The organism is Streptomyces sp. NPDC051109 (assembly GCF_044455885.1).
In the GTDB taxonomy this organism is placed as follows: domain Bacteria; phylum Actinomycetota; class Actinomycetes; order Streptomycetales; family Streptomycetaceae; genus Streptomyces.
The window spans coordinates 222,826-280,165 of the sequence record NZ_JBITFF010000007.1 but is presented as its reverse complement, the minus strand read 5'-3'; the positions used below and the strand labels follow the sequence as shown (position 1 = coordinate 280,165).

The following is a 57,340-nucleotide window of genomic DNA, read 5'->3' as shown; positions in this document are numbered from 1 at the left end:
GGGGCCCGGCCTGGGAGAGGACGGGGTGCGGGGCTGACGGGTGGAGGTGATGGCCGTGGATTCGGTCCACCCCGAGGACAACGACCGGCCCGCCGAGTCCACCGCCGGGTTCGCCGGTCTCTTCAGCGGTGCCGTGGACGGGGTGACCGGCAAGGACGTACCCGCGGCGCTGTGCCGGGCCGGTGTGGACCTGATGGACGTGACCGGGGCCTCGGTGTCGCTTTCCGGGGAGGACGCCGACACGCGCACCCTGTGGTGGTCGAGCGACGAGGTGGCGGGGCGGTTGGCGGAGGCGCAGTACACCTTGGGTGACGGACCGTCTCTGACCTCTGTCACGCACCGGTCGCCGGTGCTCGCGGCCGACCTCACGCAGGGCGCCGACGTGGCACGTTGGCCCGTCTTCGCCCAACAGGCGATGTCTCTCGGAGTCCGCGCCGTCTTCTCCCTGCCTCTGGGTAGCAGTGCGATTGCCATCGGGAGCCTGGATCTCTACCGCGACACCACCGGCCCTCTCTCCGATCGCGACCGCTCCCTCGCGTTCCCCGCCGCCGACGCGATCACCACCGCCCTCCTGGCCCTCCAAGCTCAGGAGCCCCGGGCGGCCGGGAGCGGTCTTGCCGGCCCCTGGCTGGACGACGCCGAGACGGACCACGAGGAGGTCCACCAGGCCACCGGGATGATCATGGTTCACCTGGGGGTCGACCCGCACCACGCACTGGCCCGCCTGAGGGCCCACGCCTTCGCCAACGGACAGACCGTGACCGAGGCGGCTTTCGACGTCATCGCCGGGAGGATCAGGTTCCATCACTAGGGCCGCCCCCCGACGGGTCGGAGTACGGAACCGGTGAGACCGGCATGAACACCCGCGAGCAGCAACTCGCGGAGGCGTTCGTCGACCTCAGCGACACCCTCGCCGACGACGTCGACCCCCTCACGCTCCTGGACCGCCTCGTCCGCCACTGCGTCGACCTGACCGGGACCGACGCCGCCTGCGTCATGCTCGCCAATGCCCGGGGCTCGCTGCGCCCCGCCGCGGCCACCGAGGAGCGGACCGTCCTGACCGAGATCCTCCAGTCGGAGGCCCAGCGGGGGTCCTGCGTGGAGGCCCACACCACCGGCGCCCCCGTCCGCGCCGACGCACTGGCCGACCATGCGGAGCGCTGGCCCGCGTTCGTCGCGGTCGCACGGGCCGCCGGGTACGGGGGCGCTCACGCCCTCCCGCCGCGGGCCCGGCAGCAGACGCTGGGAGCACTGAACCTGCTCAGCGGGGCCGACCGATCACCCTCGGCTGCCGGTATCACTCCCCACGAGGCGTTCCGCCGCCTCCACGCCCATGCCGCAGGCCGGGGCCGGCGCCCCACCGGCATCGCCGAGCAGCTCGTACGACGCACCATCCGACCCGACGAGGTGCTGGCCGACGCCTCCGGGAACCGGTGACACCGGAAGCCGCCCGCCTGGCCTCCCCACCGCCGGGATGCATGACTGGACCGGACAGGAGGGGGCAGACGCACACCGGGGGGCGCTGTACGGTGCGCCCTTGGACCCAAGGCCCGCGGAGCCGATCCATGCCCCTCCTCCCGATCCTCCACCTGGAGCTGAACGGACCGGGCGCTCCGGCAGACGCCAGACGCGCGGCGCGCGACTTCGTGGCAGCGTCCGCGACCGGCGCCCCCGCGTTCTCGCCCCTCGCACTCGACGCGGCCCTGCTCGTGATCAGCGAGCTGGTCACCAACGCCGTCCGCCACACGTCCGGAGACTGCGTGCTGGAACTCCGCCGGACGTCCGACGGCGGCCTGGACGTCGACGTCAGCGACACCAGCAGCGCGGAACCCCGGCCCCGACGGCCGGCCCAGCCCGGTGAGGGCGGATGGGGATGGCACCTCGTCAACCGGCTCGGGACCGAGGTCGGCGTACGTCATCACGGTGAGCAGCGCGGCAAGACCATCCACGTACACCTGTGCCGCAGTCAGACGTTCTCAGGCGATGCCGGCCCCCTCTCGCGGTTCCTGAACCGGAACGAGCACGTGGGGATCAGTTTCGCCGTCCGCGCCGGCCATCCCCTGGCCGCGGACGGCTTCCCCCAGACGGCTCCCCTTGACGGCTCCTTTGCCCGTGTCGCGCGTTTCCCTGTCCGTCCCGTGGTCAGACGCATGTGGAGTTGTCAGGCGCTGCGCAGGCCATATCTGCATAAAGGCGCTTACTGTACGGAAAAGGTACGCCTCGTCGGCGCAAGGCTCGTCCCGGCACCGGCCTCCAGGCGTATCGGAGGGTCCGGCACTGCACGTCCGATGACCGCGACGAACGGGTGAGGGTAGATGGATGCGGAGCCGCAGTCGGGCGGATCTCGCGGGCGGGACGGGAACGCGGGCCTGCGGGAGGCCCTCCTTCGGCGGGTGCGCGGCGAAGTGCGCTTCGACGCGGGCAGCCGAGGGGCCTATGCCACCGATGGTTCGAATTACCGGCAGGTGCCGATCGGGGTCGTCGTGCCCCGTGACATCGAGGCCGGGGCCGAGGCGGTTGCGGTCTGTGCGGAATTCGGAGTCCCGGTGCTCTCGCGGGGTGGAGGGACCAGTCTGGCCGGACAGTGCACGAACGCCGGTGTGGTCATCGACTGGGCGAAGTACTGCAACAGGCTGCTCTCGGTGGATGCCGAGCGCCGGACCTGCGTGGTGGAGCCGGGCATCGTGCTGGACGAGCTCAACCGGCAGCTGTCCGGTGCCGGACTGATGTTCGGCCCGAAACCGTCCACGCACAGCCACTGCACACTCGGCGGAATGATCGGCAACAACTCCTGCGGTGCCTCCGCCCAGGCTTACGGCAAGACCGTCGACAACGTACGCCGCCTGGAGATCCTCACCTACGACGGAATGCGCTGCTGGGTGGGGCCGACCTCACGTGAGGAGTTCGACGCGATCGTGGCCGCCGGCGGCCGCCGCGCCGAGGTCTACCGCGGACTGCGGCAGATCATCGACCGCAACCTGGCCGGGGTCCGGACCCGGTTCCCCGACATCCCCCGCCGGGTGTCGGGGTACAACCTGGACTCCCTGCTGCCGGAGAAGGGCTTCGACCTGGCACGGGCACTCGTCGGCAGTGAGGGCACCCTGGTGACGGTCCTGCGTGCGGAGCTCGACCTGGTACCCGTCCCGGCGCACGAGTCCATGGTGGTGCTGGGCTATGACGACATCTGCGCTGCGGCCGACGACGTGCCGCATGTGCTCGGGCACAGCGCACCCGAGCTCTTGGAGGCGCTGGACAGCCGGATGGCGCAGCTCATGCGGGAGGAGCGGTCCCACCTCGCCTCGCTGGACCGGTTCCCCGCCGGGGAGAGCTGGCTGCTGGTGCAGTTCAGCGGTGACAGCCGTGAAGACGTCGACCGCCAGGCACGCGAACTGCTCGGCGCTCTGGGCAGGACCGAGGACGACCCGACGGTGTCCTTCTCCGACGATCCCCGCCGCGAGCAGCAGATGCTGAAGGCAAGGGAAGCAGGGCTGGGCGTGACGGCTCGGCCGCCGGACGGCCGGGAGACGTGGGAAGGCTGGGAGGACTCCGCCGTCCCCCCCGACCAACTGGGAGACTACCTGCGAGAGCTGAAGAAGCTGTTCGCCGAGTTCGGCTACGACCACCCTTCGCTGTACGGACACTTCGGTCAGGGCTGCGTACACACCCGCATCCCGTTCGAACTGAAGACCGCCGACGGCGTGGCTGCCTTCCGTGAGTTCCTGCACAGGGCGGCCGACCTGGTCTGTTCCCGTGGCGGCTCACTGTCCGGCGAACACGGTGACGGGCAGGCGCGCGGCGAGCTGCTGACCCGCATGTTCGGCTCCGCGGTGGTGGCCGCGTTCGGCGAGGTCAAGGCCCTGTTTGATCCGGACAACCGGATGAACCCGGGCAAGGTCGTCGCTGCGCACCGGGTGGATGAGGACCTGCGTCTCGGGCCGCTGTGGCGACCGCGCGGATACGACACCGAGTTCGGCTATCCGCACGACGAACGCTCCTTCACCCGGGCCGTCATGCGGTGTGTCGGCATCGGGAACTGCCGCAGTCACCAGGGCGGCGTCATGTGCCCCTCCTACCGGGCCACCGGCGAAGAGGAACACTCCACGCGCGGCCGCGCCCGGCTGCTGTTCGAGATGCTCGGCGGTCACGCCGACTCGCCGATCACCGACGGCTGGCGCTCTTCCGCGGTCAAGGACGCGCTCGACCTGTGCCTGGCTTGCAAGGGCTGCAAGTCCGACTGCCCGGTCGGCGTCGACATGGCCACCTACAAGGCCGAGTTCCTCTCCCACCACTACGCCGGCCGCCTCCGCCCGGCGGCGCACTACTCGATGGGATGGCTGCCGGTCTGGGCCAGGCTGTCCCGTCTGGCTCCTCGCCTGTTCAACGCGGCTGTGCGGGCACCGGGAATCGCGCGGATCGGCAAGCGTCTGGCCGGGGTGGCCCGGGAACGGGAGGCACCCGCCTTCGCCGAGCAGTCCTTCGTGCAGTGGTGGACCGCCCGCGGCCTGCCGGAACCCGACCCGAGCGACCCCAAGACGGTGGTGGTCTGGCCCGATACCTTCAGCAACGTCTTCCATCCGAGCGTCGCCGAGTCCGCGGTCCGCGTGCTGGAGGACGCGGGCTTCCGTGTCACCGTGCCCACCAGGGCGGTGTGCTGCGGACTCACCTGGATCTCCACCGGTCAGCTCGCCACGGCCAAACGCGTCCTTGACCGGACCTTGCAGGTGCTGCGGCCGTGGATCGAAGCGGGTACGCCCGTCGTTGGTCTGGAACCTTCGTGCACGGCCGTGTTCCGCGCGGACGCGCCGGAACTGATGCTGGACAACGAGGACGTCCAGCGGCTCGCACAGCAGTTCCACACCTTCTCGGAGTTCCTGCTCAACAAGGCGCCACACGGCTGGCAGCCCCCCGCCCTCGCCCGCGCCGCGACCGTGCAGACCCACTGCCACCAGCACGCGGTCATGAAATACGACGCCGACCGCGAACTCATGCGCCGCGCGGGGATCGACGCCGACGTCCTGGACGCCGGCTGCTGCGGTCTCGCCGGGAACTTCGGCTTCGAACGAGGCCACCATGACCTGTCCATGGCCGTCGCCGAACAAGGTGTCCTGCCCGCCGTACGGAAGGCCGCACCCGGCTCGCTTGTGATCGCCGACGGTTTCAGCTGCCGCACCCAGATCGAACAGGCCGACACCGGGCGCGGGGCGATGCACCTGGCCGAGGCGCTCGCCCTCGGCCTCGACGGACCGGCCCCGGCCGAACATCCCGAAAGGCTCGTCCAACGCCCCGAACCGCCGCAACGGCACGCCCGGTTCGTCAGCGCGGCAGTCGTCACCGCTCTCGCTGCCGCCGCGGCGACCGCCTACAGGCGGTTCCGCATCCGACGAGGCTGACGAGCCAGCACTCTGACACCCCCACCCGTCAAGAGAAGGAGCCCCATGTCGACCAAGGTTTCCGACTACGTCCTGCAGCGGCTGCGCGAGTGGGATGTCGAGCGGGTGTTCGCCTACGCGGGCGACGGTATCAACGGCCTGCTGGCCGCCTGGGGGCGCGCCGACAACGAACCGCGGTTCATCCAGGCCCGCCACGAGGAGATGGCGGCCTTCGAAGCGGTCGGCTACGCGAAGTTCTCCGGCAAGATCGGCGTCTGCGCGGCCACCTCCGGCCCCGGAGCCATCCACCTGCTGAACGGCCTGTACGACGCGAAACTCGACCACGTGCCCGTCGTCGCGATCGTCGGACAGACCAACCGCAGCGCCATGGGTGGCTCCTACCAGCAAGAGGTGGACCTGCTGAGCCTCTACAAGGACGTTGCCTCCGAGTTCTGCGAGATGGTGACCGTCCCGGAGCAACTGCCGAACGTCATCGACCGGGCGATGCGCACCGCGTACGCCAAGCGGACCGTCACCGCCGTCATCATCCCGGCCGATGTGCAGGAGCTCGACTACACGCCGCCCACCCACGCCTTCAAGATGGTCCCCTCCAGCCTCGGCATGTCCTCTTACGCACCCGTACCCGCCAGTGCCGACATCGAGCGCGCAGCCGACGTCCTGAACGCGGGGGAGAAGGTCGCCATCTTGATCGGGCAGGGCGCGCGCGGCGCACGTCCCGAGGTGGAAGAGGCGGCGGACGTGCTCGGCGCGGGGGTCGCGAAGGCGCTGCTCGGCAAGGACGCCCTGCCCGATGACCTGCCGTACGTCACGGGCTCCATCGGACTGCTGGGCACCCGGCCCTCCTACGAGCTCATGCAGGACTGCGACACGCTTCTCGTCATCGGCTCCAGCTTCCCCTACACCCAGTTCCTGCCCGAACTGGATCAGGCACGCGCAGTCCAGATCGACATCGACCCCTTCATGGTCGGGCTGCGCTACCCCTTCGAGGTCAACCTCGTCGGCGACGCCTCTGCCACCCTCAAGGCTCTGCTGCCGCTCCTGAAAAGGAAGAAGCACGGGGACTGGCGCAAGAAGATCGAGAAGGACGCCGCCCGCTGGTGGGAGGTCATGGAGCGGCGGGCGGCCGTCGACGCCGACCCGATCAACCCCGAGTACGTCGTGCACGCGTTGGACGCTCTGCTGCCGGACGACGTGATGCTCGCCGCCGATTCCGGTTCGGCCGCCAACTGGTATGCACGGCACGTGCGGATGCGTGGCCGGATGCGCGGCTCGCTCTCCGGGACGCTGGCCACCATGGGGCCGGGCGTGCCCTATGTGATCGGCGCGAAGTTCGCCCACCCCGACCGCCCCGCGATCGCGATCGTCGGGGACGGCGCCATGCAGATGAACGGCATGGCCGAACTCATCACCGCTGCCAAGTACTGGCCCGAGTGGCAGGACCCGCGGCTGATCGTCGCCGTCCTGAACAACCAGGACCTCAACCAGGTCACCTGGGAGATGCGCGCCATGTCCGGCGCCCCGCAGTTCCTGCCCTCCCAGGCGATCCCGGACGTGCCTTACGCCGATTTCGCCCGGTCCATCGGCCTGGGCGGCGTACGGGTCGAGAAGCCCGACCAGGTCGAAGCGGCCTGGCGGCAGGCGCTCGCGGCCGACCGCCCCTTCGTGATCGACTTCCGCACCGATCCGGCCGTACCGCCCATCCCCCCGCACGCCACGCGCGAGCAGGCCGAGGCCGTGGTGTCCTCCATCGTCAAGGGGGACAGCGACCGCGGCGGAATGATCAAGCAGGGGATCAAGGCGAAGGTGCAGGAGTTCCTCCCCGGACGCCACGGCGACGACGCCCCGGGCACGCAGGAAGAGAAGTGACTCCACCCGCCCCGTCGGGGACGGAGCCCGTGGTAGACGCGGTCGAGGGTGCCGCGTACACCATCCCCACCGAGACCCCGGAGGGCGATGGGACGCTGACGTGGCGGTCCACCACCCTGGTGCTCGTCCGCGTGCGGTCGGGCGACACCACGGGCCTGGGCTGGACCTATGGCGCGGCCGCTACCGCCCGGGTGGTCGAGCAGCAACTCGCCGGCGTCGTGACCGGCCGGAGCGCCTGGGACGTCCCGGCCCTCAACGAGGCCATGAGCCGGGCGGTACGCAACGCCGGCCGGCCCGGGCTGGTCGCCGGGGCGCTCTCGGCCGTCGACATCGCCTTGTGGGACCTCAAGGCCCGCCTGCTGGGCCTCCCCCTCGTCCGCCTGCTCGGAGCCGCCCGCGATGACGTGCCCGTCTACGGCAGCGGCGGCTTCACCACGTACGACGACGCACAGCAGGACCGACAGCTGCGCACATGGGTGGAGGAACAGGGCATCCCCAGAGTCAAGATCAAAATCGGAGAGTCGTGGGGCCGTGCCGAGCTGCGCGACCGCGACCGGATCGCCCGCGCCCGCCAGAGCATCGGACCGCGGACGGAACTGTACGTGGACGCCAATGGCGCCTACACCCGCAAACAGGCGGTCCGGCTCGACGGATTCCTCACGGAGCAGGGAGTCACCTGGTTCGAGGAGCCCGTCTCCTCCGACGACCTGACGGGGCTGGCGCAGATCCGGGCTGCGGTCACCGCCGACGTGGCCGCCGGCGAGTACGGGTACTCCCTGCCCTACTTCCGGCACCTGCTCGACGCCGGCGCCGTGGACTGCCCACAGGCCGATGCGACCCGGTGCGGAGGCATCACCGTGTGGCTGCGCGCCGCTGCCCTCGCGGAAGCAGCCGGCATGGACATCTCCGGCCACTGTGCCCCCCACGTCCACGCCCACGTGGCCGCCGCCGTGCCCAACCTCCGCCACTTGGAATGGTTCCACGACCATGTACGCATCGAGCGGCTCCTGTTCGACGGCGTCCTCGACCCGACGTGCGGTGTGATCAACCCGGGGGCCGCAGGCGCCCCCGGCCTGGGCCTCACCTTCCGCGCAGAACTCGCCGAACGCCATCGGGTCTGACCCCGGCAACCCGCCCCCGACCGGAACGGAAAGCGTGTGACCCCTTCGCACGTATCGCAGCCCGATATGCCCCCGCCGCACGTTCTGCGGGAGTACGCGCTGATCGCCGACGGCGAGCGCGGGGCCCTCATCGGCCCGCGGGGGGACATCGTTTGGCTGTGCGCCCCACGCTGGGACTCCGGTGCCCTCTTCTCCTCCCTCATCGGTGGACCCGGCCACTACACGGTCAGCCCGCGAGGCCGATTCGTATGGGGCGGCTACTACGAGGAGGGCACGCTGATCTGGCGCAACCGCTGGATCACCGAAAACGGCATCGTGGAGAGCCGGGAGGCTCTCGCCTTCCCCGGCGACCCGCGCCGCGCCGTGCTGCTGCGCCGGATCACCGCCGTCGAGGGCGACGCCGACCTCACGGTCCACCTGGATCCGCACGCCGACTTCGGCTCCAGCGGCCCCCGGGAGGTGCGGCGCGACGGCGACGGCACCTGGAACGGTCGCAGCGGTGCGCTGAGGTGGCGCTGGACCGGGGCGGCCGCCGCCCGTCCCCGCGACCACGCCCGCGACGTCACCGGCCTGGTCATGGACCTGCGGCTGAACCCCGGGGACTGCCACGACCTGATCCTCGAACTGAGCGAAGGGCCGCCGGCCGGGAAGCCGGACGCCTCCCGCGCGTGGAGCGCCACGGAGGACGCATGGCACCGCGAGGTCCCCGCCCTGGGAAACAACCTCGCACCCAGAGACTCCCGACACGCCTACACGGTGCTGCGCGGGCTGACCGGTTCCACGGGTGGCATGGTCGCTGCCGCCACGACCAGCCTGCCCGAGCGCGCGGAGGCGGGCCGCAACTACGACTACCGGTACGTGTGGATCCGCGACCAGTGCTACAGCGGTCAGGCCGTGGCCGCCGCAGGGCCCCATCCGCTGCTCGACGATGCGGTGCGGTTCGTCTCCGCGCGCCTGCACCAGGACGGCCCCCGGATGGCCCCCGCCTACACGGTCACGGGCGACCCGGTTCCCGACCAGAGAACGCTGGGCTTGAAGGGCTACCCGGGCGGCTACGACCGGATCGGCAACTGGGTCAACCGGCAGTTCCAGCTCGACGTGTTCGGTGAAGCCCTGTGCCTTTTCGCCGCCGCCCACCGTCATGGCCGGCTGGACGCCGAGGGCTGGCGGGCGGCAGAGATCGCCGCTGACGTCATCGCCCGGCGCCGGCACGAGCCCGACGCCGGCGTCTGGGAACTCGACGACCGCGCCTGGACCCACAGCCGGCTCAGCTGCGCCGCCGGGCTGCGCTCCCTCGCCCCGGCCGCTCCCAGGGGACGCGCGCGCTCCTGGACGGACCTCGCGGACTCGCTCGTCTCCGAGACCGCGGCCACGAGCACTCACCCCAGTGGCCGGTGGCAGCGCTCCCCGCAGGACCCCCGGCTGGACGCCGCACTGCTGATGCCCCCGCTGCGCGGCGCCCTGCCGGCCGAGGACCCGAGAACGCAACGGACCCTGCACGCCTACACCCGGGAACTGACCCGCGACCACTACGCCTACCGCTTCCGCCATGACGAACGCCCCTTGGAAGAGGCCGAGGGCGCCTTCCTCCTGTGCGGATACCTGATGGCCCTGGCCGAGCACCAGCAGGGCCACCAGGAGGAGGCGTTGCGCTGGTTCGAACGCAACCGCGCCGCATGCGGCCCCCCGGGCCTCTACACCGAGGAATACGACATCGGCCAACGCCAGCTGCGCGGCAACCTGCCACAAGCCTTCGTCCACGCCCTGATGCTTGAGACCGCCACCCGGCTCACCACCGCGGCCGCTGCCGCCCCCGCGCTCTGAAGGGAAGATCACGTGCCAGAGACAGTCGTCATCACCGGCGCCAGCGCGGGAATCGGCCGGGCCACCGCCCGGGCGTTCGCCGCCCGAGGCGCCAACGTCGCCCTCCTCGCCCGCGGTCGGGCAGGCCTGGACGCCGCCGCCCAGGAGGTCGAGCGGGCCGGCGGCCACGCCCTGACCCTGCCCACCGACATGGCCGACCACCGGCAGGTCGAAGCGGCCGCCGATTCCGCGGTCGCGACGTTCGGGCGGGTCGACGTATGGGTCAACTGCGCCTTCGCCTCGGTCTTCGCGCCGTTCACCGAGATCACACCCGAGGAGTACGCGCGTGCCACCCAGGTGACCTACTTCGGCTTCGTCAACGGCACCCGCGCGGCACTCGCGCACATGCTGCCCCGCGACCGGGGCACGATCGTGCAGGTCGGCTCCGCCCTCGGCGCGCGCTCGGTCCCCCTGCAATCCGTCTACTGCGGCGCCAAACACGCCGTCAACGGCTTCACCTCCTCCGTGCGCACGGAACTCATGCACCAGGGCAGCAACGTGCGCGTCACCGTCGTCCAGATGCCGGCCGTCAACACCCCGCAGTTCTCCTGGGTGCTCTCCCGCCTCTCCAAGAAACCGCAGCCGGTGCCGCCGATCTACCAACCGGAAATCGCGGCGCGTGCCGTCCTGTACGCAGCCGACCACCCCGGGCGCAAGCAGTACTACGTCGGCGCCAGCACCGCCGCGACGATCCTGGCCGACAAGATCGCCCCTGGCCTCCTCGACCGCTACCTCGCACGCACCGGCTACGCCTCGCAGCAGACCGACCAGCCCGACCACCACCAAAACCGCCACAACCTGTGGGAGCCCGTGGACGACGAGCAGGACCACGGCGCCCACGGAGCCTTCGATGAGCTGGCCCACGCCCGCGCCCCCCAGCTGTGGCTGTCCCACCACCCGGCCCTCGCGGCATCCCTCCTCGCGGGAGCCACGCTCGCCGGTGCCTGGGCATGCAGGCGGATGACCGGGTGCGCCGGCAGCGCCTGACGGCGGGGTTCCCGTCGCCGGCTCAGTCTCCCGTGGCCGGGGTTCTGGGCAGGGACACCGCTGCGGCGAGGCCGGCGAGGCCCAGGGCGGCGAGGGTGATCATGGCCGCGGCGTAGGCGCTGGTGGTGAGCTCGGCGACGAGGATCGTGCCGGCGACGGCGGTGCCCAGTGAGGAGCCGAGGTTCGACACGCTGCGGGACAGGCCCGAGATCTCGCCCTGCCGCTCCTCGGGGAAGCTCGATTGGACGACGTTGACCGACGGGGTCAGCATCAGGCCCAGGCCCAGTCCGAGCAGGAGGAGTCCGGGGGCGAAGGCCCAGGCGCTCGGGAAGCTGTTGACCATGGCGATCAGGACGATGACGCCGGCGATCGTGACGGCGAATCCCGCCGTGATGAGGGTGCGCTGCGGCCGTCGCCTCGCGAGGCGTTCCGCGGCCAGGGAGGTGGTGAGCAGGCCGAGGGTGGCCGCGGTGAAGATGACGCCGGTCTCGATGGCGTCGTAGCCGCGTACGACCTGGAGGTAGGCCGCCACCGTGAACGAGGACCCCATGAGCAGCAGCCACTGGATGTTCTGGGTGACGAGGCCCAGGTTGGAGGTGCGGTCGCGGAACAGGCTGGTGGACAGCAGCGGTTCCCTGCCCGCCGCCTCGCGGGCGCGTACGTGGCGGAAGAACCACAGCAGTGTGAGTGCGCCGAGGACGAGCAGGCCGATCATCAGCCAGACGTTGTTGTCGGCGGCCAGGATGCCCATCACGAGGAGGACGAGGCCTACGGCCGACAGGACGGCTCCGACCGTGTCGAAGGGGCGTGCCGGATCCGGTGGCAGGGGGTCTTCGAGGTGGCGGCTGAGCACGATGATCAACATGATGACCAGGGCCTGGAACACGAAGGCGGCCCGCCAGCCGAGCCACGAGGTGATGAGCCCGCCGATCAACGGTCCTGCCGCGGCGCCGATGCCGCCGAGCGCCATGATCGCCCCGAATGCGCGGGCCCGGGAGGCCGTGTCCGTGAAGAGGAGCGTGGTGAGGATGTACACGGGCGGGATGAGCAGGGCCGTGCCGACACCTTCGAGGATCGAGTTGCCGAGGATGAGGACGCCCAGGCCGGGGGCGGCGGCACTCAGCAGGGCGCCGATCCCGTACACGACGAGGCCGGCCAGGAAGCAGCGTTTGCGGCCGTAGCGGTCGGTCAGCTTGCCGCCGGGGATCATCAGCGCGGCCATGACGAGCAGGAAGATCGTGATCGCGATCTGCACGCCCTGCACCGTGGTGTCGAGGTCCTCACTGATGTCGTTGATCATCACGTTCATGTTCGAGCCGGCGAAGCTGCAGATGAACTGCGCGAGTGCGAGCGGGGCGAGGACCCGTCGCTGTGCCGCCGACGGACGTGTGGACGTACCTGCGTCAGCCACCGGCTACGCCTCCCCGTCCGGGGGCCGCGCGGCGGCGGTGCCGATCCGGGCGGCGGTGGGGGTCCGCTCGCCGCGGTCGGCCATGCCCGGGTAGTGGTTCACGAGCCCTCCTGCGCCCAGCCCAATGCCCTGCTCCGGTCGTGCCCCCACGCTCACAGGGTGCGACGATCCGCGGCACGGCGCATGCGGAGGCGTCGTGGCCCCGTGAAATCGCTCGCGCCGGTTCCCGGGCCCGGAGGGGCGGACGGGTGAAACCGCCGCGCGGCGTTGCCGCCGTTCGGGGCTCGAACGGGGATGGTTGTCCCTCGGCAGGGGTGGCGAGGCGACAGGAGGTACCGATGATCACGGTCGCGGGGGTGAGCAGGGCTACCCCCTGGGACAGGCCGGAGATCGGGGCGCCGCTCCGGTACGGGCCGGCAGACGCCCGCGCCCGGCAGGTCCGGGAGGGCGACGCCCATGGTTCTTGACCTCCTCCTGATCGGGCTGGCGATCGCCCTGGATCCGATCCCCGTGACCGCGTTCATCCTCCTGCTGTCCGCCGAGCGGGGCGTGCGCAAGGGGCTGGTCTTCCTCCTCGCCTGGCTCGCCTGCCTGGTCGTCGTCCTGGCCCTGGTGGTGTTCGCGACCGGCGGCACCCCTCCTGCGGCCAAGAGCGCCCCGTCGACGGCGGCCCTCGCGGGCAAACTCGTCATCGGTGTCGGGTTGGTCGCCTACGGGGAGCGCAAACGCCGCGCGCTCCGGCGCCCGCGCACGCAGCCCCGCAAGCCCCCGGCGTGGGCCGCCCGGCTGAACGAGGTCTCGTACTGGACCGCCGCCGGGCTGGCCGTCCTCGTCCAGCCGTGGGGCCTGGTCGCTGCGGGCTGCGCCACCGTCGTCGATGCCGACATGTCCGAGGCCACCACGGTCCTCACCCTGTTCGGGTTCTGCCTGCTGGCCTCCGCCGGCCTGCTCGGCATGGAGCTGTACGCGACCTTCGCCCCGGAGGCCGCACGGGACAGGCTCGGCCGGCTGCGGGCCTGGATGGAGGACCACCAGGATCAGACGATCGTCTCCCTCTCGCTGCTCATCGGCCTGTGGCTGGTGGGCAAGAGCATCTACCAGCTCACCGCTTGAGGTGCTCCTCGTTCGAGGGGGGCCGGCCGCCGGGAACCCGGCCACCAGGGCCGCGGACCAGGGCTTCGGGGGAGGCGTCCGGAAGTGCGCGGCCCCCGACCGGATGCTGCAATGGCAGTGGCGGGCCGTCCGTCGCCGTGTGTCGTGGCATGCACCCCTGGAGCAGGGGAGGTGGGCACGGCCCGGGCTCCAATCCGCTCGTGAGGAGTGGCCATGAGCGTCGACATCGAAGACATGGGTCCCATCGACTACCTGATCGTCGAGTTCCGGGGCAACCGCATGACGGGCGAGGGCCTGCCCCTGCTCGTCGACCTCGTCGACCGCGGCATCATCCGCATCCTCGACTTGCAGTTCGTCCGGAAGGACGTTGACGGATCGGTCGTCGCGGTCGAACTCACGGATTTCGGGGACGAGCCCGAACTGACCGTCTTCGAGGGCGCGTCGTCCGGACTCCTGGACCAGGGCGACTTTGACGAGGCGGGGGCGGCGCTGGAGCCCGGAAACTCCGCCGCGATCCTCGTCTACGAGAACGTGTGGGCCGCCCCCCTCGCCCGGGCCTTGCGTCGCAGCGGCGCCCAGTTGGTGGCGAGCGGACGCGTCCCCGTCCAGGCCCTGTTGGCCTCGCTTGAGGCGGGCGAGGAAGCGGCTTGAAGACCCGGGCCGCGCCATCCGGTCGGTTCGGTCCACCCGTACACCCCTGGGAGATGAACGAACATGCCTGGACTCCTTCGTGGCGTCGCCCGTACAGCCGTGGTGGCCGGAACCGCCACCGCGGTCTCGAACCGCGTCTCGCGGCGGCAGGCGGGCCGATGGGCAGAGCAGCAGCAGAGCGAACAGCAACAGGCGTATCAGGAGCAGCCCCCGCCCGCCGCGGCGCCGCCGCCCGCAGCAGCCCCGGGCGACGACATGAGCACCAAGATCGAGCAGCTCAAGCAGCTGGGCGACCTGAAGGCCCAAGGCCTGCTGACCGAAGAGGAGTTCGCCGCCGAGAAGGCCAAGCTCCTCGGCTGACAGGGACGTCCGGAGCCGAGACGTCCGGAAGCGAGACGGGACGTACCCCATGACGGCGTCGGAACCACGCCCGGCAGGGCCTTCCGCGGCGACACAGCCCGAAGAGGCGGACAGGCTGCGTGAACTGCTGCGCAGCCCCGGGTACTTCAAGGCGCTCGTGTTCTGCGCCCTCATCGGTATCCCGGTGTCGCTGGTCGCGTTCTGGTTCCTGGTCGCACTCCACGAACTGGAGCACCTGATGTGGGGCGGCCTGCCGGAGGCCCTGGGGTGGAGCGCACCGCCCTGGTGGTGGCCGTTGCCGCTGCTGCTCGTGGCCGGCGCCACCGTCGGGCTCGTGGTCACCCGGCTGCCGGGCACGGGGGGCCACGTCCCCGCCTCGGGACTCCATACGGGCGGCATCTCGCCCGGAGCGCTGCCCGGCGTGATCCTCGCCGCTCTGCTCAGCCTCCCCCTGGGCGCCACGCTCGGACCGGAGGCCCCCCTGATCGCCCTCGGCGGCGGTTTGGCCTTGCTCTTCCGGGATCTGGCGCGGGTCCCGGCGACCCCCCAGGGCACGGCGCTCCTGGGCGCGGCCGGAGCGGCGGCAGCGGTCGCGGTGATCTTCGGGAGCCCGTTGGTCGCGGCGGTGATCCTCATCGAGGTGGCCGGGGTGGGCGGCCCACAGCTGTTCGCGGTCATGTTGCCCGCGCTGCTGTCGAGCGGAGTGGGCGCACTGGTGTTCACCGGCATCGGCCGCTGGACCGGTTTCGATGCGCCCACCCTCTCCGTGAAGGTGGGAGTTCCCGTGCCGCAGCTCGATGTCGGGGACGTGTTCTGGGCGGTACTGATGGCCGTGGCCATCGGCGCCCTCGTGCATCTGATCATGCAAGGCGGGCGGCTCATCGCGCGGTTCGTCGCGACGCGCACCGTCGCCCGTACCACCCTGTGCGCGCTGGCGGCCGGCGTCTGCTCCGCCGTGTACGCGCTCACCACCGGCCGGTCGCCCGCGGACGTGTCCTCCTCCGGCCAGCACACCCTGAGCGAGCTGGCGGGCGAACCGCACCTGTGGGGGGTCGGCGCCCTGATCGCGGTGGTGCTGTGCACCAGCGCCGCCTATGCCCTGTGCCTGGGCAGCCTGCGCGGCGGCCCCGTGTTTCCGTCGCTGTTCCTGGGTGCCGCGGTGGGCGTGCTGCTCGCGCCCCTGCCGGGCCTGGGGGTCGTACCGGCCATGGCCGCGGGCATGGCGGCCGCGACGACCAGCGCGTTGCGGCTGCCGGTCAGCAGCATCGTGCTCGTCGTCCTGGTGCTCGGCAGCGTCGCCATGACCCCCGTGGTGATCCTGGCGGCCGTCGTGGCCTTCGTGACGACGCAGTTGCTGCCGCGCGGCTCCGCGGCCGCGCCCGCGGCCGCGCCCGCGAAACCGCCCGCCGCCAGTCCTGCCGCACCCGGCGGCGTCACCACGTGAGGGAGCCCATGCGAGCACCGCCGAGCGGAGCCCGGACCGGCGAGGTGCGCCCCGACCCGCCCGCATCCGTGGTGCTCGTGACGGGCGTGGCGGGTTCGGGGAAGTCCACGGTGGGCCTGCTGCTGGCCGAGCGGCTCGGCTGGGCCTACCAGGACGCGGACGATTTCCACACCCCGGCGAACCGGGCCAGGATGGCGGCCGGCGAGACCCTTTCCGACGAGGACAGACGGCCGTGGCTGGCCGCCGTCGCGGCCTGGATCGACCGCCGGATCGCAGCGCGGGCACCCGCTGTCATCGCCTGCTCCGCGCTCAAACGCGCCTATCGCGACCAACTGGCCGCAGGACGGCCCGAAGTACGGCTGGTGCACCTGCACGGCTCCCGGCAGCTCATCCGGTCCCGACTGCTGTCCAGGCACGGCCACTTCTTCCCCGCGCAGTTGCTGGACAGCCAGTTCGCCGATCTCCAGGAGCCGGAGCCCGACGAGCACGCCTGCGTCGTGGACATCGACCAGCCCCCGGAAGCCGTGGTCACGGCCGTCGTCGCACAGCTCGGCACCGGTCCCGGCACCGGCACCGGCACAGGTCCCGGCACCGGCACCGGCAACAGCGCCGACACGGACACGGACACTCTTGCGGATCCTTCACCCCACGGTGCGGCGGCCTCCCCGGCCGCACCGACCGAGGAGGCGCACATGCCCCCCACGGCATCAGGAGCACAGTGGAGGCTGCGCCACGGCGCGCACGAGGCGGTGGTGGTCGAGTTGGGCGGTGCTCTGCGCCACTACGAGGTGGCCGGGCGGCCGCTCCTCGACGGATTCGCCGCCGACGAGCCGATCACCGGCGGCCGCGGGCAGCTCCTCGTGCCCTGGCCGAACCGGGTGGCCGGCGGCCGCTACCGGTTCGATGCCGAGGACCTGCAACTCCCGCTGACCGAACCGGAGAACGGCAATGCGATCCACGGCCTCCTGAGGTGGGTCCCGTGGCGGCTGCTCGCACACGGCGAGGACGCGGTCACGGTGGGCACCACCCTCTTCCCGCAACCCGGATATCCGTACCGGCTGGAGGTCCGTGCCGAGTACCGGCTGGGCCCGGAGGGGCTGGAGACCACCGTCACCTCCACCAACACGGGAGACACCGCCGCGCCCTACGGCGTGGGCCAGCACCCCTATCTGACCGTGGGCACCGACCTGGTGGACACCGCGCTGCTGACCGTGCCGGCCGGCCAACGGCTCCGCACCGACGAACACGGCCTGCCCATCGGCGAGGAGCCGGTCGAGGGCACGGAGTACGACTTCCGTACCGCCCGGCCCATCGGCGGGCAGCACCTGGACACCGCGTACACGGGGCTCGACCGGGACACCGCCGGCCACTGCGCCGTACGGCTCGCGGACCCTTCGGGGCAACACGGCATCGACGTACGGCTCGTCGAGGGCGTCCGGTACGTGCAGGTCTACACCGGGGACACGCTGCCGGAGCCCGGGCGGCGCCGGCGCGGCGTCGCCGTCGAGCCGATGTCCTGCCCGGCCGACGCCTTCCGCAGCGGTACGGCGCTCACCGTCCTGCAGCCGGGCGAAAGCCACGTCTTCCGGTGGGTCCTGGCGCCGTGGGGTTCCTGGTGACCCCGGACAGCGGGCCGTCGACGCCGCAGCGCATGACCGGTGACGCCTTCCGGGCGCTGTACGAGGAGCTGCGCGAGCGCAGCCCGCGCACCCCCGACGACCGGCGCGGCACGCTGCGCCACTTGACGCCCGAGCGGGTCGTGGCCGCCGCCGCCGAGGTCCGCACCGGGCGTACGGTGTCCCTCGCCGCGCCCATCGAAACCCTGCCCGGCCCCGACAATCCCGACCCGGCGCGCCACCGGATGATCGCGCCCGCCGCCGGTGAGACCGGTGAGAGCGGCGGCGCCGGGCTGCACTTCGCACGCGACCGGTTCGCGATGAACGTGCACGGGGACGCGGACAGCCATCTCGACGCGCTGTGCCACGTGCTGTTCGACGGGGAGCTCTACAACGGCGTGCCGGCGAGCAGCGTGACGTCCGAAGGAGCCGGTGCGCTGTCCGTCGAGGTCGTCCGGGACGGCATCGTCGGCCGCGGCGTGCTCCTGGACGTACCGCGGCTGCGGGGCCTGCCCTGGCTGGAGCCCGGAGACCATGTGACCGCCGCCGACCTCACCGCGGCGGAGGCGGCCCAGGGGGTCCGGGTCGGGCCGGGGGACGTGCTGTTCGTACGGGTGGGGCACCGCCCCCGGCGCCAGGAGCGCGGGGCGTGGAACGCCGCGCAGTCCCGGGCCGGCCTCCATCCGGCGGCCGTACGGTTCCTGGCGGACCGGCAGGTCGCCGCGCTGGGCTCTGACGGCAACAACGACACCGCCCCCAGCGCGGTGGACGGCGTCGGTTTTCCCGTGCACGTGCTGGCGGTGCACGCCATGGGACTGCACCTGATGGACTACCTGCAGTTCGAGGAGCTGACGCGGGCGTGCGCCCGCGAGGGCCGGTGGTCCTTCCTGTGCACGGTGGCGCCGCTCCGGCTCCCGTCGGCCACCGGCTCGCCCGTCAACCCGATCGCCGTGCTGTGACGGCCCGGAGCGGGGGCCCCCGGCGGTCGCTCCGTGCGGTCGCCGTACCCGGGAAGGAGGACTACGTTCGAAGGGGCGGGGGTGGCTGCCGTGTCCCGGCAGCGCGCAAGGGAGAGGACCCGGTCACAGAGCGGGCCCGCGAGCGCAAGGACGGTGGTCGCCGTGGGCGACACCCCGCACTACGACGTCGTCATCATCGGCACCGGCGCCGGCGGCGGTACGCTCGCCCACCGGCTGGCCCCCTCCGGCAAACGGGTGCTCATCCTCGAACGCGGTGGCTACCTCCCCCGCGAGCGGGACAACTGGGACTCCACCGCGGTGTTCGTCAAGGGCAAGTACCGCGCCCCGGAGTTCTGGCTGGACAAGCACGGCAACGAGTTCCCGCCCGAGGTCAACTACTACGTCGGCGGCAACACCAAGTTCTACGGCGCCGCCCTCTTCCGACTGCGGCCCGAGGACTTCGGGGAGCTCCGCCACCACGGCGGGCTGTCGCCCGCCTGGCCGATCCGGTACGAGGACCTGGAGCCGTACTACACCGAGGCCGAACACCTCTACAAGGTGCACGGACGCCACGGGGAGGACCCGTGGGAGGGGCCGTCCAGCGCCCAGTACGCCCATCCGCCGGTGGAACACGAGCCGCGGATCCAGCAGTTGAGCGACGACCTGGAGAAGCGGGGCCTGCACCCGTTCCACCTGCCCATCGGCGTCGACCTGAGCCAGGACGAGAACGGGCGGGCGACCAGCTCCAGCGCGTGCATCCGCTGCGACCGCGTGGACGGCTTCCCCTGCCTGGTGCGCGCCAAGTCGGACGCCCAGGTGATCTGCGTGGAGCCCGCCCTGCAGTACCCGAACGTAGAGATGATCACCAATGCCCGGGTGGTCCGGTTGGAGACCGACCCGACCGGACGCAGCGTCAGCACGGTGGTGACCCGGGGCGAGGACGGGGCCGAGGCCGCCTATTCCGCGGACATCGTGGTCGTGGCCTGCGGGGCGGTCAACTCGGCGGCGCTGCTCCTGGCCTCGGCCAACGACCGCCACCCCGGTGGGCTGGCCAACAGCTCCGACGTGGTCGGCCGGAACTACATGCGCCACAACAACCTCGCCCTGATGGCCATTTCGAAGGAGCCCAACCCCACCAGGTTCCAGAAGACCCTGGCGCTGCACGACTGGTACCTCGGCGCCGACGACTGGGACTACCCGCTGGGCGGCATCCAGATGCTGGGCAAGTCGGACGCCGACCAGATCCACGGTGAGGCGCCCCGCTGGGCCGGGGCCGTGACCCCCGACATGCCCTTCGAGGTCCTGGCCCACCACGCGGTCGACTTCTGGCTGTGCGGCGAGGACCTTCCGCTCCCCGACAACCGGGTCACCGTCGACGGCGACGGCACCATCCGTCTCGTGCTCGACGAGAAGAACAACATCGAGGGGCTGAAACGCCTGCGGCACAAGCTGCAGGGCATGCTCGGCCATCTGGGGATGCACGAGCACCGGCTCCTGTCGCGCAGCATCTACCTCCACAAGGGCATGCCGATCGGCGCCACCGCGCACCAGGCCGGCACCGTGCGGTTCGGCGACGACCCGGCCACCTCCGCCCTGGACGTGAACTGCAAGGCGCACGACCTCGACAACCTGTACGTGGTCGACACGAGCTTCTTCCCGAGCATCGGCGCGGTCAATCCGTCCCTCACGGCGATCGCGAACGCCCTGCGGGTGGGCGACCACTTGGTGGAACGGCTGAGCTGACCCGGGAGGTTCCTCCGACCGGGCGTCGATGCTCGGCCGCGTGGCCCAAGACCGCCACGCCCGGGACGCCGATCTCCGCAAGGGGTGCTTGGGTGGCGTTCGGGCCCTGCCGGGCCGCGGTCTGGCAGGGCCGGATCGGGCATTCGAGGAGGCGGTCGATCGTGAGTTCCACCGAGGGCGTGCCGCGGGGAGTGATCCCCGCCGATCTGCTCAAGGGGCAGAAGGCGCTGGTCACCGGCGCCAACAGCGGGATCGGCAAGGCCACGGCCATCGGCCTGGGCCGGGCCGGCGCCGACGTGGTCGTGAACTACGTGGCGGGCAAGGAAGACGCCGAGAAGGTGGTCGAGGAGATCGCCTCGTTCGGCGTGCGCGCCGCCGCGTACGAGGCGGACGTGTCCCAGGAGGACCAGGTCGTGGCCATGATGGACCGGATGGTCCAGGAGTTCGGCACGATCGACATCCTGGTCGCCAACGCCGGACTGCAGCGCGACGCCCGGTTCGAGGAGATGACGCTCGCCCAGTGGCAGAAGGTGCTGGACGTCAACCTCACGGGTCAGTTCCTCTGCGCGCGGGAGGCGACGAAGGAGTTCCTGCGGCGCGGCGTCGTCCCGGAGGTGTCCCGTGCGGCCGGAAAGATCATCTGCATGAGCTCGGTCCACCAGATCATCCCCTGGGCGGGGCACGTGAACTACGCCTCCTCCAAGGGGGGCGTGCAGATGATGATGGCGACCCTGGCCCAGGAACTCGCGCCCAAGAAGATCCGCGTGAACGCGATCGCTCCCGGAGCCATCAAGACGCCGATCAACCGGAACGCGTGGGAGACGCCCCAGGCCCGGGAGGACCTGCTCAAGCTGATCCCGTACGTGCGCATCGGCGACCCCGAGGACATCGCCCACGCGGCCGTCGCCCTCGCCTCCGACCTCATGGACTACGTCGTGGGCACCACGCTCTACGTGGACGGCGGGATGACCCTCTTCCCCGGCTTCGCCACCGGCGGCTGAGCCCCCTCCGCCCCGTCATCCCGAGCGCCGAAGGAACGTATGCACCCCACGCTCCATCTGCTGGCGGCGGACGCCCCCGCACAAATGCTCCCCGCCAGGGAGCTCATGGCGTTCACCCTCGCCTCCCACATCATCCTGGTGCCGATGGGAGTGGCGCTGCCGCTCATCACCCTCGTCATGCACCACCGCGGCCTGCGCAAGAACGACGCCACGGCCCTGCTGCTGGCCCGGCGCTGGTCGGCCGTGATGGCCGTGCAGTTCGCGATCGGGGTCGTCACCGGAACCGTGCTGTCCTTCGAGTTCGGCCTGCTCTGGCCGGGCCTGATGGGCAGGTGGGGCGACGTCTTCGGCATCGGTTTCGGTGTCGAGGCCTGGGCGTTCTTCCTCGAAGCGGTGCTCATCGCCATCTACCTGTACGGCTGGCGCAGGCTGAAGCCCCGCACCCACTTCCTGCTCGGGCTGCCGCTGCCGGCCACCGCGCTGCTGGGAGCATTCGGCATCCTCGCCGCCAACTCGTGGATGAACACCCCGCAGGGGTTCACGCTCGACTCCCAGGGCAACCCGGTCGACGTGGACGTCTGGAAGGCCATCTTCACCCCGATGTTCGGGCCCCAGTACTGGCATTTCGTGGTGGCGATGCTGGTGACGGCGGGCTACGTCGTGGCCGGCGTCTACGCCGCCGGGTGGCTCCGGGGCCGCCGGGACCGCTACCACCGGCTCGGCTTCACCGTCCCCTTCACCCTCGCGGCGGCGGCCACTCCGGTGCAGTTCATGCTGGGCGACTCGATCGCCCGGCAGGTGTTCCAGAAGCAGCCCGTCAAGTTCGCCGCGACGGAGATCGTCTGGGAGACCGACACCCACGTCCCGGAGTACCTCTACGGCCGGCTCCACCCGGACGGCACCGTATCCGGCGGTATCAAGATCCCCCAACTCGACTCCATCCTGGCCGGGTTCAGTCCGGACACCAAGGTGACCGGGCTGGCCTCCGTACCGGCGAGCGACCGCCCGAACGCCACTCAGGCCACGATCGCCCACTGGGCCTTCGACACCATGGTCGGGATCGGATCCCTGCTCGTCCTCCTCGCCCTCTGGTACGGCCTGGTCTGGTGGCGCCACCGCCGGCTGCCCCGCTCCAAGTGGTTCTACCGCAGCGCGGCCTGCGCCGGCGTCGGCTCCGTCGTCGCCGTCGAATGCGGCTGGATCACGACCGAGGTGGGGCGCCAGCCCTGGATCGTCTACCAGAACATGCGCGTCGCGGAGGCCGTCACCTCGACCCGCTCCACCACCCTCTGGATCACGTTCGGGCTGGTGGTCGTGGTGTACGTGGCCGTCTTCGGGGCGTTCCTCATCGTGTTGCTGAAGATGCGCGACCGCTGGCGCCTGGCCGACGAGCAGGCGGACGGGCGGCAGGGGGAGGCGCCGGAGGCGGTCACCCCCTACGGCCCGCGCCCCGGTGTCCCGGTCGGCGACGCCCCGTCCTCGGGAGACGGCGGCTCCGGGCCGTCCCGGGGAGGCGGCGCGTGATGGCCGAATTCGTCGCTTTCGTGCTGCTGCTCGCGGTGGCCGCGTACGCCTGCGCCGGCGGGACCGACTACGGGGCGGGCTTCTGGGACCTGACGGCCGGCGGAGCCGAGCGCGGCAAGCGCCCCAGGTGGCTGATCGACCACGCCATGGCGCCCGTGTGGGAGGTCAACAACGTCTGGCTGATCTTCGTCTTCATCCTCATGTGGACCGGGTTCCCCGTGCTGTTCCAGACGGTGTTCACCGCGATGTGGCTCCCCCTGGCACTGGCCGCCCTCGGCCTGGTCCTGCGCGGCGCGGGGTTCGCCCTGCGCAAACCCAGCCGTCGGCTGGCCCGCAGGCGCCTCTACGGCGCGGTGTTCGCGATCTCCTCCCTGCTCACCCCGTTCTTCCTCGGGGCGGCCGTCGGCGGCATCGCCTCCGGCCGGGTCGCGCCGGGCACGGAGGCCTCGGCGGACGCGTGGGCCAACCCCACGTCCCTCCTGTTCGGGCTGCTCGCCGTCGCCACGACGGCGCTCCTCGGCGCCGTGTTCCTGACCGCCGACGCCGCGCGCTTCGACGCACCCGACCTGGTCGGCTACTTCCGGCTCCGCGCCCTCCTCGGTCTCGTCGCGGTCGCCCTGACGGCGGTGGGCGTGCTGATCGTCACCCACGGCGACGCCCCCCACGTCTGGCACGGGCTGACCCACGGTGCGGGGCTCGCCCTCGTGATCGTGTCCGCGGTGTTCTTCACGGCCACGGGGCTGCTCGTGATGCGGGGGCAGACGCACTGGGCCCGTTTCAGCGCCGTCGGCATCGTCGGCGCGGCCGTCTTCGCCTGGGGGCTCGCACAGCGCCCCTACCTCATCCCCACGTCCCTGTCCGTGGCGGAGGCCGCCGGCGATTCCGAGTCGCTGCTCTGGCTCTCGGTGGTCAGCCTCGTCGCCCTGCTGCTCGTCGCCCCGGCCGTCTTCTTCCTCTACTGGCTCGACACCCACGGCGAGCTGGAACCCCTCACCGAGTCCGACCTGCGCCCGGCCGGCCCCACGAGGGGTGAGGTGGCCGACGACTGACCTCACGGCGCCGCGCGGCCCCCGCGGCCGCGTTCCCGTCAACCGGCGGGAACGCGGCCGCCGGAACCCCGTCGAGCCCCCGTCGCGCCCGTACGGCGAGGAAGGAAACCGATGTGAGCGAGAACGACGTCCTCCTCGGCATCGCGCTGACCGTGGCCCTGGCCACCGTCTGCCAGATCCTCGCCGGCAAGCTGCGCATCCCGGCGCTGATCCTGCTGCTGCCGGCCGGTTTCGCCGCGGGCGCCATCACCGACGTCGTCCACCCGGACCAGCTGATCGGTGACGACTTCTCCGCCCTCGTGTCGCTGTCCGTCGCGGTGATCCTCTACGACGCCGGTCTGGGCCTCGACCTGCGCAACCTCACCGGCCAGACGCGCGCGATCGTGGGCAGACTGCTGCTCTTCGGGGTGGCCATCACCTTCCTGGCCGTCTGCGCCGTCGGTCCGGCCCTGTTCAGCATGTCGCTCAGGGTGGCCGCGATGGTGGGCATGATCCTCGTCGTGTCGGGGCCCACGGTCGTGGGCCCCCTGCTCCAGTACGTACGGCCCACCGACAAGGTGCGGCGCCTGCTGATCTGGGAAGGGACGCTGACCGACCCGATCGGCGCCATCCTCGGAGCGCTCGTCTTCCACGCCATCGACACGACGAGCCGGATCGACATCGGCCGGGGGTACCAGCTGGGCCAGTTCCTCATCAGCATCGCGGTCGGCCTCGTCGGCGGATGCGCGGGGGTCGCGCTGCTGTGGCTGACCCTGCGCGTGCTCCGCCTCGGCGAGGCGCTCGGCACACTGGCGCAACTGGCCACGGTGATCGCCGTATCGGCGGGCTGCGACATCGTCCGCGACGACACCGGGCTCATCGCCGCCATCGTCACCGGCATGGCCGCCGCCAACATCCGCGGCTTCGACATGCCCGCCCGCCGGCCCTTCTTCGAGACACTGGTCCAGCTGATCATCGGACTGCTGTTCATCTCCATCTCGGCCAGCGTCACACCGGCCTCCCTGACGCCCGTGCTCCTGCCCACGCTCGTCCTCGTCGTGCTCCTCGTCCTCGTGGTGCGGCCGCTCGTGGCCTTCGTCGCCACCATGGGCAAGGACATGACCACGGGGGAACGGGCCTTCACGGGCTGGATGGCCCCGCGCGGCATCGTCGCGGCCTCCACCGCCGCGGCCTTCTCCGCGAGCCTCGTCCAACTGGGACTGCGCGGCGCCTCGAAGGTCCTTCCCATCACCTTCCTGGTGATCGTCTCCACGGTCGTGCTGTATGCCCTGACCGCCGCTCCCATGGCCCGGCGGCTCGGCGTCGCCCAACCGAACCTCACACGCCCGCTGCTCGTCGGCGGCGCTCCGTGGGCGATCGCGCTGGGACGGGCCCTGCGGTCGGCGGGTCTGGACGTACAGATGTGGGCGGGGATGGGCGAGGAACGCGAACGGATCAAGGACGCCGGGATCCCGCTGGCCAGAGGGGACCTGCTGGCGACGGCCACCAACCCCCGGGCACGGCTGGAGGGGGTCAATGCCGTCTACCTGCTCACCGACGACGACGACTTCAACGCGCTCGCCTCGGTGGTGGTCGAGGACAACGTCGAGGGCCCCGTCTACCGGGTGGGACCGCCGCACGGCGGCCACGGCGTCGTCGCCCCCTACACCGGCGGCGCCGTCCTGTTCGGCGGCTCGCTCGTCAGGCACGTCCTGGCGGAACAGTACGAACAGGGCGCCCGGTTCCTGGTGCAGCCCGCCTCCGACCCCGTCCCGCCCGGGCACGAAACGCTGTTCGTGGTCACCGCCGGCGGCCGACTGGATCCGGTCGACGAGACGCAGCCGGTGAGCCCGAACGAGGGCGACCTCGTCGTGCTGCTCGGCCCCGTTCCCCCTAGTCGCCCTTTTGCAGGCGGTTCAGGGTCTCGTCCAGCGTGATGGCCGCGTCGATGAGGGCGAGATGGGTGAAGGCCTGCGGGAAGTTGCCGAGCTGGCGGCCCGTCAGGGCGATCTCCTCGGAGAACAGGCCCAGGTGGTTGGCGTACGTCATCATCTTTTCGAGCACGAGCCGGGCCTGATCGGCCCGCCCGGCCCGCGCCAGGGCGTCGACGTACATGAAGGTGCACAGGGAGAAGGTTCCCTCGGATCCGCGCAGACCATCGGGCGAGGCCTCGGGGTTGTAGCGGTAGACCAGGCTGTCGGTGACCAGCTCCCGGTCCATCGCGTCCAAAGTGGAGGTCCACATCGGGTCGTCGGGCGTGATGAACCCGACCGTCGGCATCCGCAGCAGCGAGGAGTCGAGCACATCGCTCCCGTAGTGCTGGACGAACGCCTTGCGGCCCGGGTCCCAGCCCTTCGCCAGCACCTGATCGTAGATGTTGTCGCGCTCGGCGGCCCAGCGGCTGCTCTCGGCCGGCCGGCCGTGGGCGACGGCCAGCCGCAGCGCACGGTCGAACGCGACCCAGGACATCACGCGGCCGTAGGTGAAGTGCTGGCGACCGCCGCGGGTCTCCCACAGCCCTTCGCCGGCCTGGTCCCAGTGGTCCACGAGCCATTCGAGCAGCGTGCGCAGCGACTTCCAGCCCTGGATGTCCAGGTGGATGCCGTGCTGGTGGGCGAAGGAGATGCTGTCGAGTGCCTCGCCGTAGATGTCCAACTGAAGCTGCGTCGCGGCCCCGTTGCCTATGCGCACCGGGGCGGACCCCTGGTACCCCTCCCAGTGCTCCAGGGTCTCCTCGTAGAGGTCGGAGGAACCGTCCACCCGGTACATGATGTTCAGCGGTCCCGTGTCGGTGTCCCCACCGGCCTTCTCCTTCACCCGGTCGCCCAGCCAGCCGATGAACGCCCTCGCCTCATCGGTGAACCCCAGCCCCAGCAGGGCGTACACGGAGAAGGACGCGTCGCGGATCCAGGTGAACCGGTAGTCCCAGTTGCGCTCGCCGCCCAACTGCTCCGGCAGTCCCGCCGTGGGGGCCGCCACCAGGGCGCCGCTGGGCGCGTACGTCATCAACTTCAGCGTGACGGCGGAGCGTTCCACGGTCTCGCGCCACCGGCCCGTGTACCGGGACTGGCGCAGCCACGACCGCCAGTACTCCCTGGTGGCGGCGAAGAGCTCCTGGAACTCGGCGACCCGGACCTCGCGCGGCGGCCCGTCCGCGGCCGACTCCATGATCAGCCCCCGCTGCTGTCCGGCCTCAAGGGCGAGCTCGACGCGCAGGTCGTCTTCTCCGGTGAGGGAGTGCACCAGTCGGTCGTCCTCCGGCTCCCGCACCACGCTGAGGGTGAGTTCCAGGCCGTCGGAGGCGAACACCGCTCCGTTCTCGGTGACGTGCAGCGTGTGGGGCTTGCGGCCGTAGTCGAACCGCGGTGCGATGTCGACTTGAAAGGTCATGCTGCCCCGTACGCAGCGGAGCATCCGCACGAGGCGATGGCGGTCGGTGGCCGTCGTCCCGGTCACCGGCATGAAGTCGACCACCTCGCCGGCGCCCGCCTCGGTCATGAAGCGCGTCACGAGGATCGCGGTGTCCGGCAGGTACAACTGCTTCGTGCTGTACGTGCTTTCCATCGGCTTGACGGTGAAGTGGCCGCCCTTCTCCCAGTCGAGAAGGGCACCGAACACGCTGGGCGAATCGAAACGCGGACAGCAGAACCAGTCGATCGTCCCGTCCGTGGTGACCAACGCCGCGGTCTGCAGATCACCGATCAGGCCGTGGTTTTCGATCAGCGGGTAGTCAGCCATGGGGGAGCCCCTTCCGACGCCACTCCATCAGCTTAAGCACAGGTTTCCGGGGGAGCCTCCCGAGCCGGCCGCCCCTGCGCCCGCCAGGAATCGGCCTTAGCATCGGAACGGCCGAATTGGCCGTTCAGGCCGCATCGCACCGCCGAATCCGGAGGCTGCCCGTGCTGTCGACCCCTGCGCCGGCTCCCGCGTCCCCCGGGGGCCTCCGGTGTGGTCCGCACGGGTGCGGACGATGACGTCCTGGGCGGCCCGCTTCAGGTTGCGGCAGTACGTCAAGGCGAGCCTGTGGATCGTCCCCCTGATCGGGCTCGTGCTGGGGGCGCTGTTCGCCGAATGGGCCGCCGGCGTGGAGGGAGCGGGCTGGCTGCCGGGAACCTGGCAGTACTCCGCCTCGACGGCGAGCACCGTGCTCAGCTCGGTCGTCGGGTCCATGGTCGCGCTGCTGGGTTTCGTCGTGACCATCGGCGTACTCGTCGTCCAGCAGGCCACGGGCACCTTGTCCCCGCGCTACATGCGCCTGTGGTACCGCGACCGGCTGCAGAAGGCCGTGCTGGCCACGTTCACCGGGACGTTCGCCTACGCCTACTCCCTCTTGCGCGGCATCGAGTCGGACTCCGTCCCCGACCTGGGGGTGACCCTCTCCGGCGTGGCCGTCTCCGTCAGCCTCGTGCTGCTGCTCATCTACCTCAACCGTTTCACCCACAACCTCCGGCCCGTGGCCATCGCCGACCTCGTGGCGCGTCTGGGCGAGAAGGTGCTCGTCCAGGGGGCGCAGCACCTCCACCGCCATGCGGCACACGACGGGGCCTTCCCGCCGTACGCCGGTCCGGTGACCCACATCCGCTCCGAAAGCGGCGGGGTCATCCAGGCGTTCGACGCCGCGGGGCTGATCGCCGCGGCCGTCCGCGACGACTGCGTCCTCGTACTGGCCCACCAGATCGGCGACTTCGTGCCGCCCGGGACCACCCTGGTGGAGGCGCACGGCTCCGCGCCGTCGCCCGACCCGCGGCGGGTGAGCGGACTCGTCGCCCTCGGAACCGAGCGCACGATCGAGCAGGACCCCGCCTTCGCCCTGCGCATCCTCGTCGACATCGCCATCCGTGCCCTCTCACCCGCCGTGAACGACCCCACGACCGCCGTGCAGGTCCTCAACCACATCGACACGTTCCTGCACACGGTCGGCCGAGCCCGGTTGCGCGAGCAGTACGTGCTCGCCGACGACCGGGGCCGGCCGCGGCTGGTGGTGCAGGGCCGCAGCTGGGAGGAGTACCTCCGGGTCGGCGTCACCGAGATCCGCGAGTACGGGGCCACGTCCCTCCAGGTGTGCCGGCGCCTCCGCGCACTGCTGGAGGACCTGCTGGAGACCCAGTCGGCCGAGCACCTGCCGGCCGTACGCGCAGAGCTCGCCCTCCTCGACGAATCCGTCCTGCGCACGTTCACCGACCCGGCCCGCCGAGCCAGTGCCCGGACCGCGGACCGGCAGGGCATCGGCGGCGGACGGCGCCCCCGCAGCGAACCCTCCCGATGAGCAGGCCGTTCACCCGCTCGGACGCGCAATGCTCGCCGGTGCCCTTCCGCGGTGGTCGGCTGCAAGGTGAACCCTCACGGGCAGGAGAGGACGTGTCATGACGGACGAAGGCGCCACCGCCCCCGGCGGGGGGCCAACACGCGAGCCCGGCTCGGACGCGGAGCGCTCTGAACTCGAACGGCTGCGCACCCGGGTGGCGGCGCTGGAGGCCGACAAGGCGGCCCGCGCACCCCGTCACCGGTGGAGGTCGTTCTTCGCCGCCCTGCTCATCGTCATCGGCTGTGTGCTCGCCCCGCTCGCGGCCGTCGCGGCGTGGACGTCGAGCGTGGTCGGCGACACGGACCGCTACGTCCAGACGGTCGCCCCCCTCGCGTCCGACCCGGACATCCAGGCCGCGGCCGCCAACCGGGTCACCGACGCGGTGATGGAGCACATCGACCTCCCGACCCTGCTGGAAGGCGTGGCGCCCGACGACCGGCCCCTCGCGGAGAAGGCACTCGGCAAGCTCGGCGACTCGCTGGAGAGCGCCGTCCGCAGCTTCGTCCACGACAAGGCGCAGGACATCATCGCCTCCGAGACCTTCGAGCGGATCTGGACCGAGGCCAACCGCCGTATCCACACCGCGGTGGACAAGGCCCTCACGGGCAGCGGCGGGGGCGCCGTGAAGATCAACAACGATTCGGTCACCGTCGACCTGGGCCCCGTCGTCGACCAGGTGAAACAGCGCCTCGTCGACGAGGGGATGAAGGCGGCCGCGAAGATCCCCGAGGTGCACACCGACTTCACCGTCCTGCGGGCGGACGACATCGGCAAGGTCAAGACCTACTTCCGCCTCCTGCAGATCGCCGGCAACTGGCTGCCGTTCCTCTCGGTGCTGCTGATCGCCGCCGGTGTGCTCCTCTCCCGTCACCGGCGCCGCGTTCTCGTGACGGCGGCACTCGCCTTCGCCTTCGCCACGCTCATGCTCGGCGTCGGCCTGACCGTCTTCCGCGTGGCGTACCTGAACGCGCTGCCGGACAGCGTCTCGCAGCCCGCGGCCGGAAGCGTGTACGACGCGTTGACGCACTACCTCCGTACGACGGTCCGGATGGCCGTGACGCTCGGCGTCGTGGTCGCGCTGGCCGCCTGGCTGACCGGCCCCGGCCGCTGGGCCACGTCCGTCCGGCAGATGTGGAACTCGGGCATCGGCGCCGCCCGTTCCACGGCGGACCGCGCGGGCCTGCGCACCGGCCCGGTGGGTCCGTTCGTCTACCGCTACCGCACCTGGATCACCTGGATCCTGGTCGCCGCGGCCGTGCTGACCGTCGTGCTGTGGAGCTACCCGACCGGCTGGGTCATCGTCGGCATCGCCCTCGCGTTCCTCTTCGCGATGGCCGTGGCGGACTTCCTCGGGGAGAACGGGACCGGCCGGCCCGCGGACCGAGTCGGGTGAGATCGCCGCGCCCGACGTCCCGGACGCAGGCATGACGCATACGCCCGGCACCGGCGCGGAGCGCGGGGCGCGGGGCCCGTCATGCGGGGAGGGGTGAAAGACTCCTACGTGGCTGCCGCCACGGGCTTCAGCAGGCCGGAGCCGGGTACGCATCGCGGTCGGGCACGGCCCCGCAGGGCCGGCGGGGAGGGGAGGAGGAGCAGGCGTTGCTGATCGGTGAGGTGGCCAGGCGGTCGGGGGTCAGTGCCCGCATGCTCAGGCACTACGAATCGCTGGGCCTGGTGCGGCCGACGGGACGGACGGGGGCCGGGTACCGGGAGTACTCCGGCGAGGACATCCGGCGGATCTTCCACATCGAGAGCCTGCGCTCCCTCGGCCTGTCGCTGCGCGACGTCGCACGCGCTCTGGACGACCCGGGGTTCCGGCCCTCGGGCCTCGTGGACGACCTCATCCGCCAGACACAGGAACGCATCGCCGTCGAGACGGCCCTGCTCACGCGACTGCGCCGGATCGGCGCCGCGGAACCGGCCGGCTGGGAGGAGGTGCTCCACACCGTCGCGCTCCTGCACGCGCTGGGCTCGGAGAGCGCCGGCAAGCGCCAGCGCGCGGCGCTGGCTTCGCCCGAAGCGGGGCCGCTCCCGGCGGAGGCCCTCGTCGAGGCGGCGCTCGGCGAGACGGATACGAACGTCGCCGGAGCCCTCCGCTGGGCCGTGGCCCGATCAGGCGATGGCGCGTTGGAGCCGCTGGCGCAGGGCCTGGCTTCGCCCGTGGCCGAGGTACGGGAGCGGGCGGTGCGGTCCATCGCCGAGATTCCGGGCGAACAGGCGATCGTCCTCCTCCGAACCGCCCTCACGAGCCCCGACGGCACGGTCCGCAGGCACGCAGCCCTCGCGCTGGGAGCGGCCGGAGCGGACGAGGCGGTCCCCACGCTCGTCGACATGATCGTCGAGGGCGCGAACGACGTCGACGCGGCCGACGCGCTGAGCGCGCTGGCCGGCCGCCCCGAGTCGGCCGATCGGATCGCCACCGCACTCGTCGCCCGCCTCGCGCACGGCCCCGACGCCTCACCGGCACGCCGACGACTGACCCAGGCCCTCGCGGACATTCCGGGAGCCACCGCCACCCGCGCACTCACCGGCCTGTCGCACGACGAGGATCCTGCCGTCGCGCTCACCGCGACGTACATCCTCACGCTCCGCGCCGCGCGATGACGGATCTTGCGGACGGTGCCGCCACGGTCCATGGCTGAACCTCCTTTCGCACTGCGGAGGTTGCGCGACTGTGGAATGGTTTATTCCGGCGGGGTGCGGGGTCGTCGCCGCATCGATCCGGTCAGCCTGGTCGACCGTTCGGCAAACCGGGAGTGGCCGCGACCTGGGCGGCAGGTGCGGGAGGCCGCGTCACGCAGGAGACCACACCGCGCCCCTGCGGGACGTGGGCCTGCGCGCACGCGGCGGGAGCTGCGCGAACACCCCTCAGGTAACCGATATCCGAATGAACTGTCCGTAAATCGACCACCGATGTGCGGCAGGCCTTCATCCCTGGCAGGCTCGACCTGAGTTGAGGGCTACATGACAGATGTAGCACTCAAAAAACCTTCGAATCGAAAGTGAGTCTGGTCATGCGTCACCGCTTAGCCACCGTCTCCGCCGCCGCTCTCCTCTGCCTCGCCGGTGCCACGGGCGTGGCGGAGGCGAGCCCTGAGAGCCTGTACGCCCCCTCCGCGATGGTCTTCACCATCACCCAGGGGGACGACGCGGCCACGGGTACGGTCCTGCGGGCGACCGTACTCAGCTGCGCCTACACCGCCGAGGGCACGCACCCCGCCCCCAGGGCCGCGTGCGACGCCCTGAACGCCACGGGCGGCGAGTTCAACCGCCTGCTGGCCGCCCCGAATCCGGACCGGGCGTGCCCGATGCACTACGCCCCCGTCACCGTCACCGCGGACGGCGTGTGGCATGGTGCGCGCGTCGCGTGGAAGCACACCTTCTCCAACGCGTGCGTGATGTCCGCGAGCCTGAACGGCAACCCGGTCTACGCGTTCTGACGCCGGCGGCACGCGGCGCCGGAGCGCCTGATCGCGCGGATCGCGGCACGGACCGGCTGAATGACCTCGTCCTCGCTGGGCAGGTGCTGCACGGATCCGGTGGATCCGTGAACAGATCGCAACCGAGTGGAGCGGAGGGTCGCCATGCCTCGGGGTTCCAGTCCCAAGCGTGAACGTCAGTACGAGCACATCAAGGAGAGCGCCGAGCAGCGCGGCGAGAGCACGAAGCGTGCGAAGGAGATCGCTGCGCGCACCGTCAACAAGGAACGCGCCCGGTCCGGGGAGTCGAAGACCGCGAGCCGTTCCTCCACGCAGGACATGTCGTCGTCGAAGCGTGGCGGGCAGCGCTCCCACAGCGGCTCTCAGGGCCCCACGAAGGAGCAGCTGTACAACGAGGCGAAGCACCGGGGCATCGAAGGCCGTTCGAAGATGGACAAGGCCGAACTGGAGCGGGCCCTCGGCCGCTGACCGGCGGCCGGCCCGCCGAGCCGCTCCGCGCGTCGGGGTGATGTATCCCCCGTCGGTGCATGCGCGAGGCGCGGCAGGGCAGGCGGCCTGGCGGAGGTGGATGACAGCCGCGCGCCTGTGTGCGGTACCCGGCCCGGCGCCCGTTCGGCGCACCCGCCGCGCGCGAGAGTCCGCTTTCACCTAGTTTGGGCACCGTCGAGATTCGATTCCCACACCAAGGAGTTCACCATGGCTGACAAGGGAAAGATGGACCAGGCCAAGGGCAAGGCCAAGGAGGCCGTCGGCAAGGTCACCGGCAGCGACCGCATGAAGGCCGAGGGCAAGATGGACCAGACCAAGGGCAAGGCGAAGGAGGCCATGAGCGAGACCGAAGAGCGCGCCCGCGGCATCCAGGACTCCCTGAGCGACAAGCGCGACAGGACCTGACGCCGCCCGGCGAGCCTCTCGCGGCTCGCGGGTGAGCCAGGCCGCGGCCCCCGGCGCTCCGGCGCCGCGGGGCCGCGGCCCGTTCCCGGCGGGGCCCAGGTCCTGGCCCCGGCGGCGCGGCGAGGGCAGATCAGGCGCAGATCGGCATATCGGAAGATCGACAGAGCAAGGGAGCGGTGGTGGCCGAGACGGAGCTCGACGCGTTCGCGGAGGTCTTGGACGGCCCCGTGTACGTGGTCACAGTGGCTGCGGCGGGCGAGCGGTCGGGCTGCCTGGTGGGCTTCGCCTCGCAGTGTTCGATCAAACCGCCGCGCTTCGTGGTGTGGCTCTCCCGGCTCAACCACACGTTCCGCGTGGCCCGCGGCGCCTCCCACCTGGCGGTGCACGTCCTGGACCACGGCCAGCGGTCGCTGGCCGAGCTGTTCGGCGGAGAGACGGGCGACCGGGTGGACAAGTTCGAACAGGTCGACTGGAGGCCGAGCGCCGACGGCAGCCCCCTGCTGACCGGCGCCCCCGCGTGGTTCGTCGGCCGGATCGAGGAGCGGGTCGACGCAGGAGACCACGTGGGCTTCGTCCTCGCGCCCACGGAGACCTCCCCGCAGGTGCGGACCGCGCCCGCGCTGCTGCGGTACGACGACGTCAAGGAGATCGACGCCGGCCACCCCGTCTGACCGGCCAGGCCGTCCGGTCCGGCCGACGGCGCCCGGCCGTCGGGGACGACGATCCTCGTCACGCCCACCGGGCCCTGCGGGGCAGCGGGTGGCGCGGGGTGCCGCGGGCGCGGCCCCGGTCGGAGCGGGCCGGGATCGCGGCGCCGGCGGTGAAGGTCCGGCCCGCGGCGTCCACCCGTAGCTCCTCCAGTACGGCTGCCTGCCGCCGGGCCCGGTCCAGGAGCCGGTCGACGGCAGCCGGATCGAGGTGGTTCGAGGGGCCGGCGAGGGCACTCAGCGACCGCCACACGGATGCCTTGCCCTCCACCCCGAGCCGCATGGCTTCCAGTTCGAGTACGTCACTGAGGGGGGAGCGCCTCACCAGCCGGCCGTTGAGCTTGGCCCTGCCCGCCTTCTCGGCCAGACGGCCCAGGACGACCCTGGACCACTGGGCGGGGACGTCGAGGGCCGTCATGATCTCGCGCAGGCTCTCCCGGTCTTCGGTGATCTGTTCGGCCAGCTCGGCCAGGCGCGGCCCCGCCGGCGTACCGCGGTGATTGCGTGCCATGCGGCGGATCAGGGCGACACCACCGCTGGCGCCCGCGAGATGGTCGTTCAGGTAGATCGTGAGGAGGCGCTGCGAAGGGGGAGCGGGGGAGGAGCGGGCTTCCGGCTTCCGGGTCTGGGCTTCCATGGCAGTGTTCCGATCGCTTGGACGTCACGGGCGCCGCCCCCCGCCGCCCCGGCCGGGTGTGCGGGCCCCGACTCGTACCGCTCACGTGGGCACGGGAGTGGCCCTTGGCGTCTGACCAGCCTGGCGGCCCCCAAACCGGCGGTCACCGAGAGTGGACCCGCCTCTCCCACCGTGACCGGCCCGCAGCGGGGTGCGCGTTTGTTCAAGAATCCGGCGCGGAGGTGGTTCCAGGATGGGGGCGTCCCGGCACCCGCCGGGGGCACCTCGTGAAGGGACGCATCCCGTGTTCGACACGCGCAAGACGACGTTCGGCGTCGTCGCGGCAGGAACGCTCGCGGCCTCCGCGCTCCTCGGCGCACCCGCCGGAGCGGCCACCGCTCCCGCCGCGGACGCCACGGCCCGGTACGCCTCGTTCGAGGGACGGACCCTGGACCTGTCCGGTGACTGGGGCGAGGCCAGGGTCTGCATGGTGTGGCAGGGCCGCGGGGCGGTCGAGTGCTTCCGTACGGCCGCCGAACAGGAGGCGCGGGCCGGGCAGTTACGCGCCACCGCCACCGCCCGGCAGGTCCTCGCCGCCTGCTCCACCCCGCTGGACCTGTACCAGTACACCGACAAGGGCGGCCGCGACCTGAAGTTCTACGACCGCGGGTACTGGCAGAACCTCTCCGCCTACAGCTTCGACAACGCCACGTCCTCCTACTGGACCGGCGCGTGTACGGCGCACCTCGCGGAGAACGCGGGCGGCGGCGGGTACTGGTATCCCGGCAACACCGGCCCCAACCACATCGAGAACTCGATGCGCAGCGGCTGGGACAACCGGGTCAGCTCCATCAAGATCGACTGACCCCGCCGGGCAGCACGATGCTGGTGACCTGCCCGGTGACCCGGTCCACCCCGGCCGGGCCGGGCAGGTCGGCGCCGCGCTCCGACCTGAACCGCCGCGGCGAGCGCCCGCTCATCGCCCTGAACTCCCGGTTCATATGGGCCTGGTCGCTGAACCCGCACGCCGCGGCCACGTCGGCGAGCGGGCGGCCGCCGTGGTTGACCAGCCACAGGGCGCGCTGGAAGCGCAGCACGCGCGCCGCGGTCTTCGGCGTCAGACCGATCTGCTCCCGGAAGAGGTACTCCAGCCGCCGCCTGCCGCGGCCGGTGCGTACCGCCAGCTCCCCGACCGGGAGGCTGCCACCGCTGCGGACCAACTCCCCCCACGCACGGCGCAGCGGTTCGGCGGCACGCGTACCGGTCGCATCGGTCCAGGTGCGGAGCGTCTCGTCCAGCAAGGCGAAGCGCGGCTCCCACCCGACCGCGTGGTACAGGGCCTCGGCCAGCAGATCGGCCCGCCTGCCGAGGAGTTCGACGGGCTCGGCCATCCGGTCGGCCAGGTCGACCATGGGCTGGCCGAGGAGCCCGAACGCCGCCCACGGTGCGAGGAGCACCTCCACGCCCTCCACCCGGCCCGCGTGTTCACCGAGCGTGGGCCGGGTCTGGAGGCCGGAGAGCAGCGCAGTGTAGGGGCGGGCTGTCGCGTCACGCTGCGTACCGAGCGTCACCCACACCGGGTCGGCGAGGTTGAAGACCAGCGAGACGCAGGCATCCGGCACCTCCAGACGCCGGCGCCCGTACCCGAGGTCCATGCGGTAGCCCCGGTATCCGCGCACACCCGGCCGCAGCCGCGGATGGGGCAGGCACCGCACCACTTCCCACGTTCCGTGAGGGCAGGCGTCCCTGGCGAGGGTCCGGGACGGGGGAGGCGAGCCGGTCGGCACGTCACGCCTCCTTCGGTCCCGGGGCCGTACGGCGGGGTCCGGTCGACCGCGGCGACCGGGTGGTGAAGGGGTCCGTCTCGTCTGCAAGGTGCACGCGGGCATCGGTGCCCCGCCGTCCGCCGCTCCATGCCCGGCGTCCCAGGAAGGGCTCGATCACGCCGCCGAGCCCGTCCGCCCGTACGGACGGCCGTGCGCGAGCGGTGTACGACGTGTCGTCCGACATGCCTCGGCTCCGAGGCGATCGCCGGGATCACCGGGATCACCGGGATCGCGGAACGCCACCTGGACGGGAGCCGGTTACGAGGACGAGCCCGTGTACGCGTCCGACGACGGCACCGCCGACAGCCACGCACTGCACGGGGGCACCACCGGCCGCTGATCCCGTCCCGGCGGTCCCTCCGGGCCCGGCCCTCCTCCGCGCCGGCACACGGGACCTGACGGCAAACGGGTCGGAACAGGCCCCTGGAGGCGGCGAGTCGACCGCGGCGTGCGACCCTTCAGCCATGGATGTGATCTTTGCCGAGGACGAGAGCGCCGTACGCCGCTGCTGGCCCGTCTTCTCGCAGCTGCGGCCCCACTTGGACGAGGACGGGTTCGCCGACCGCTGGCGGATGCAGACCGCGGAGGGCTACCGGATCGTCTACCTGGAGGAGGACGGCGAGGTGTGCGTCGTCGCGGGCTTCCGCGTCATGCACACGATGATCTCGGGCCGCACCCTCTACCTCGACGACCTCGTGGCCGACGAGGCCGTCCGCGGCCGCGGCCTCGGCAGCCGGATGCTCGCCGCCCTGAAGGTCATCGCAACGGACGAGGGGTGTGAGGAGTTCCACCTCGACACGGGCCACCAGCGCCACGCCGCGCACCGGACCTACCTGCGCAACGGCTTCCGGATCGACGCCCACCACGTCTCCATGAACCTGCGCTGACCGCGGCCGCCGACCTGCCAGACCCTGCCCGGGCCCTCTGGCCCGGGCACACGTGCGCCCGTACCCTCTGCCCCATGATCGATTCACATACCCATGTCCGCGTCGCCCGCCCCTCCCTCGACCTGAAGGCCGCCGAGCGGTTCTACGTCGACGGGCTCGGCCTGGAAGTGCAATGGCGCAGTACCCAGCACGTGCCCGGCGAGCACGATCTGCTCATGGTCGGGCCGGCCGCGGGCGGATGGCACTTCGAGCTCACCCACGACCCCGAGAACCCGATGGTGCCCACCCCCACCGTGGACGACCTGTTCGTCGTCTACCTGGGCGGCCCGCTCGACGAGGAGTTCGTCCGCCGGCTCGTCGAGCACGGCGGCACGCGCGTCGCCGCGCACAACCCCTACTGGGACGTGCACGGGGTCACCGTCGCCGACCCGGACGGCTACCGCCTGGTGCTCTGCTCCCGCACCTGGCCCTGATACGACCGCGGGGTTCCCCGGAGATCCCGCGACGTGACGTTCTCTTCCCCGTGCTCTCCGGCCATGACCGGTTTTGTATGCACCATGTCTGCCATGACGACGAACGACGATGCCACGGCCTGGCAGGGCGGCAGCCTCGACCTGGATGCGTACCTCCGGCGTACCGGCTATGACGGAGAGCTCGCGCCCACCCTCGACGTTCTGCGGGCGCTGACGCGTGCGCACATCACCTCGATACCCTTCGAGACCGTCGAGATCGTGCTCGGCCGGCCGATCTCCCTCGAACTGCAGGACCTCCAGGACAAGCTGGTCCACGGACGCCGCGGCGGCTACTGCTACGAGCACACCGTGCTGCTCGCGGCGGTGCTGGAACGCGTCGGATTCCGGGTGACCGGACTCGCCTCGCGGGTCCGCATCGGTTCCGAGGGAGTGGTCCGGGCGGCCACGCACGCCATGCTGCGCGTGGAGACGGCCGAGACCCCGGAGACCGGCAAGGTGTGGGTGTGCGACCCCGGTTTCGGCCGCAACCCCATCGAGCCCATCGAGCTGGCGGACGGCGCGGAGACCTCGTTCAACGGCTGGGGCTTCCGGCTGGAGGGTTCGACCACCGAGACCGGCGACCGGCTGTACGCGATGCGGACGCGGGGCGCCGACGGCTGGTACGACCTGCACGCCTTCACCCTCGACCAGCGGTATCCGCAGGACTGGATCGTGGCCAACCACTTCCTGTCCACGCATGCGCGTTCGCCCTTCGCGGGCCGGCTCCTCGTCCAGCAGATGCGCGAGCAGGAGCACGTCTTCCTGGACGGCAGCGTCCTCACCCGGACCCGGCCCGACGGCACGGCCACCGCGCAGACCTACACCCCGGAGGAGATCCCGGGCCTGCTGCGCGACCTGTTCGGCATGGAGGTGCCGGAGTCCGACCGCGACGAGCTCATCGCCCGCGTGTACGTGGCCCGGCAGGCCGTCGCCATGTACCCGACGACCGTGCAACCGTCGACGCTGCCGCTCCAGCAGCTGCGGGCGCACCGCGCCGGACGCCGCAGGACGGCGCCGGTCAGCTGAGCCCCGCCCCCCGGCCCACCGGGCCGGGGGGCGGGGGGTCCGTGGCCGAGTGAAGCCGGCGCGGCGGGGCTTGCCGGCCCACCGCATGTGTCGTGGCGACGCGTCGGGCGTCCGAGTGGCGGCCGAGCCGGTCATGAGGGACTGCGCCCGTCGCGGAGGGCGGCGAACTCCTTCTGCGCCGCTGCGGGATCGCTCAGGGCCGGCGCGGGTGAGGGGCGAAGGCCGAGGGCACCGGCGCCGAGCCGGATCCCGGCCGTGCGATCGGCGGGACCCTCGCCCCCGAGTGGGCCGCAGAACCCGCCACCTTGGCGAGCGAGGCGGCCCACCGCTCCACCTGACCGCTCGCGAGCGGCCCGCACGGCGCCGGTCCGCCCCGGGCGGTGCGGCGTCGCGGCACAACCTGCTCGACGGTGGAGTGGGTGTCGGCGAGGCCCTGGACGGACCAGTGGAACACGGACCCGGACCGCAGCGCGCCGGGCCCGCGCCTGGTGCGGTCCGCGGCGGGACGCCGGATCACGGGACCAGGACCACCTTTCCGGCGACCGTGCCCGACTCGGCCAGGCGCATCGCCTCGGCGGCACGGGCCAGCGGGATCTCGGCGGCGACCTTGGCCGTGATCTCACCGCGCTGCAGGGCCGTGAACACCTGGGTCAGGTCGGAGCGCAGCCGCGCCCGGAAGCGGTTCTTGGCGTGCGCGCGACCGGCCCACACGTTGAAGAAGTACGCGCGGCGGCCGTTGGGGAGCGCGTTCCACACCCACACCCGGCCCAGCAGCTTGAGCACCGGCCACGAGCCGGAGCCCTGGTCGTCGCGGGTGGCGGCGGTGCCGTACGAGACGAGGGTGCCGCCGGGGGCCAGCAGGCGCCAGGAATCGACGATGCCCTCGCCGCCGACGTGGTCGAAGACCGCGTCCACCCCGCCGGGCACGAGGGCCCGTACCCGTGCGGAGACGTTGCCCGAGCGGTAGTCGACGGGGACCACCCCGAGTGCGCGCAGTCCGTCGTGGTGGCGGGTGGAGGCGGTGCCGATCACGGTCGCCCCCGCGGCGAGCGCCAGCTGGACCAGGATCGAGCCGACGCCGCCGTTGGCGCCGTGGACCAGGACGGTCTGTCCGGCGCGCACGCGGGCCTTGCGGTGGAGCATCTGCCAGGCGGTGATGCCGTTGACGACCGCCGTCTCGGCGTCCACCGCGCTGACGCCGTCCGGTACCTCCACCACGTCGGCCGCGTCGAGCGCGATGTGGCTCGTCCAGCCTCCGGTCTTCGTCAGGGCGGCCACCCGCCGGCCGAGCAGGCCGGAGCCGACGCCCTCGCCCACGGCCAGCACCGTGCCGACCAGGTCGTATCCGGGGACGAAGGGGAACGGGGGCTGGTCGTAGTACCGGCCACGGCGCATCTGCTGCTCTGCGAAGGAGACTCCCGTCGCCTCCATGGCGACGACCACCTGTCCGGCCGCGGGCGCCGGGACCGGCCCCCGGTGCAGCTCAAGGCCCTCGGGCTCGACCTTGCCCGGCAGAACGATCTCCACGCGCTCGACGGTGTCCACGATGACCTCCAGAGGGGTTTGCTGTCCCGGTTTGGTGTTTGAGCTTCTCTTGTTAGTTAGGAGCTATAACTAGAATGAGCGGGCGTATCGCAGATGTCAAGCGAGCCGTTCGTCCGACCGTGAGGGGACTTGCCGTTGGTGATAGCTTCTAACTCGCCAGTGGTGTGGCGGATGACGAGAGGCGGCGGGCATGGGCACGACCGGACGTACGGAGACCCCTCGCGAGCGGTACCGGCAGCAGGTGCGCGAGGAGGTCAAGGAGAAGGCCTGGCAGCAGATCGCCGGCTCCGGTGCCTCCGCGCTGTCCCTCAACGCCATCGCCAAGCAGATGGGCATGAGCGGACCGGCGCTGTACCGGTACTTCGCCAACCGCGACGAACTGATCACCGAGCTCATCCGGGACGCGTACCGCAGCCTCGCCGATGCCTTCGCCGCCTCTGCTGACGGGGGAGCGGCCCGGCCCGGCCTCGCCGCACTGGCGCGGGTGCTGCGCCGCTGGGCCCTGGAGGACCCGCACCGCTACTTCCTCGTCTACGGCACCCCGGTACCCGGCTACCACGCGCCGCACGACACCACCGCGATCACCGCCGAGATGATGTCCGTCCTGCTCGACGCCTGCGTGGCCGCCGAACAGGGGGAGGGGGCCGGGGACTTCGAGCAGCACCTGGCCGGCCACAGGGAGTGGGCCGGCGGCCACCCCGACGCCCCGCCGTCCGCCCTGCGCCTGGCCTTGGCCTTCTGGAGCCGCCTGCACGGCGTGCTCTCCCTGGAACTGGCGGGCCATTTCACGGGCATGGGCCTGGACCCCGCCCGCCTCTACCAGGCGGAGGTGGACGCGCTGACCGCAGGCTGAGCGCGGGCCGGGGGCCTCCCGGCCCTACCCGAGACGCGCGCGGCTGTCATTCCGGAATGTTCCGGATCCCCCGGTCGCGGGCCGTTGCTACGTTCCCGTACGTCCCGGCTCGACGACCCAGGGGGAGGAACGTCACGTGGTTCTCGGTCTTTCGCGACGCGCGTCGGGGCTGGTCCTGGCGGCGGCCGCCGCCGTACTGCCGCCGCTGGTGGCCCCGTCCGCGGCTGCCGCCCGGACCGCCGGCTTCGCCGCCTCGTGCCCGAATTCCGGTTGGATAATCCAGCACTACAGCCAAGAGCACAACGGCATAGACATCGCGAGCGACTACGGCACCCCGATCTATGCCGTGGGCGACGGAGAGGTGCTCATCTCGGGACCCGCAGACGGCTACGGCCAGTGGATCCGCATCTTGCACGGCGACGGGACGATATCCGAGTACGGGCACATGCAGCGGCGGGACGTCGCCACCGGTGACCACGTCACGGCCGGACAGCAGATCGCGCTCGTGGGCAGCGAGGGCCAGTCCGAGGGGCCCCACCTCCACCTGCGTATCTGGGGCGACCCGAACGCGAGCGTCCGCACCGACCCCGAGCCGTACCTCGCGGAACGCGGGGTGACCTTCCCCTGCGTGCCGGGACGGGGCCCCGGACCCGGGCCTGCTCCGGTGGTGCATCCGGTGGAGTCGGGCCGGGTGGTGTCGGCCCGGGCGGCGGACGGCCGGCTGGAGGTCTTCGCGGCGGGGGCCGACGGCGTCCACCACGCCTGGCAGACCGCCGTCAACGGCGGCTGGTCCGCCTGGGAAGCCCTCGGCGGCCCCGGCAACGCCGAACTGGCCCTCGCTCCCAACGCGGACGGCCGACTCGAACTGCTCGCCCTCAACGGCACCACCTTCCAGCACCGCTACCAGACCGCGCCCTCCGCCGGATGGTCGGGCTGGGAGACGTTCGGAGGTGGCGGCCGGGACGTCGCCGCCGGTACGAACGCCGACGGCCGGATCGAGGTGTTCGCCTCGGGTCCGGCAGGGATCTTCCACCGGTACCAGAACGCGCCCGGCGGCGGCTGGTCCGAGTGGGAGCCGGCCGGCGGCGGTCCGGCGCAGGGCCGGATCGAGATGGAGAAGTCCCCTGACGGTCGGCTGGAGGTGTTCGCGATCAACGGGGACACCTTCCAGCACCAGTACCAGACCGCCGTCAACGGCGGCTGGTCCCCCTGGGAGAACTTCGGCGGCGGCGGTCGCGACCTCACCGTCGACCACAACGCCGACGGGCGGCTGGAGGTCTTCGCCTCCGGTCCCGTGGGAGTCTTCCACAAGTACCAGACCAGCCCCACCAGTTGGTCCGAGTGGGAGCCGTCCGGGGGGCCCGCCGACGCGCAGCTGACGAGCGAACGCACCGCTGACGGCCGCGTCGAGGTCTTCGCCGTCAACAACAGCGTGGCCATGCAGACCTGGCAGACGGGCCTCAACGCCCCGTACAGCCAGTGGGCCCCGTTCGGCGGCGGCGGGACCGAGGTCACCGCCGCCGCCAACGCCGACGGGCGCATCGAGGTCTTCGGCACGAGCGGCGCCGGCGTCTTCCACAAGTGGCAGACCGGATTCGCGACCTGGTCGGAGTGGGCGTGGGTGACCGGTACCGCCGGTCCCGCCGTCAACTGACCCGACCTCACCGCCCTGCATCCAGCACGCCCGAAGGGGGAAGCAGTTGTCCGGAACCCAGCGCTCCTTACCCGCCGGTACGAAGCCGTCACCGCGCCGCCGCGCCGCCCGCCGCCTGGCCGCACCCGTGCTGGCCGTCCTGCTCGGAGCGGCGGGACCGGTCGCCGGGGCCTCGCCCGCAGCCGCCGCGTCGAGCGACTTGTGCGCGCAGACCGGCTACGACGCGGGTTTCCGCGGCGACGGCCTGGTGACCGCCGTCGCCGTCGCACTCGCGGAGTCCAGCTGCAACCCGTCGGCGACCAACGTCCAGAACAACACGCCCCCGTCCAGGGACCGCGGCCTCTGGCAGATCAACGACTACTGGCACCCCGAGGTCGACGACGCCTGCGCCTACGACGCCCGGTGCAACGCGAACGCAGCCTTCAAGATCTCCGCCGGGGGTACGAACTGGGAGCCCTGGTCCACGTACAACGCCGGCGTGCACTGGCGGCACATGGACGAGGCACGGGCCGCCGTGGACCGGCTCGGTCACCACGAACCCGGACCGGGCCCGCTGACGTATCCGGCCGAGTCGGGCCGGGTGGTCTCGGCCCGGTCGGCGGACGGCCGGCTGGAGGTCTTCGCGGCCGGGGCCGACGGCATCCACCATGCCTGGCAGAACACGGTCAACGGCGCGTGGTCCGATTGGGAGGCGCTGGGCGGCCCGGGCGGCGCGGAGCTGGCCATCGGCCCCGACGCCGACGGCCGGCTGGAGTTGTTCGCCATCAACAAGGACACCTTCTACCACCGCTACCAGCTCCAGCCCTCGGGCGGCTGGTCCGGCTGGGAGTCCTTCGGCGGGGGCGGCAAGGACATCGCGGTCGGCGCGAACGGTGACGGGCGTCTGGAGGTGTTCGCCTCCGGTCCGGTCGGGGTGTTCCACAGGTACCAGAGCGCGCCGAACGGCGGCTGGTCGGAGTGGGAGCCCGCCGGCGGCGGTCCGGCCAACAGCCGGATCGAGATGGAGAAGTCCCTGGACGGACGTCTGGAGGTCTTCGCCTTGAACGGCGACACGTTCCAGCACCTGTACCAGACGGCGGTCAGCGGCGGCTGGTCGGCCTGGGAGGACTTCGGCGGCGGCGGCCGCGACCTGACCGTGGACCACAACCAGGACGGCCGCCTGGAGGTCTTCGCCTCCGGACCCGTCGGCGTCTTCCACAAGTACCAGACCGATCACAGCGGTTGGTCGGAGTGGGAGCCGGCCGGAGGGCCCGCCGACTCGCAGCTCACCAGCGAACGCGCGCCCGACGGCCGGGTCGAGGTCTTCGCCGTCAACAACAGCGTGGCCAAGCAGGCCTGGCAGACCGCAGTCAACGCCCCGTACAGCCAGTGGGCCGAGTTCGGCGGCGGCGGAACCGAGATCACCGCCACGACCAATGCCGACGGCCGCATCGAGGTGTTCGGTACGAGTGGGTCCGGCGTGTTCCACAAGTGGCAGACCGGATCCTCCACCTGGTCCGAGTGGACGTGGGTCGGCAACTCCGCCGGGCCCGGCGTCAGCTGACAGGGGGGATGGGGTCCGTGCAACCGATCAGCAGGCGAAACCTGCTGCGGGGCGCCGTCGCCGGGACGGGCGTGCTCGCACTGCCCGCCCTCGCCGGCGCCGCCGCCGCCGAGGACACCCCGCCGCACCGCTGGATCGGGGCCGGGGCGTTCACCCACGTCCACGATCCGTCCGTCCCCGGCCGGCAGCGCTATCTCAACGACCACACGCTCATCAAGGCGGGTGGGCGGTGGCACCTGTTCGGCATCGTCGGCGACAGCGCACGGCCCGGTGAGTCACCGGACAGTGCGGCCGAGGTCGCGTTCGCCCACGCCTCCGCCCCGGATCCGTACGGGCCGTGGACCACGCACGCCGACGCGCTGACCGTCGACCGGTCCTACTGGGGCGAGGAGCACCTGTGGGCGCCGTACGTCGTCGAGGCGGCCGGCACCTTCTGGATGTTCTACGCCGCCGGCGGCATCAGCGGCGCCGCGATCAACCTCGCGACGTCCACCGACCTGTTCACCTGGACCCGCGTCCCGTCCGGCCCCCTCTTCCGGGGGCAGGCGGCACGCGATCCGATGGTGCTGCGGATCGCCGACGAGTGGGTCATGTACTACACCGAGCTGTCCGCCCCGCACGGCCGGCACATCGTGGCCGTACGGCGCTCCGCCGACCTCGTGCACTGGAGCGCGCCGGAAACCGCCTTCACCGACGCGAGCACCGACGCCACGCCGTCGGTCACCGAGTCGCCGTGCGTGGTCGAACGGGACGGCTGGTACCACCTGTTCATCGGACCCCGGGGCGGCTACGAGGGTACGGACGTGTTCGCCTCCCGGGACCCCTTCCGCTTCGGCCTCGACGGCTACGCCGGCCATGTCCCCGGCCACGCCGTCGAGGTGGTCTCCGACGGCCGGGACTGGTACGCCAGCGCCGCGGGCTGGTTCCGCCAGGGCCTGTACGTGGCACCCCTGCTCTGGCGGGACGACGCACCGCCGCCGTGGCAGAGCACGGACAACCCGGTCGCCGGCCTCGACGCGGACGGGCGGCTGACGGTGTTCGCGCTCGATGCCGGCGACCGGTCGATGCTGCGGCGCGTGCAGGTCGACCCGCAGGCCGACGCGTGGTCGCCGTGGGAGTCCTTCGGCGGGCCGGCCGGGGCGGTCCCCACCCTCGGCCGCAACGTCAACGGCCGCCTGGAGGTCTTCTCCCTCGCCCCGGGCGGCGCCAACCTGCACCACCGGGTGCAGCGGCCCGACGGCGGCTGGTACGACTGGGAGGAGTTCGGCGGCCCGGCGGGAGCCGCCCCCGCCGTGGCCCGGGGCGCCGACGGCCGGCTGGAGGCCTTCGCCCCCGCCCCCGGCGGCGCCTCCCTCGCCCGGCGCCGGCAATCGTCGCCCGGCTCGCTGACCTGGGACGCCTGGGACGGGGAGTTCGGCGGAGCGGTCGGCGCACCCCCGGCCGTCGCCGCCAACGCCGACGGCCGGCTGGAGGTGTTCGCCCTCGCGCCGGGAGGCTCCGCGATCCACCACCGCTGGCAGACGGCCCCGGGCGGAGCCTGGGCCGCGGGATGGCAGGCGTTCGGTACGGCGGCCTGCGGGCCCCCGCGGGCGGTGCGGGACGGTACGGGCAGGCTCACCGTCGCCGCCGTCGCCCCGTCCGGCCTGGCCGCCTTCCACCGGCGGCAGACCGTACCCAGCGGCGGCTGGGGCGACTGGCAGTACCTGTTCGGCTGGTCGGCCGCCGCCCCGGTGCTCGCGCCCAGCACCGACGGCCGGCTGGAGGCCTTCGCCCTGTCGCCCGGCGGGGCCCCGCTCGGTCACCGCTGGTACGCCGACCCCGGCGGGACCTGGGCCGCGTCCCAGGACTTCGGCGAGCCCGGAGTGCCGCTCGCCGCCGCCCCCACCGCCGCGGCCGACGCCACGGGCCGGATCCACGTCTTCGCCGTCACCGCCGATGGCCGGATCCGCACCCGCGTCCAGGAACGGCCCAGCGGCGGCTGGGGGGCGTGGAACGCCTTCGGGGAACGCCTGGTCGCGCCGCTCCCGGCAGGCTCTCCCGGGTACTGAGGCCCCGCTCGCGGGGCCCCGGAAATGGCCGGAGTACCACCCTGCGGTCGGGCTTCCAACCGGTAACGTTCCCTGCACGACGTCTTGTCGGCACGTCGTACAGGGGGAGTGGTGAGCGGCATAGTCGTCCATCTGCCGCAGGGGAGCGGCGGCGCCGACGGGGAGCGGGGCGGTGGCGCGGTGACGTTGCGGCTCGGGCCGGGCGAGGTCGCGCGGTTCGGCCGCGGTTCCTCGGCGACCCCGGTCGAACTGAGGCTCGCCGACGAGGCGATCTCCCGGCTGGCCGGCGAGATCCGGGTCACCGACGACCACTGGCAGCTGACCAACCACAGCACCACCCAGAGCTACGTCGTGGAGAATCCGGAGGGAGCCGGGGAGTACCTGCGGGTGTCGCCGCGCCGGGCCGGGGCGCCCATCCCGTTCGAGTTCGCCCGGGTGGTGCTGCCCACGCGCCGCGGCACCACCGTCTCCTTCCAGGTGTTCGCGCCCGACCACGCCTACCTGGACCCGCCCGGTGCGGGCGGCTCCTGGGCGAGCCGCACCGTCACGGCGTACTCGCTGGACGAGACGGCCACGTACTTCCTGGTGCTCGTCGCCCTCTGCGAACCCTGGCTGCGCGACCAGTCGCCGGCCGCGGTGCCCACCACCCCGCAGGTCGTCGAGCGGCTGCGGGGCCATGCCACCGGCGGCAGGCTGACGGCGCGCGCGGTCAGCTCGCACATCGACTACCTGGCCGACGAGAAGCTGCGGATCGGCCTCGCGGCAGCCGCGCCCGATCCCGGTGCGGGAGGCGGTACGAGCGGCGCGGACCGCCGCAACGGCAAGCGGGACGCGGTCGTCGGGCTCGCCCTGCGGTTCGGCATCGTACGGGAGGAGCACCTCGCGCTGCTGCCGCCCCGGGCCGAAGCGGGCGCGCGGGGGCGGTAGGCGACGTGATGCGGGTGCAGGGTCCGGGCGGTCCGGGCGCCTCGTGGGACAGCGGCCACACCGAACTGCTGCCCGCGGGGCACCGGGTGGGCGACTGGGTGGTCACCGAGCCGATCGGGTCCGGTGGTTGGGCCACGGTGTACGCGGGCAGGCCGGCCGGCGGGTGCACGGTGCGCACGACCGTACGGGGGAAGAGTGGTGCGGCGGTCGCGGAGCCCGCCGAGGTCGCCCTCAAGATCATGCCCACCTCCGGGCTCGCGCCGCGCCAGGCCCGCAACGTGGCCGAGGCCGCCCGGCGCGAGGTCGAGATCGGGGTACGGGCAGGGCATCCGCGGCTCATCCGGCTGCTGGACAGCACCGTCCTCAGCGCACCGGACCACCCGGAGCTGGACGGCGCGATCGTCCTCGTCATGGAGCGGGCGAAGGGCAGCCTGCGCGATCTGCTCGACGCCGGGACGACCGAGGCCGAAGGCGGCCGGCTGATCACCGGGATCTGCGAGGGGCTGGCCCATCTGCACCGCGCCGGCTGGGTGCACGCCGACCTCAAACCGGAGAACGTCCTCATCGGCGAGGACGGTTCGGTCAAGCTCTCGGACTTCGGGCTCGCCGCCGAGCTGACCACCGCTACGCACGGGCACGGCCCCCCGATGGGCACCTTGGACTACCTCCCGCCCGAACGCTGGAGGGCCCCGCTGGGCGAGCTGGGCGTGGAGATCCGCCCGAGCGCCGACATCTGGGCCCTGGGCATCGTGATCCACGAGGTGTTCGCTTCGGGCGCCCCGCTGTTCTCCGGCGCCACACCGGTGGCGAGGGGCGCCGCCGTGCAGGAGTACGCGGCGGGACGTGCGCCCCTGCGCATGGCCAACGGGGTCCCCGAGTTCTGGCGCGTGCTGGCCGCCGACTGCCTTGCCCCGACGCATGCCGCGCGCGCCGCGCACACCGCCGAGAGCCTGCTGGAACGCATCGCGGCCCGGGAGGCGGGCCGCACCGCCCCCCGGACCCGGACGGGCCGCCTTCGGCGGGCGTCCCGTACCGCCCTCCTCGCCGTCGCGGCGTGCGGCGCGGTCGGTTCCGCGATCGGATGGTACGCGGGGCACGCCGGCCGGGAGGGGGACGTTGCGGCGCAGGTCGGAACCGCCGAACCACCGCTCCAGGTGAGGGTGTTCAATGCCGAGAAGGCCTGCCAGGAGCGTACGGACCGGGAACCGCAGTGCAGTCTGGGCCTGGCGATCGACCCCATGCGGCCGTACATCGCCGGGAACGTCGTGCCGACCCGTGTCTGGCACGCCGACGTACTCGACGCCGACTGCCAACTGCTGCGGGGCGAGGTGGTCATCGACGAGTCGGACACCCGCTCCACGCACTGGTTCCGGGTCCATCTGCCGAGCGCCGCCCCGGGCGCCGCCCCGGGCGGCATCGCCTGGCTGCCGGCCGTCCGCACGAAGGACCGCCCCCCGCTCCCGAGGTGTCCGTCCCCCACGGCCGCCCGCTGACCCGGACACCCCGAAGCGGTGGAGTGGCTGACAACCACCCTCACCCGGTACAGAATTGGGCAGGCTGACGGCGGGGGACGGTCATGGGGCAGGCGTCACGGGCATCACAGGTATCGCGGGCATTGTGGGTGGGGATACCCGTGCTTCTGGCGGGGCTCTTCTTCTGGTGGGCCTCGTACGCCACCACGATCATCGTCTGGGAGGGCCGCAAGCTGCTGTCCTGGCTGGCGGCGCCGCTGCTGCTCGTCGCCCTCCTGCTGTCGGCGGGGCTGGCGGTGAAGCTCGTCCGGCGCAAGAGGGGCGCCGGCGGCGGGAGCGCCGGGGTGGTCCTCGGATGGCTGGGCGCCGTCCTCGGGCTGGGCATCGGCATCTGGTGGCTGGTGTACGGGTCGTACCTGCAGGACCGGGCGTACATGCAGAACGTGCAGATCGTGAGCGAGCCGGTGCCCGAACTGGCGGCCCGCGCGCCCTATGTGGTGGGCAAGGCGCAGGCCGCCCCGCACCTCGGAGACGTGACCGGCGAGATCTCCGACATCACGTACCTGCCCGACTCGGACCGGTTCGCGACCCTCGTCGAGCGGCGCGGCTGGCTCTCCGGGTACGAGGTCGGCCTGGAGCAGGACGTCCCGCTCGGCGGCAACAGCCGCAGCCAGCAGCGCTGTTCGTTCGACGTGGACAAGGCCGACGCGAGGATCGGCGGCTGGTTCGGCCACAACCTCGGCCGGAAGATCTCGGCCCTGCAGCGCTGGGTGCGTTTCGACGCCGACGACGCGTACGTGAGCTGCTCGGGAGACACCCCGACCGTGGTCGTCCCCCTCAAGCGCCAGACCGGGCTCCTGGTGGTGACCGAACGGCCCGCCGGAGTCGCGCTCTACAACGGGCGGACCGGAAGGCTCACGATCACCACCGACACGGCCGAGGTGCCCGGCCCGTCCTATCCGCTGAGTCTCGCGGCCCGCCAGCGGGAGGGGACCGCGGCCGTCGGCAGCTTCAGCGACTGGTGGTTCGAGCGCAGCGGCTGGGACGCCTCCGAGGACGGGGCCAACGCGGGCAACGAGTCGGAGTTCACCCTCCGCCACCGCGACGCGAGCGGGCGCAGCGCGTACGTCACCCCCCTCACTCCCCAGGGGGAGGCCAGCTCGGTGGTGGCCGTGTCGACCGTACCGACCCGCCACCAGGGCGGCGGACTCGCCCCGATGACCGTCCACCGGCTCGATCCGACGTGGTCGTCACCCCAGGCGCTGGTCGCGCTGATCAAGGCCGAGTACCGGGACGTCTGCTGCTACAACGACGACCAGGTGTTCGAGGTCGTGCCGACCGGCGGCAGCACGTGGACCGCCACGATCGGCAGCTCGCAGAACATCCGCTACCGGGTCGAGGGCCGGGGCCAGGTGGGCGGACGTGAGGCGACCTGCCTGAAGGCCGCCGACGGAGGCCTCATCAAGTGCGCGTACGCGGCGCCCGGCTCGCCGGAGGAGCAGGAACTCCAGCGCAGGGAGCAGGAGAAGCAGAAACAGCAACAGGCGGTCCAGAGCCCGGGCGGCGGCGCCGCCAAGGACCCGGGCGACCTCACCGCCTACACCCCGGAGCAACTCGCCGACCTCCAACGGCGCGTGTCCGACGAGGTCGTCCGCCGGCTGAAGGGCGGCGGCTAGCGGCGCCCCTCGCAGGAGAGGGCCCGGGCCGGGGCGGGGGCTTCGGAACCCCGCCCCGGCCGGCCGGGAGGTCAGGCGGCGGCCGAAGCCGCCAGGGCCGGAGCTCCTCCCGCGGTGTCGGCGTCCGTATCGGCGTCCGCGAGGAGCGCCAGGAGCGAGGTACGGGCACGCGCGACGCGGGAGCGGACCGTGCCGATCGGGCAGCCGAGCGCGCTCGCCGCCTCGGCGTACGGGAGCCCCAGGACCTGGGTGAGGACGAAGACCTCGCGGCGCTCGGCGGGGATCGTACCCAGCAGCTCCGCGAGGGCGATTCCGTCCTCGAAGCCGGGCAGATCGCGCGGCTGGGCCCGTTCGGCGGCGGTCTGCCAGTCGTCCCGGTCCGAGATCCTGGGGCGGGCCGCCTTGTGGCGGAGGCTGTCGACGACCGTGCGCCGGGCGATCGAGAGCAGCCACGTACGGGCGGAGGAGCGGCCCTCGAAGCGGGGCAGGCTGCCCAGGGCGCGCAGGAAGGTCTCCTGGGTCAGGTCGTCCGCCGACTGCGGATCGGCGCTGAGGTAGGCCACGTAGCGCCGGACGTCACGGTGCAGGGCGCGTACGAAGCGGTCCACCGCGACGGGGTCGCCGTCCCGCGCGGCGAGCGCCAGCAGGGTCGTCGACTCGTCCGGCCCGCCGGTGCGGCGTGCGGGCGCCGTCTCTGCGGTGGTCGGGCGGGGAAGCAGGGCAGGGGTCATCGCCTGATGTCCTTCTGGGAATCCGGAATCCGGGACCGGCTCCGCGTGCGCGCACTGCGGCGCGCGGCGGGCCGGTGAGGGGTACGGCCCGCCGGACGGCGAGGCCGATGACCGAGGCGCGCAGCGGAGCGGCGTCGCGCGCGTCGGTGAGCCGGCTGTCAGATGACAGCGGTCCCGGGAGGCGGTCCCCGTGAGGTGATGGCGTGGACGAGCAGCAGTCCGCGCAGCGGCCGGGCGCGGAGGTCGGGGCCGACGCGCGGGCGCGGACGGTCGGCGGGCACGGGGAGCCGGAAGACACACCGCAGCGGTACGAGCAGCAGACCGGCCAGGGCGCGCAGGACGCGGAACGCGCCCTGCTCCCCGTACGCGAGCCAGAGACCGCAGAGCAGGGCGGCGAGGAGGTGCGCGGCCGCCATGCCGGCCGGTGCGGTGGAGCCGAGGTCGTGGCCGGCGGGCATCGGCATCGGCATGTGCATCTGCGCTTGCATCTGCACGGTCATGCCGCCGGCCATCGCGTGCGCGGCGTGGTGGGCATGCCCGCCCGTGCCGGGCGGCGGCCGGTCAGGCGAGGGGCCGACCGCGGCCTGGGCCAGTGTGAACCCGGTGTGCAGGGCGGCTTGGACGGCCACGGTCGCGGAGGTGACGGCCAGGAGGCCGCGTTCGCGAACGGAGAGGATCCACGCGACCGATCCGGTGGCCGCCACGCCCGCTGCCATCGCCCACCAGGGGACGCTCCTTCCCGACATGAGGAGGTGGCCGAGGGACGCGAGCAGCACGCAGACGGCCGCGAACAACGCGGCCCTGAACGCGCGGCAACATCGACCGGGAGTCATGGCGGGCTCATCGTCGCACCCCTCTCAAGACGGCCACAGAGGGGCGCCGGTAATTGGCACGACCGGACAAAACCATATGTGTCGCACGCCACAACAGCCCTGGGGAACCCGCAGGTTCACCGCTCCGACTCCTGCCCTGGACCCGAACGGGGCCCATGGAAGGGGAGTCGGTGGTGGGGGAGCGGACGGCGACGGTGAAGGCCGCGCAGGCGGCGGAGGGCGGCCGGCTGACGGCGCTGCTCACGAGTGCCATGGCCTTCTCGATGCTCCAGCTGTTCCTGCTCGGCGCGTTCGGCCTGCGCCTCGTGGACGAACTGGGGGTCTCGCCGACCGTCCTCGGCCTGACGACCACGATCGGCTTCGGAACGGCGGCCGTGCTCTCGCCGGTCGGCGGCCGCATGGTGGACCGGGCGGGTCCGCGCCGCTCCCTCGTCGTCCTACTGCTGGTGTCCGCGGCCGCGCTCGCGCTGATCGGCGCAGCGCCCGGGCCGGGTTTCCTCCTCGCCGCCGTGGCGCTCGGCGGTCTGCCGCAGGCTCTGGCCAATCCGGCGACCAACAAGGCGATCCTGGCCGCCGTCCCGCCCGCCCGGCGCGGATCGGTGACCGGGATGAAGCAGTCCGGTGTCCAACTCGGCGCGTTCGCAGCCGGGTTGCCGCTGGCGGCGTTCGCAGGGTGTGTCGGCTGGCGCGGGGCCGTGTGGACGGCCGCCGCCGCGGCCGCGCTGGCCGCCCTCTGGGCGCGGCGCGCCCTGCCCGCCGATCCGCCGGCGAAGGCCGCGGCGCCGGGCGCTTCGCTCGTCCCGCGGGGAGCCATCGCCTGGCTCGCGGTCTTCTCCCTCTTCCTGGGCTGCGGAATCGCCTCGGTCAACACGTACGTGGCCCTTTTCGGCGCCCAGAAGCTCGGCATGGGGCCGACGGCGGCCGCGGCCCTGGTGGCGGTCCTCGGTGTCTCGGGTATCGCCGGCCGGGTGGGCTGGTCGAAGGCGGCCGGACCGGGGCGCGCCGAGTGGCTGCCCGGCGCGCTGGCGGCAGGCGCCGTACCGGCCGCCTGCCTGTTGGCCGCCGCGCTGTACGCCCGGCCGCTGGTCTGGGTCGCGGTCGTCGCCGTCGGGGCCTTCGCCGTCTCCGGCAACGCCGTCTCGATGGTGCTGGTGATGCAGCGGGCCGCCCCCGGCCGGGCCGGCCAGGACTCCGCGCTCGTCGCCGCCGGGTTCTTCGCCGGGTTCGCGGTCGGGCCGCCGCTGTTCGGACTGCTGGCGCAAGCGGGCCGGTACGGGCCGGGCTGGCTGCTGGTCGCCGCCGAGTTCACCGCTGCCGCCGCCGTCGCGACGGCCTGGGCCGTACGGGAACGGCGGCTCGGCCCGCGAACGGAGACCCCGGCGTGACCCCGGTGAACTGGGCGGGCCGGGCACTGGCCGACGTACTCGACCGGGCCGCCGCCACCCGTACCGGGACCGGCGACCGGTTCCCGCTGTACGCCGACCCGGACACCGGCCGCTGGACGACCACCGGCCGCGGGGCCTGGACCGGCGGCTTCTGGGCCGGGCTGCTGTGGCTGCGGGCCCGGCACACCGGGGACGCGGGCGACCGGGCGGCCGCCGCCGCGTGCACGGCACGGCTGGCCGACTGGGTCGAGGCCGACACCGCGACGCGCGGGCTGATCCTCTGGTACGGGACGGCGCTCGCCGGCGGAGATCCCGGGGCGCGGGAGCTGCGGACCCGGGCCGCCAAGGCCGCGCTGGCCGCGCTGGACCCCGAACTGGGGCTGGTGCCCTGGGGGTCGGCCTTCGGCGGCCCCCGGCTGCTGGCCCGGGTCGACGGCGTACCCGGCATGGTGGCGCTGCTCGCCGCAGCGGGCCCGGAGGGCGCACGGGCCGCCGCCTCCCACCTCCACCGGCATCTCGACCTCTGCCTCGGTGCGGGCGGACGCACCGTACCGGCCTGGGAGTTCGACGCCGAGACGGGCTGGCGGGCGTGTGACGAGCCGCCGGCCGGCTGGAGCCGGGGCAGCGCCTGGCTGCTCCTGGCGGTGGCCGACGCCCTGCACCGCCCCGAGGTCGCCCGGAGCGCCCCGGACCGGCTGGAGGCGGCGGCCCAGCGGCTGGCCGACGCGTGGACGCGGCCCTGCACCCCGTTCGTCCCGCTGGCGGACGAGGCGCGGCCGACCGGTCCCCTCGACACCTCCGCCGCCGCCATCGCGGCCGTCGCGCTGCTGAAACTCGCCCGGGTGCCCGGTTGCCCGGCCGCGGCGCAGTACGCGTACCGGGCCGCCGCGGTCCTGGAGCGCCTGGTGGGCGAGCACCTGACCCGGGGCATGCTGCTGGACGGCTGCTACGACGCAGGGAAGGGCATTGCGGTACGCCACGAGCTGGTGTGGGGCGACTTCTTCCTGGCGCTCGGCCTGGCGGCGCTGACCGGGCTGGTCGAGATCGGGGACGTGTAGCAGGCCTTATGCCCCGTCCCTCTCGTACGTCTCGTGCTTCTCGTACGTACGGAGTACCCGGCGGGCCACCGAGGTGATGTGGAGCTCGTCCGGGCCGTCGAGGATCCGGGCCGCGCGGCCGGTGCGGAAGAGCGCCGGCAGCGGGGTGTCGGGACCGAGCCCGGCCGCGCCGTGGACCTGGATGGCCGCGTCCGCGACCTGCTGGAGCATCCGGGCCGCGGCGACCTTGGCCAGCCCCACCTCCACGTGCGCGTCCAGGCCGGCGGCGATCTTCGCCACTGCCTCGTGGACCAGCGGGCGGGTGGTGCGCAGCGCGAGGAGCGCCTCGAACACGTGCCGCTGGACGAGCTGGTGGCCGCCCAGCGGACCGCGCGACCCGGTGCGGGAGTTGGCGCGTGCGCACATCAGGTCGAAGGCGCGCTGGGCCTGGCCGAGCCAGCGCAGGCAGCGCAGGGTGCGCCCCAGCTGGAGCCGTTCCGCGGCGATGGCCAGGGCATTTCCGCGCCGGCCGAGGAGGTGGTCGGCGTCCACCGAGACCCGGTCGAAGTCGACTTCCCACTGGCCGGAGGCCCCGAACACGGGCAGTTCGCGTACGACGCCGAAACCGGGGGAGTCGGTGGCGACCAGCAGGAGGGAGAGGCCCTCGCGGTCCCCGGGCTCCCCGTCGGTCCGGGCGAGCACGGTCACCAGATCGGCAGCGGCCGCTCCCGAGACGAACCACTTGCGGCCGCTGACGCGCCAACCGCCGTCGGGCCGTTCCTCGGCGCGGGTCGCGGTACGGAACGGATCGGTTCCGGGGGTGTCGGGTTCCGTCATGGCGTAGCAGGCACGCAGCTCCCCGGCGGCCAGCCTTCCGGGGTACCGGTCGCGGACCCGGTCGCTGCCGTGCTTCCACAGCATGGCCGTGTCGAGCAGGGGCGCGGAGCCGAGCGCCGCCGGTCCGTGGTCGCTCGCTCCTTCGGCTTCGGCGAGCAGCGCGTATCGCGCCAAGGGGAGCCCCTGGCCGCCGAGTTCCACGGGCAGCGGCAGCGCCCACAGGCCCTCCTGCCTGGCCTGGGCCTGCAACTCCCGCAGGGCCGCGGCGGCGGGCGGGCCGCCCGCGTCGAGTACGGGCTCGCAGGGCATGACCCGGCTCCGGACGAACCGCGTGACCCGCTCTTGCAACTCCCCATCTCCCCAAGGGAGTTCTGCGTAGGCGTGATCCGCATCTCCGTGGCTCTGCACCACTTTCCTCCAACGTGCCGGGAACCCGTGGGAACGGCAGTCCGACTGCCTCCCCGAGGAACTGGTCGGGCGCGCACCCGCACCGGTTCCCGCGTTGCGCACATCCGAGAAGAGGAGAGGCATGGCTTCACCAGCCGTCACCCGCACGGTCCGGCCACTCGAAGGACTGCACCTCGCCGCCTCGGGGCCGCCCGGGCTGACCGGCCTGGCCGCGGAGCACCTGGGGCTCCTCGGCGCGAGAGCGGGAGCAGGAGCAGGAGCGAGAGCGGAGCCGGCCGAACCCCGGGACGGCCGTACGGCGCACATCGCGCTGTCCGGCGGCGACTTCGACCGGCAGGACGCGACCGTCCGCTGGTCGGCGCACCGGTCGAACGGGATGACCGACGAGGCCACGGTCCAGGCGGCCACCGGCATCATGGCCGTGCACGGTCGGCGCGACGGCGCGCCCCGCGGCCTGGCCGTGGACTACGCCGCCACCGCCACGGGCGTACTCGCCGTACAGGGGCTGCTCGCCGGGCTGCTGGCCCAAGCCCGGGGCGGCGGGGCGGCCGGGGTTTCCACGAGCGCCGATCGGGCCGGGCTGCTGGCGGTCTCCCAGTACCTCGCCGCAGCCGGGGCCGACGAGGGAGAGGCCGCCGAACTGGCCCCGGGCGGACCACCCTTCACCTCCGCCGACGGCGTCCTCTTCGAGCTGGAGACCCTCGACCCGGGTGCCTGGGCCGCGTTCTGGCGGGCCCTGGAGGCCCCTTTCGGCGCCGTGCGAGCGGGGTGGCGGCCGTTCCAGTTCCGGTACGCCACCGCCTGCGCCCCCTTCCCGACGGCCCTGCACGACACCGCCCGAACGCACTCCTGGCGGCGGATCGAGGCGGCGGCCGCCGCCTCCGGCGCCGAGGTCTGCCGACTGCGGACCCTCGCCGAGCGCGCGGCCGAACGCGACGGCGCCGCGCCCTGGACCCTCGCCCCGTACGGCTTCGGACACCGGACCCGCGCCACGCACCGCGACCGCGTGGCCCCCGCCCCCGCCCGGCCGCTGGCCGGGCTGACCGTGCTCGAAGCGGGCCGCCGGATCCAGGCCCCCCTCGCCGCCCGCCTGCTGGGCCT

The 57,340-nt window shown here is 72.5% G+C and carries 50 protein-coding genes (1 of these 50 cut by a window edge); 40 read left to right on the top strand and 10 right to left on the bottom strand.

The genetic code is table 11. The annotated features are described in order from the left end of the window. Window positions 1–49: 49 nt before the first annotated feature. The 8 genes from ACIBAD_RS16315 (at window position 50) to ACIBAD_RS16280 (ending at window position 11,227) form a co-directional block, all read left to right on the top strand. Window positions 50–811, top strand: coding sequence for a GAF and ANTAR domain-containing protein (locus ACIBAD_RS16315; RefSeq protein ID WP_398907269.1), 762 nt, complete (start codon window positions 50–52; stop codon window positions 809–811). Window positions 812–855: 44 nt separating this feature from the next. Beyond that, entirely contained in the window at window positions 856–1,437 is a 582-nt protein-coding gene (locus ACIBAD_RS16310; RefSeq protein ID WP_134069434.1) for a GAF domain-containing protein, read from the top strand. Between the two features lie 128 nt (window positions 1,438–1,565). Next, window positions 1,566–2,309 carry an ATP-binding protein gene (locus ACIBAD_RS16305; RefSeq protein WP_398907266.1) on the top strand — a complete coding sequence of 248 codons (744 nt, stop codon included), beginning with the start codon at window positions 1,566–1,568 and terminating at the stop codon, window positions 2,307–2,309. A 6-nt stretch (window positions 2,310–2,315) separates the two neighbouring features. Continuing rightward, window positions 2,316–5,390: an FAD-binding and (Fe-S)-binding domain-containing protein gene (locus ACIBAD_RS16300; RefSeq protein ID WP_398907264.1), complete on the top strand. Its 3,075-nt coding sequence runs from the start codon at window positions 2,316–2,318 to the stop codon at window positions 5,388–5,390. A gap of 45 nt (window positions 5,391–5,435) precedes the next feature. Continuing rightward, window positions 5,436–7,256, top strand: a complete 1,821-nt coding sequence (locus ACIBAD_RS16295) for a thiamine pyrophosphate-requiring protein (RefSeq protein WP_398907262.1) — start codon at window positions 5,436–5,438, stop codon at window positions 7,254–7,256. Between the two features lie 29 nt (window positions 7,257–7,285). Then, complete coding sequence (locus ACIBAD_RS16290; protein ID WP_398907260.1) at window positions 7,286–8,377, top strand: enolase C-terminal domain-like protein; 1,092 nt, start codon at window positions 7,286–7,288, stop codon at window positions 8,375–8,377. Between the two features lie 66 nt (window positions 8,378–8,443). Next, window positions 8,444–10,201, top strand: a complete 1,758-nt coding sequence (locus ACIBAD_RS16285) for a glycoside hydrolase family 15 protein (protein WP_398907258.1) — start codon at window positions 8,444–8,446, stop codon at window positions 10,199–10,201. Between the two features lie 12 nt (window positions 10,202–10,213). Next, the gene (locus ACIBAD_RS16280) at window positions 10,214–11,227 is read left to right on the top strand and encodes an SDR family oxidoreductase (RefSeq protein ID WP_398907256.1); all 1,014 of its coding nucleotides are present in this window, start codon (window positions 10,214–10,216) and stop codon (window positions 11,225–11,227) included. 22 nt (window positions 11,228–11,249) lie between these two features. On the opposite strand, the gene ACIBAD_RS16275 is transcribed toward ACIBAD_RS16280, so the two are convergent. Further along, entirely contained in the window at window positions 11,250–12,638 is a 1,389-nt protein-coding gene (locus tag ACIBAD_RS16275; RefSeq protein WP_134069424.1) for an MFS transporter, read from the bottom strand. A 456-nt stretch (window positions 12,639–13,094) separates the two neighbouring features. Between ACIBAD_RS16275 and ACIBAD_RS16270 the strand changes: the two genes are divergently transcribed. The 11 genes from ACIBAD_RS16270 (at window position 13,095) to ACIBAD_RS16220 (ending at window position 26,014) form a co-directional block, all read left to right on the top strand. Then, on the top strand, window positions 13,095–13,751 hold the full coding sequence (locus tag ACIBAD_RS16270) for a GAP family protein (RefSeq protein WP_134069422.1): 657 nt from the start codon (window positions 13,095–13,097) through the stop codon (window positions 13,749–13,751). Window positions 13,752–13,964: 213 nt separating this feature from the next. Then, window positions 13,965–14,402: a DUF6325 family protein gene (locus tag ACIBAD_RS16265; protein WP_208328949.1), complete on the top strand. Its 438-nt coding sequence runs from the start codon at window positions 13,965–13,967 to the stop codon at window positions 14,400–14,402. 63 nt (window positions 14,403–14,465) lie between these two features. Next, window positions 14,466–14,762, top strand: a complete 297-nt coding sequence (locus ACIBAD_RS16260; protein ID WP_398907253.1) for an SHOCT domain-containing protein — start codon at window positions 14,466–14,468, stop codon at window positions 14,760–14,762. Between the two features lie 49 nt (window positions 14,763–14,811). After that, window positions 14,812–16,206: a chloride channel protein gene (locus ACIBAD_RS16255; protein WP_398907251.1), complete on the top strand. Its 1,395-nt coding sequence runs from the start codon at window positions 14,812–14,814 to the stop codon at window positions 16,204–16,206. 8 nt (window positions 16,207–16,214) lie between these two features. After that, window positions 16,215–17,825 carry a gluconokinase, GntK/IdnK-type gene (locus ACIBAD_RS16250; RefSeq protein ID WP_398907249.1) on the top strand — a complete coding sequence of 537 codons (1,611 nt, stop codon included), beginning with the start codon at window positions 16,215–16,217 and terminating at the stop codon, window positions 17,823–17,825. A gap of 32 nt (window positions 17,826–17,857) precedes the next feature. Next, on the top strand, window positions 17,858–18,781 hold the full coding sequence (locus tag ACIBAD_RS16245; protein WP_134074264.1) for a cyclase family protein: 924 nt from the start codon (window positions 17,858–17,860) through the stop codon (window positions 18,779–18,781). Between the two features lie 162 nt (window positions 18,782–18,943). Continuing rightward, complete coding sequence (locus ACIBAD_RS16240; RefSeq protein WP_398907246.1) at window positions 18,944–20,524, top strand: GMC oxidoreductase; 1,581 nt, start codon at window positions 18,944–18,946, stop codon at window positions 20,522–20,524. Window positions 20,525–20,730: 206 nt separating this feature from the next. Beyond that, on the top strand, window positions 20,731–21,525 hold the full coding sequence (locus ACIBAD_RS16235; protein WP_134074263.1) for an SDR family oxidoreductase: 795 nt from the start codon (window positions 20,731–20,733) through the stop codon (window positions 21,523–21,525). A gap of 39 nt (window positions 21,526–21,564) precedes the next feature. Then, a complete protein-coding gene (locus ACIBAD_RS16230) occupies window positions 21,565–23,049 on the top strand; it encodes a cytochrome ubiquinol oxidase subunit I (protein WP_398907244.1) in 1,485 nt (494 codons plus the stop codon). Next, on the top strand, window positions 23,049–24,098 hold the full coding sequence (locus ACIBAD_RS16225) for a cytochrome d ubiquinol oxidase subunit II (protein WP_398907242.1): 1,050 nt from the start codon (window positions 23,049–23,051) through the stop codon (window positions 24,096–24,098). Before ACIBAD_RS16230 ends, ACIBAD_RS16225 begins: the two co-directional genes overlap by 1 nt. Window positions 24,099–24,211: 113 nt before the next feature. Beyond that, a complete protein-coding gene (locus ACIBAD_RS16220; protein ID WP_398907239.1) occupies window positions 24,212–26,014 on the top strand; it encodes a cation:proton antiporter in 1,803 nt (600 codons plus the stop codon). Here the strand turns inward: ACIBAD_RS16220 and ACIBAD_RS16215 are convergent. Then, entirely contained in the window at window positions 25,971–27,815 is a 1,845-nt protein-coding gene (locus ACIBAD_RS16215; protein WP_398907237.1) for a glycoside hydrolase family 15 protein, read from the bottom strand. The genes ACIBAD_RS16220 and ACIBAD_RS16215 overlap by 44 nt on opposite strands. Window positions 27,816–28,047: 232 nt before the next feature. Between ACIBAD_RS16215 and ACIBAD_RS16210 the strand changes: the two genes are divergently transcribed. The 7 genes from ACIBAD_RS16210 (at window position 28,048) to ACIBAD_RS16180 (ending at window position 34,387) form a co-directional block, all read left to right on the top strand. Further along, entirely contained in the window at window positions 28,048–29,343 is a 1,296-nt protein-coding gene (locus ACIBAD_RS16210; RefSeq protein ID WP_134069404.1) for a DUF2254 domain-containing protein, read from the top strand. Between the two features lie 97 nt (window positions 29,344–29,440). Beyond that, window positions 29,441–30,775: a hypothetical protein gene (locus ACIBAD_RS16205; RefSeq protein WP_398907235.1), complete on the top strand. Its 1,335-nt coding sequence runs from the start codon at window positions 29,441–29,443 to the stop codon at window positions 30,773–30,775. Window positions 30,776–30,981: 206 nt separating this feature from the next. Then, the gene (locus tag ACIBAD_RS16200; protein WP_134069400.1) at window positions 30,982–31,986 is read left to right on the top strand and encodes a HEAT repeat domain-containing protein; all 1,005 of its coding nucleotides are present in this window, start codon (window positions 30,982–30,984) and stop codon (window positions 31,984–31,986) included. A 410-nt stretch (window positions 31,987–32,396) separates the two neighbouring features. Continuing rightward, window positions 32,397–32,822: a subtilase-type protease inhibitor gene (locus ACIBAD_RS16195; protein ID WP_398907232.1), complete on the top strand. Its 426-nt coding sequence runs from the start codon at window positions 32,397–32,399 to the stop codon at window positions 32,820–32,822. Window positions 32,823–32,966: 144 nt separating this feature from the next. Beyond that, window positions 32,967–33,290: a plasmid stabilization protein gene (locus ACIBAD_RS16190; protein WP_398907230.1), complete on the top strand. Its 324-nt coding sequence runs from the start codon at window positions 32,967–32,969 to the stop codon at window positions 33,288–33,290. A 228-nt stretch (window positions 33,291–33,518) separates the two neighbouring features. Next, window positions 33,519–33,716, top strand: coding sequence for a CsbD family protein (locus ACIBAD_RS16185; RefSeq protein WP_134069395.1), 198 nt, complete (start codon window positions 33,519–33,521; stop codon window positions 33,714–33,716). A 179-nt stretch (window positions 33,717–33,895) separates the two neighbouring features. Beyond that, window positions 33,896–34,387, top strand: a complete 492-nt coding sequence (locus ACIBAD_RS16180; RefSeq protein WP_398907228.1) for a flavin reductase family protein — start codon at window positions 33,896–33,898, stop codon at window positions 34,385–34,387. 58 nt (window positions 34,388–34,445) lie between these two features. Here the strand turns inward: ACIBAD_RS16180 and ACIBAD_RS16175 are convergent, their stop codons facing one another. Further along, the gene (locus ACIBAD_RS16175; protein WP_398907226.1) at window positions 34,446–35,060 is read right to left on the bottom strand and encodes a hypothetical protein; all 615 of its coding nucleotides are present in this window, start codon (window positions 35,058–35,060) and stop codon (window positions 34,446–34,448) included. 283 nt (window positions 35,061–35,343) lie between these two features. Between ACIBAD_RS16175 and ACIBAD_RS16170 the strand changes: the two genes are divergently transcribed. Next, entirely contained in the window at window positions 35,344–35,904 is a 561-nt protein-coding gene (locus tag ACIBAD_RS16170; protein ID WP_134069391.1) for a hypothetical protein, read from the top strand. Here ACIBAD_RS16170 and ACIBAD_RS16165 read toward each other — a convergent pair. Together ACIBAD_RS16165 and ACIBAD_RS16160 are read right to left on the bottom strand one after the other, a co-directional pair. Then, window positions 35,891–36,754: a helix-turn-helix domain-containing protein gene (locus ACIBAD_RS16165; protein ID WP_398907223.1), complete on the bottom strand. Its 864-nt coding sequence runs from the start codon at window positions 36,752–36,754 to the stop codon at window positions 35,891–35,893. The two genes, ACIBAD_RS16170 and ACIBAD_RS16165, sit on opposite strands and share 14 nt — an antisense overlap. Before the next feature lie 73 nt (window positions 36,755–36,827). Further along, window positions 36,828–37,049: a hypothetical protein gene (locus ACIBAD_RS16160; RefSeq protein WP_398907221.1), complete on the bottom strand. Its 222-nt coding sequence runs from the start codon at window positions 37,047–37,049 to the stop codon at window positions 36,828–36,830. A 280-nt stretch (window positions 37,050–37,329) separates the two neighbouring features. Between ACIBAD_RS16160 and ACIBAD_RS16155 the strand changes: the two genes are divergently transcribed. The 3 genes from ACIBAD_RS16155 to ACIBAD_RS16145 all read left to right on the top strand — a co-directional run bounded on the left by ACIBAD_RS16155 (window position 37,330) and on the right by ACIBAD_RS16145 (window position 39,290). Then, window positions 37,330–37,752, top strand: a complete 423-nt coding sequence (locus tag ACIBAD_RS16155; RefSeq protein ID WP_166682008.1) for a GNAT family N-acetyltransferase — start codon at window positions 37,330–37,332, stop codon at window positions 37,750–37,752. A gap of 74 nt (window positions 37,753–37,826) precedes the next feature. After that, entirely contained in the window at window positions 37,827–38,225 is a 399-nt protein-coding gene (locus tag ACIBAD_RS16150) for a VOC family protein (RefSeq protein WP_398907219.1), read from the top strand. 93 nt (window positions 38,226–38,318) lie between these two features. Then, window positions 38,319–39,290 (top strand): arylamine N-acetyltransferase, encoded by a 972-nt coding sequence (locus ACIBAD_RS16145; protein WP_134069385.1) that lies wholly within the window; start codon window positions 38,319–38,321, stop codon window positions 39,288–39,290. A gap of 193 nt (window positions 39,291–39,483) precedes the next feature. Here the strand turns inward: ACIBAD_RS16145 and ACIBAD_RS16140 are convergent, their stop codons facing one another. Further along, complete coding sequence (locus ACIBAD_RS16140) at window positions 39,484–39,807, bottom strand: hypothetical protein (RefSeq protein ID WP_398907216.1); 324 nt, start codon at window positions 39,805–39,807, stop codon at window positions 39,484–39,486. Next, window positions 39,804–40,835, bottom strand: coding sequence for a medium chain dehydrogenase/reductase family protein (locus tag ACIBAD_RS16135; RefSeq protein ID WP_398907214.1), 1,032 nt, complete (start codon window positions 40,833–40,835; stop codon window positions 39,804–39,806). The genes ACIBAD_RS16140 and ACIBAD_RS16135 overlap by 4 nt, the downstream gene beginning before the upstream one ends. Window positions 40,836–41,025: 190 nt before the next feature. Between ACIBAD_RS16135 and ACIBAD_RS16130 the strand changes: the two genes are divergently transcribed. From ACIBAD_RS16130 to ACIBAD_RS16100, 7 genes are all read left to right on the top strand, one after another. Next, window positions 41,026–41,688, top strand: coding sequence for a TetR/AcrR family transcriptional regulator (locus ACIBAD_RS16130; RefSeq protein WP_134069362.1), 663 nt, complete (start codon window positions 41,026–41,028; stop codon window positions 41,686–41,688). A 136-nt stretch (window positions 41,689–41,824) separates the two neighbouring features. After that, window positions 41,825–43,342: a peptidoglycan DD-metalloendopeptidase family protein gene (locus ACIBAD_RS16125; protein ID WP_398907212.1), complete on the top strand. Its 1,518-nt coding sequence runs from the start codon at window positions 41,825–41,827 to the stop codon at window positions 43,340–43,342. 46 nt (window positions 43,343–43,388) lie between these two features. After that, complete coding sequence (locus ACIBAD_RS16120) at window positions 43,389–44,885, top strand: hypothetical protein (protein WP_398907210.1); 1,497 nt, start codon at window positions 43,389–43,391, stop codon at window positions 44,883–44,885. Window positions 44,886–44,902: 17 nt separating this feature from the next. Then, window positions 44,903–46,933 carry a family 43 glycosylhydrolase gene (locus tag ACIBAD_RS16115; RefSeq protein WP_398907208.1) on the top strand — a complete coding sequence of 677 codons (2,031 nt, stop codon included), beginning with the start codon at window positions 44,903–44,905 and terminating at the stop codon, window positions 46,931–46,933. A 111-nt stretch (window positions 46,934–47,044) separates the two neighbouring features. Then, window positions 47,045–47,860 (top strand): serine/threonine protein kinase, encoded by an 816-nt coding sequence (locus ACIBAD_RS16110; RefSeq protein ID WP_398907206.1) that lies wholly within the window; start codon window positions 47,045–47,047, stop codon window positions 47,858–47,860. 8 nt (window positions 47,861–47,868) lie between these two features. Further along, window positions 47,869–49,353, top strand: coding sequence for a serine/threonine-protein kinase (locus ACIBAD_RS16105; protein WP_398907204.1), 1,485 nt, complete (start codon window positions 47,869–47,871; stop codon window positions 49,351–49,353). A gap of 140 nt (window positions 49,354–49,493) precedes the next feature. Continuing rightward, a complete protein-coding gene (locus tag ACIBAD_RS16100) occupies window positions 49,494–51,008 on the top strand; it encodes a hypothetical protein (protein ID WP_398907202.1) in 1,515 nt (504 codons plus the stop codon). Window positions 51,009–51,079: 71 nt separating this feature from the next. Here ACIBAD_RS16100 and ACIBAD_RS16095 read toward each other — a convergent pair whose 3' ends face one another. Then, complete coding sequence (locus tag ACIBAD_RS16095; protein ID WP_134069352.1) at window positions 51,080–51,739, bottom strand: sigma-70 family RNA polymerase sigma factor; 660 nt, start codon at window positions 51,737–51,739, stop codon at window positions 51,080–51,082. A gap of 158 nt (window positions 51,740–51,897) precedes the next feature. Next, on the bottom strand, window positions 51,898–52,572 hold the full coding sequence (locus ACIBAD_RS16090) for a hypothetical protein (protein WP_398907199.1): 675 nt from the start codon (window positions 52,570–52,572) through the stop codon (window positions 51,898–51,900). 173 nt (window positions 52,573–52,745) lie between these two features. On the opposite strand from ACIBAD_RS16090, the gene ACIBAD_RS16085 reads away from it, so the two are divergent. Both ACIBAD_RS16085 and ACIBAD_RS16080 read left to right on the top strand, forming a co-directional pair. After that, window positions 52,746–53,957 carry an MFS transporter gene (locus tag ACIBAD_RS16085; RefSeq protein ID WP_398907197.1) on the top strand — a complete coding sequence of 404 codons (1,212 nt, stop codon included), beginning with the start codon at window positions 52,746–52,748 and terminating at the stop codon, window positions 53,955–53,957. After that, window positions 53,954–55,015: a sugar ABC transporter permease gene (locus tag ACIBAD_RS16080; RefSeq protein ID WP_398907195.1), complete on the top strand. Its 1,062-nt coding sequence runs from the start codon at window positions 53,954–53,956 to the stop codon at window positions 55,013–55,015. Before ACIBAD_RS16085 ends, ACIBAD_RS16080 begins: the two co-directional genes overlap by 4 nt. Window positions 55,016–55,021: 6 nt before the next feature. On the opposite strand, the gene ACIBAD_RS16075 is transcribed toward ACIBAD_RS16080, so the two are convergent. Beyond that, window positions 55,022–56,179, bottom strand: a complete 1,158-nt coding sequence (locus ACIBAD_RS16075) for an acyl-CoA dehydrogenase family protein (protein WP_398907193.1) — start codon at window positions 56,177–56,179, stop codon at window positions 55,022–55,024. Window positions 56,180–56,360: 181 nt separating this feature from the next. On the opposite strand from ACIBAD_RS16075, the gene ACIBAD_RS16070 reads away from it, so the two are divergent. After that, a protein-coding gene (locus tag ACIBAD_RS16070; RefSeq protein WP_398907191.1) for a CoA transferase crosses the window boundary here: on the top strand, window positions 56,361–57,340 show its 5' portion. Its footprint extends 841 nt past the window's final position; the window shows 980 of its 1,821 coding nt (coding positions 1–980); the start codon lies at window positions 56,361–56,363; its stop codon lies beyond the right edge, outside the window.

What these genes read in the sequence shown, in the direction of transcription:
- ACIBAD_RS16315 (WP_398907269.1), top strand. Translation starts at nt 50, where the DNA reads ATGGCCGTGGATTCGGTCCACCCCGAGGACAACGACCGGCCCGCCGAG.
- ACIBAD_RS16310 (WP_134069434.1), top strand. Translation starts at nt 856, where the DNA reads ATGAACACCCGCGAGCAGCAACTCGCGGAGGCGTTCGTCGACCTCAGC.
- ACIBAD_RS16305 (WP_398907266.1), top strand. Translation starts at nt 1,566, where the DNA reads ATGCCCCTCCTCCCGATCCTCCACCTGGAGCTGAACGGACCGGGCGCT.
- ACIBAD_RS16300 (WP_398907264.1), top strand. Translation starts at nt 2,316, where the DNA reads ATGGATGCGGAGCCGCAGTCGGGCGGATCTCGCGGGCGGGACGGGAAC.
- ACIBAD_RS16295 (WP_398907262.1), top strand. Translation starts at nt 5,436, where the DNA reads ATGTCGACCAAGGTTTCCGACTACGTCCTGCAGCGGCTGCGCGAGTGG.
- ACIBAD_RS16285 (WP_398907258.1), top strand. Translation starts at nt 8,444, where the DNA reads ATGCCCCCGCCGCACGTTCTGCGGGAGTACGCGCTGATCGCCGACGGC.
- ACIBAD_RS16270 (WP_134069422.1), top strand. Translation starts at nt 13,095, where the DNA reads ATGGTTCTTGACCTCCTCCTGATCGGGCTGGCGATCGCCCTGGATCCG.
- ACIBAD_RS16265 (WP_208328949.1), top strand. Translation starts at nt 13,965, where the DNA reads ATGAGCGTCGACATCGAAGACATGGGTCCCATCGACTACCTGATCGTC.
- ACIBAD_RS16260 (WP_398907253.1), top strand. Translation starts at nt 14,466, where the DNA reads ATGCCTGGACTCCTTCGTGGCGTCGCCCGTACAGCCGTGGTGGCCGGA.
- ACIBAD_RS16255 (WP_398907251.1), top strand. Translation starts at nt 14,812, where the DNA reads ATGACGGCGTCGGAACCACGCCCGGCAGGGCCTTCCGCGGCGACACAG.
- ACIBAD_RS16250 (WP_398907249.1), top strand. Translation starts at nt 16,215, where the DNA reads ATGCGAGCACCGCCGAGCGGAGCCCGGACCGGCGAGGTGCGCCCCGAC.
- ACIBAD_RS16245 (WP_134074264.1), top strand. Translation starts at nt 17,858, where the DNA reads ATGACCGGTGACGCCTTCCGGGCGCTGTACGAGGAGCTGCGCGAGCGC.
- ACIBAD_RS16230 (WP_398907244.1), top strand. Translation starts at nt 21,565, where the DNA reads ATGCACCCCACGCTCCATCTGCTGGCGGCGGACGCCCCCGCACAAATG.
- ACIBAD_RS16225 (WP_398907242.1), top strand. Translation starts at nt 23,049, where the DNA reads ATGGCCGAATTCGTCGCTTTCGTGCTGCTGCTCGCGGTGGCCGCGTAC.
- ACIBAD_RS16215 (WP_398907237.1), bottom strand. Translation starts at nt 27,815, where the DNA reads ATGGCTGACTACCCGCTGATCGAAAACCACGGCCTGATCGGTGATCTG.
- ACIBAD_RS16210 (WP_134069404.1), top strand. Translation starts at nt 28,048, where the DNA reads ATGACGTCCTGGGCGGCCCGCTTCAGGTTGCGGCAGTACGTCAAGGCG.
- ACIBAD_RS16205 (WP_398907235.1), top strand. Translation starts at nt 29,441, where the DNA reads ATGACGGACGAAGGCGCCACCGCCCCCGGCGGGGGGCCAACACGCGAG.
- ACIBAD_RS16195 (WP_398907232.1), top strand. Translation starts at nt 32,397, where the DNA reads ATGCGTCACCGCTTAGCCACCGTCTCCGCCGCCGCTCTCCTCTGCCTC.
- ACIBAD_RS16190 (WP_398907230.1), top strand. Translation starts at nt 32,967, where the DNA reads ATGCCTCGGGGTTCCAGTCCCAAGCGTGAACGTCAGTACGAGCACATC.
- ACIBAD_RS16185 (WP_134069395.1), top strand. Translation starts at nt 33,519, where the DNA reads ATGGCTGACAAGGGAAAGATGGACCAGGCCAAGGGCAAGGCCAAGGAG.
- ACIBAD_RS16175 (WP_398907226.1), bottom strand. Translation starts at nt 35,060, where the DNA reads ATGGAAGCCCAGACCCGGAAGCCGGAAGCCCGCTCCTCCCCCGCTCCC.
- ACIBAD_RS16160 (WP_398907221.1), bottom strand. Translation starts at nt 37,049, where the DNA reads ATGTCGGACGACACGTCGTACACCGCTCGCGCACGGCCGTCCGTACGG.
- ACIBAD_RS16155 (WP_166682008.1), top strand. Translation starts at nt 37,330, where the DNA reads ATGGATGTGATCTTTGCCGAGGACGAGAGCGCCGTACGCCGCTGCTGG.
- ACIBAD_RS16150 (WP_398907219.1), top strand. Translation starts at nt 37,827, where the DNA reads ATGATCGATTCACATACCCATGTCCGCGTCGCCCGCCCCTCCCTCGAC.
- ACIBAD_RS16145 (WP_134069385.1), top strand. Translation starts at nt 38,319, where the DNA reads ATGACGACGAACGACGATGCCACGGCCTGGCAGGGCGGCAGCCTCGAC.
- ACIBAD_RS16130 (WP_134069362.1), top strand. Translation starts at nt 41,026, where the DNA reads ATGGGCACGACCGGACGTACGGAGACCCCTCGCGAGCGGTACCGGCAG.
- ACIBAD_RS16105 (WP_398907204.1), top strand. Translation starts at nt 47,869, where the DNA reads ATGCGGGTGCAGGGTCCGGGCGGTCCGGGCGCCTCGTGGGACAGCGGC.
- ACIBAD_RS16095 (WP_134069352.1), bottom strand. Translation starts at nt 51,739, where the DNA reads ATGACCCCTGCCCTGCTTCCCCGCCCGACCACCGCAGAGACGGCGCCC.
- ACIBAD_RS16090 (WP_398907199.1), bottom strand. Translation starts at nt 52,572, where the DNA reads ATGACTCCCGGTCGATGTTGCCGCGCGTTCAGGGCCGCGTTGTTCGCG.